Source organism: Streptomyces sp. NPDC005551, assembly GCF_042871785.1.
Lineage (GTDB): Bacteria > Actinomycetota > Actinomycetes > Streptomycetales > Streptomycetaceae > Streptomyces.
Genome location: NZ_JBIAJE010000005.1, coordinates 539213 through 595307 on the forward strand (window position 1 = coordinate 539213; position 56095 = coordinate 595307).

General features: G+C 72.0%; 52 protein-coding genes, 2 pseudogenes and 1 riboswitch (1 of these 55 only partly in view). Of the genes and pseudogenes, 20 read left to right on the top strand and 34 right to left on the bottom strand.

Annotated elements, in window-relative coordinates; all coding sequences use genetic code 11:
- Positions 1-227: 227 nt before the first annotated feature.
- Positions 228-680: a DUF4442 domain-containing protein gene (locus ACFYP4_RS17775; protein WP_358852816.1), complete on the bottom strand. Its 453-nt coding sequence runs from the start codon at positions 678-680 to the stop codon at positions 228-230.
- Between the two features lie 137 nt (positions 681-817).
- On the opposite strand from ACFYP4_RS17775, the gene ACFYP4_RS17780 reads away from it, so the two are divergent.
- Positions 818-1855, top strand: coding sequence for a hypothetical protein (locus tag ACFYP4_RS17780; RefSeq protein ID WP_358852815.1), 1038 nt, complete (start codon positions 818-820; stop codon positions 1853-1855).
- Between the two features lie 89 nt (positions 1856-1944).
- On the opposite strand, the gene ACFYP4_RS17785 is transcribed toward ACFYP4_RS17780, so the two are convergent.
- From ACFYP4_RS17785 to tuf, 3 genes are all read right to left on the bottom strand, one after another.
- On the bottom strand, positions 1945-2790 hold the full coding sequence (locus ACFYP4_RS17785; protein WP_358852814.1) for a fused MFS/spermidine synthase: 846 nt from the start codon (positions 2788-2790) through the stop codon (positions 1945-1947).
- A 57-nt stretch (positions 2791-2847) separates the two neighbouring features.
- On the bottom strand, positions 2848-3690 hold the full coding sequence (locus tag ACFYP4_RS17790) for a patatin-like phospholipase family protein (protein ID WP_358852813.1): 843 nt from the start codon (positions 3688-3690) through the stop codon (positions 2848-2850).
- A gap of 132 nt (positions 3691-3822) precedes the next feature.
- Positions 3823-4992 (bottom strand): elongation factor Tu, encoded by a 1170-nt coding sequence (tuf, locus tag ACFYP4_RS17795; RefSeq protein ID WP_358852812.1) that lies wholly within the window; start codon positions 4990-4992, stop codon positions 3823-3825.
- A 702-nt stretch (positions 4993-5694) separates the two neighbouring features.
- On the opposite strand from tuf, the gene helR reads away from it, so the two are divergent.
- Positions 5695-7866 carry an RNA polymerase recycling motor ATPase HelR gene (gene helR / locus ACFYP4_RS17800; protein WP_388786179.1) on the top strand — a complete coding sequence of 724 codons (2172 nt, stop codon included), beginning with the start codon at positions 5695-5697 and terminating at the stop codon, positions 7864-7866.
- A gap of 213 nt (positions 7867-8079) precedes the next feature.
- A complete protein-coding gene (locus ACFYP4_RS17805) occupies positions 8080-8916 on the top strand; it encodes a TVP38/TMEM64 family protein (RefSeq protein ID WP_358852810.1) in 837 nt (278 codons plus the stop codon).
- A gap of 422 nt (positions 8917-9338) precedes the next feature.
- Here the strand turns inward: ACFYP4_RS17805 and ACFYP4_RS17810 are convergent, their stop codons facing one another.
- Positions 9339-10508 (bottom strand): thiolase family protein, encoded by a 1170-nt coding sequence (locus ACFYP4_RS17810; protein ID WP_358852809.1) that lies wholly within the window; start codon positions 10506-10508, stop codon positions 9339-9341.
- Between the two features lie 144 nt (positions 10509-10652).
- Between ACFYP4_RS17810 and ACFYP4_RS17815 the strand changes: the two genes are divergently transcribed.
- From ACFYP4_RS17815 to ACFYP4_RS17825, 3 genes are all read left to right on the top strand, one after another.
- On the top strand, positions 10653-11114 hold the full coding sequence (locus ACFYP4_RS17815) for a helix-turn-helix domain-containing protein (protein WP_358852808.1): 462 nt from the start codon (positions 10653-10655) through the stop codon (positions 11112-11114).
- Positions 11115-11623: 509 nt separating this feature from the next.
- Positions 11624-12499 (top strand): undecaprenyl-diphosphate phosphatase, encoded by an 876-nt coding sequence (locus ACFYP4_RS17820; RefSeq protein ID WP_358852807.1) that lies wholly within the window; start codon positions 11624-11626, stop codon positions 12497-12499.
- A 392-nt stretch (positions 12500-12891) separates the two neighbouring features.
- Positions 12892-13071 (top strand): hypothetical protein, encoded by a 180-nt coding sequence (locus tag ACFYP4_RS17825; RefSeq protein ID WP_358852806.1) that lies wholly within the window; start codon positions 12892-12894, stop codon positions 13069-13071.
- Between the two features lie 127 nt (positions 13072-13198).
- Here ACFYP4_RS17825 and ACFYP4_RS17830 read toward each other — a convergent pair whose 3' ends face one another.
- On the bottom strand, positions 13199-13939 hold the full coding sequence (locus ACFYP4_RS17830; protein WP_388786185.1) for an SDR family NAD(P)-dependent oxidoreductase: 741 nt from the start codon (positions 13937-13939) through the stop codon (positions 13199-13201).
- A gap of 48 nt (positions 13940-13987) precedes the next feature.
- Entirely contained in the window at positions 13988-14623 is a 636-nt protein-coding gene (locus ACFYP4_RS17835; RefSeq protein WP_388786187.1) for a DUF4291 domain-containing protein, read from the bottom strand.
- A 68-nt stretch (positions 14624-14691) separates the two neighbouring features.
- On the opposite strand from ACFYP4_RS17835, the pseudogene ACFYP4_RS17840 reads away from it, so the two are divergent.
- Positions 14692-15171, top strand: a pseudogene (locus tag ACFYP4_RS17840) (nuclear transport factor 2 family protein); the annotation flags it as partial.
- Between the two features lie 282 nt (positions 15172-15453).
- The gene (lnt, locus tag ACFYP4_RS17845; RefSeq protein WP_388786189.1) at positions 15454-17028 is read left to right on the top strand and encodes an apolipoprotein N-acyltransferase; all 1575 of its coding nucleotides are present in this window, start codon (positions 15454-15456) and stop codon (positions 17026-17028) included.
- Here the strand turns inward: lnt and ACFYP4_RS17850 are convergent.
- Both ACFYP4_RS17850 and ACFYP4_RS17855 read right to left on the bottom strand, forming a co-directional pair.
- Positions 16952-17857, bottom strand: a complete 906-nt coding sequence (locus ACFYP4_RS17850; protein ID WP_388786191.1) for a Gfo/Idh/MocA family protein — start codon at positions 17855-17857, stop codon at positions 16952-16954. The genes lnt and ACFYP4_RS17850 overlap by 77 nt on opposite strands.
- Positions 17858-17886: 29 nt before the next feature.
- Positions 17887-19101 carry an FAD-dependent oxidoreductase gene (locus ACFYP4_RS17855; RefSeq protein WP_358852800.1) on the bottom strand — a complete coding sequence of 405 codons (1215 nt, stop codon included), beginning with the start codon at positions 19099-19101 and terminating at the stop codon, positions 17887-17889.
- A 123-nt stretch (positions 19102-19224) separates the two neighbouring features.
- Between ACFYP4_RS17855 and ACFYP4_RS17860 the strand changes: the two genes are divergently transcribed.
- Complete coding sequence (locus ACFYP4_RS17860) at positions 19225-19815, top strand: TetR/AcrR family transcriptional regulator (RefSeq protein ID WP_358852799.1); 591 nt, start codon at positions 19225-19227, stop codon at positions 19813-19815.
- A 1022-nt stretch (positions 19816-20837) separates the two neighbouring features.
- Here ACFYP4_RS17860 and ACFYP4_RS17865 read toward each other — a convergent pair.
- The 7 genes and pseudogenes from ACFYP4_RS17865 to ACFYP4_RS17895 all read right to left on the bottom strand — a co-directional run.
- A pseudogene (locus ACFYP4_RS17865) lies at positions 20838-21326 on the bottom strand (hypothetical protein); the annotation flags it as partial.
- A gap of 142 nt (positions 21327-21468) precedes the next feature.
- Positions 21469-22152, bottom strand: coding sequence for a uracil-DNA glycosylase (gene ung, locus ACFYP4_RS17870; protein ID WP_388786193.1), 684 nt, complete (start codon positions 22150-22152; stop codon positions 21469-21471).
- Positions 22153-22256: 104 nt separating this feature from the next.
- Positions 22257-23840: an ABC transporter substrate-binding protein gene (locus tag ACFYP4_RS17875; RefSeq protein ID WP_358852797.1), complete on the bottom strand. Its 1584-nt coding sequence runs from the start codon at positions 23838-23840 to the stop codon at positions 22257-22259.
- Positions 23841-24027: 187 nt separating this feature from the next.
- Positions 24028-24789, bottom strand: a complete 762-nt coding sequence (locus ACFYP4_RS17880; RefSeq protein ID WP_358852796.1) for an SDR family oxidoreductase — start codon at positions 24787-24789, stop codon at positions 24028-24030.
- Between the two features lie 17 nt (positions 24790-24806).
- Complete coding sequence (gene fabG, locus ACFYP4_RS17885; RefSeq protein ID WP_388786196.1) at positions 24807-25568, bottom strand: 3-oxoacyl-ACP reductase FabG; 762 nt, start codon at positions 25566-25568, stop codon at positions 24807-24809.
- A gap of 206 nt (positions 25569-25774) precedes the next feature.
- A complete protein-coding gene (locus ACFYP4_RS17890; RefSeq protein WP_358852794.1) occupies positions 25775-26158 on the bottom strand; it encodes a DUF3037 domain-containing protein in 384 nt (127 codons plus the stop codon).
- On the bottom strand, positions 26155-26910 hold the full coding sequence (locus ACFYP4_RS17895; RefSeq protein ID WP_358852793.1) for a HipA family kinase: 756 nt from the start codon (positions 26908-26910) through the stop codon (positions 26155-26157). Before ACFYP4_RS17895 ends, ACFYP4_RS17890 begins: the two co-directional genes overlap by 4 nt.
- Positions 26911-27096: 186 nt before the next feature.
- Between ACFYP4_RS17895 and ACFYP4_RS17900 the strand changes: the two genes are divergently transcribed.
- On the top strand, positions 27097-27567 hold the full coding sequence (locus ACFYP4_RS17900) for a Rieske (2Fe-2S) protein (protein WP_358852792.1): 471 nt from the start codon (positions 27097-27099) through the stop codon (positions 27565-27567).
- Positions 27568-27605: 38 nt separating this feature from the next.
- Here the strand turns inward: ACFYP4_RS17900 and ACFYP4_RS17905 are convergent, their stop codons facing one another.
- Positions 27606-28256, bottom strand: coding sequence for a cysteine hydrolase (locus ACFYP4_RS17905; RefSeq protein WP_388786199.1), 651 nt, complete (start codon positions 28254-28256; stop codon positions 27606-27608).
- Between the two features lie 134 nt (positions 28257-28390).
- Between ACFYP4_RS17905 and ACFYP4_RS17910 the strand changes: the two genes are divergently transcribed.
- Positions 28391-28858 (top strand): pyridoxamine 5'-phosphate oxidase family protein, encoded by a 468-nt coding sequence (locus tag ACFYP4_RS17910; protein WP_358852790.1) that lies wholly within the window; start codon positions 28391-28393, stop codon positions 28856-28858.
- Positions 28859-28882: 24 nt separating this feature from the next.
- Here the strand turns inward: ACFYP4_RS17910 and ACFYP4_RS17915 are convergent, their stop codons facing one another.
- Complete coding sequence (locus ACFYP4_RS17915) at positions 28883-29788, bottom strand: LysR family transcriptional regulator (RefSeq protein ID WP_388786201.1); 906 nt, start codon at positions 29786-29788, stop codon at positions 28883-28885.
- A 74-nt stretch (positions 29789-29862) separates the two neighbouring features.
- Here ACFYP4_RS17915 and ACFYP4_RS17920 point away from each other — a divergent pair, with 74 nt between their 5' ends.
- Positions 29863-30843: a DMT family transporter gene (locus tag ACFYP4_RS17920; protein ID WP_388786203.1), complete on the top strand. Its 981-nt coding sequence runs from the start codon at positions 29863-29865 to the stop codon at positions 30841-30843.
- A gap of 12 nt (positions 30844-30855) precedes the next feature.
- Here the strand turns inward: ACFYP4_RS17920 and ACFYP4_RS17925 are convergent, their stop codons facing one another.
- Entirely contained in the window at positions 30856-32187 is a 1332-nt protein-coding gene (locus ACFYP4_RS17925) for an aminotransferase class I/II-fold pyridoxal phosphate-dependent enzyme (RefSeq protein WP_388786205.1), read from the bottom strand.
- A 36-nt stretch (positions 32188-32223) separates the two neighbouring features.
- On the opposite strand from ACFYP4_RS17925, the gene ACFYP4_RS17930 reads away from it, so the two are divergent.
- On the top strand, positions 32224-32913 hold the full coding sequence (locus ACFYP4_RS17930; protein WP_388786207.1) for a pyridoxamine 5'-phosphate oxidase family protein: 690 nt from the start codon (positions 32224-32226) through the stop codon (positions 32911-32913).
- A 410-nt stretch (positions 32914-33323) separates the two neighbouring features.
- On the opposite strand, the gene ACFYP4_RS17935 is transcribed toward ACFYP4_RS17930, so the two are convergent.
- The 3 genes from ACFYP4_RS17935 to ACFYP4_RS17945 form a co-directional block, all read right to left on the bottom strand.
- Positions 33324-34289, bottom strand: coding sequence for a DMT family transporter (locus tag ACFYP4_RS17935; protein WP_388786209.1), 966 nt, complete (start codon positions 34287-34289; stop codon positions 33324-33326).
- A gap of 243 nt (positions 34290-34532) precedes the next feature.
- The gene (locus ACFYP4_RS17940) at positions 34533-35543 is read right to left on the bottom strand and encodes an EamA family transporter (protein ID WP_358852785.1); all 1011 of its coding nucleotides are present in this window, start codon (positions 35541-35543) and stop codon (positions 34533-34535) included.
- 136 nt (positions 35544-35679) lie between these two features.
- Positions 35680-36318, bottom strand: a complete 639-nt coding sequence (locus ACFYP4_RS17945; protein WP_388786211.1) for a PadR family transcriptional regulator — start codon at positions 36316-36318, stop codon at positions 35680-35682.
- Between the two features lie 157 nt (positions 36319-36475).
- On the opposite strand from ACFYP4_RS17945, the gene ACFYP4_RS17950 reads away from it, so the two are divergent.
- The 3 genes from ACFYP4_RS17950 (at position 36476) to ACFYP4_RS17960 (ending at position 38293) form a co-directional block, all read left to right on the top strand.
- Positions 36476-36904, top strand: a complete 429-nt coding sequence (locus ACFYP4_RS17950) for a VOC family protein (protein ID WP_358852783.1) — start codon at positions 36476-36478, stop codon at positions 36902-36904.
- A gap of 36 nt (positions 36905-36940) precedes the next feature.
- Positions 36941-37330, top strand: a complete 390-nt coding sequence (locus ACFYP4_RS17955; RefSeq protein WP_358852782.1) for a VOC family protein — start codon at positions 36941-36943, stop codon at positions 37328-37330.
- Between the two features lie 147 nt (positions 37331-37477).
- A complete protein-coding gene (locus ACFYP4_RS17960) occupies positions 37478-38293 on the top strand; it encodes a PhzF family phenazine biosynthesis protein (RefSeq protein ID WP_358852781.1) in 816 nt (271 codons plus the stop codon).
- 148 nt (positions 38294-38441) lie between these two features.
- On the opposite strand, the gene ACFYP4_RS17965 is transcribed toward ACFYP4_RS17960, so the two are convergent.
- Positions 38442-39242 (bottom strand): type II CAAX endopeptidase family protein, encoded by an 801-nt coding sequence (locus ACFYP4_RS17965; RefSeq protein WP_358852780.1) that lies wholly within the window; start codon positions 39240-39242, stop codon positions 38442-38444.
- 268 nt (positions 39243-39510) lie between these two features.
- Between ACFYP4_RS17965 and ACFYP4_RS17970 the strand changes: the two genes are divergently transcribed.
- The gene (locus ACFYP4_RS17970; protein ID WP_358852779.1) at positions 39511-39732 is read left to right on the top strand and encodes a hypothetical protein; all 222 of its coding nucleotides are present in this window, start codon (positions 39511-39513) and stop codon (positions 39730-39732) included.
- A 77-nt stretch (positions 39733-39809) separates the two neighbouring features.
- Here the strand turns inward: ACFYP4_RS17970 and ACFYP4_RS17975 are convergent, their stop codons facing one another.
- Positions 39810-41327, bottom strand: a complete 1518-nt coding sequence (locus ACFYP4_RS17975) for a glutamate--cysteine ligase (protein WP_358852778.1) — start codon at positions 41325-41327, stop codon at positions 39810-39812.
- A 491-nt stretch (positions 41328-41818) separates the two neighbouring features.
- On the opposite strand from ACFYP4_RS17975, the gene ACFYP4_RS17980 reads away from it, so the two are divergent.
- Positions 41819-42403, top strand: coding sequence for a hypothetical protein (locus ACFYP4_RS17980; RefSeq protein ID WP_388786215.1), 585 nt, complete (start codon positions 41819-41821; stop codon positions 42401-42403).
- 403 nt (positions 42404-42806) lie between these two features.
- The gene (locus tag ACFYP4_RS17985) at positions 42807-43013 is read left to right on the top strand and encodes a DUF5999 family protein (RefSeq protein WP_358852776.1); all 207 of its coding nucleotides are present in this window, start codon (positions 42807-42809) and stop codon (positions 43011-43013) included.
- Positions 43014-43110: 97 nt separating this feature from the next.
- On the opposite strand, the gene gcvP is transcribed toward ACFYP4_RS17985, so the two are convergent.
- A complete protein-coding gene (gene gcvP / locus ACFYP4_RS17990; protein WP_388786217.1) occupies positions 43111-45996 on the bottom strand; it encodes an aminomethyl-transferring glycine dehydrogenase in 2886 nt (961 codons plus the stop codon).
- Between the two features lie 180 nt (positions 45997-46176).
- Positions 46177-46271, bottom strand: a riboswitch (glycine riboswitch).
- Between the two features lie 116 nt (positions 46272-46387).
- Between gcvP and ACFYP4_RS17995 the strand changes: the two genes are divergently transcribed.
- Complete coding sequence (locus tag ACFYP4_RS17995) at positions 46388-46756, top strand: PRC-barrel domain-containing protein (protein WP_388786219.1); 369 nt, start codon at positions 46388-46390, stop codon at positions 46754-46756.
- Here ACFYP4_RS17995 and ACFYP4_RS18000 read toward each other — a convergent pair.
- The 9 genes from ACFYP4_RS18000 to ACFYP4_RS18040 all read right to left on the bottom strand — a co-directional run.
- The gene (locus ACFYP4_RS18000) at positions 46681-48186 is read right to left on the bottom strand and encodes a DNA polymerase IV (RefSeq protein ID WP_388786221.1); all 1506 of its coding nucleotides are present in this window, start codon (positions 48184-48186) and stop codon (positions 46681-46683) included. The two genes, ACFYP4_RS17995 and ACFYP4_RS18000, sit on opposite strands and share 76 nt — an antisense overlap.
- 99 nt (positions 48187-48285) lie before the next feature.
- A complete protein-coding gene (locus ACFYP4_RS18005; RefSeq protein WP_358852772.1) occupies positions 48286-48918 on the bottom strand; it encodes a MerR family transcriptional regulator in 633 nt (210 codons plus the stop codon).
- 217 nt (positions 48919-49135) lie between these two features.
- Positions 49136-49609 (bottom strand): bifunctional nuclease family protein, encoded by a 474-nt coding sequence (locus ACFYP4_RS18010; RefSeq protein WP_006123076.1) that lies wholly within the window; start codon positions 49607-49609, stop codon positions 49136-49138.
- A gap of 84 nt (positions 49610-49693) precedes the next feature.
- Positions 49694-50443, bottom strand: coding sequence for a MerR family transcriptional regulator (locus ACFYP4_RS18015; protein WP_388786223.1), 750 nt, complete (start codon positions 50441-50443; stop codon positions 49694-49696).
- A 38-nt stretch (positions 50444-50481) separates the two neighbouring features.
- Positions 50482-51444: an FHA domain-containing protein gene (locus ACFYP4_RS18020; RefSeq protein ID WP_388786225.1), complete on the bottom strand. Its 963-nt coding sequence runs from the start codon at positions 51442-51444 to the stop codon at positions 50482-50484.
- Between the two features lie 61 nt (positions 51445-51505).
- Positions 51506-52381, bottom strand: a complete 876-nt coding sequence (locus ACFYP4_RS18025; protein ID WP_388786227.1) for a DUF881 domain-containing protein — start codon at positions 52379-52381, stop codon at positions 51506-51508.
- A 5-nt stretch (positions 52382-52386) separates the two neighbouring features.
- Positions 52387-52719 (bottom strand): small basic family protein, encoded by a 333-nt coding sequence (locus ACFYP4_RS18030; RefSeq protein ID WP_033327114.1) that lies wholly within the window; start codon positions 52717-52719, stop codon positions 52387-52389.
- A complete protein-coding gene (locus tag ACFYP4_RS18035) occupies positions 52716-53552 on the bottom strand; it encodes a DUF881 domain-containing protein (protein WP_358852768.1) in 837 nt (278 codons plus the stop codon). The genes ACFYP4_RS18030 and ACFYP4_RS18035 overlap by 4 nt, the downstream gene beginning before the upstream one ends.
- Positions 53553-53711: 159 nt before the next feature.
- Positions 53712-56095 carry the 3' portion of a mannose-1-phosphate guanyltransferase gene (locus ACFYP4_RS18040; protein WP_358852767.1) on the bottom strand. Its footprint extends 112 nt past the window's final position, so only the last 2384 of its 2496 coding nucleotides appear in the window; its start codon lies off the right edge, out of view — the gene reads right to left on this strand; the stop codon is at positions 53712-53714.

Consider the following 56095-nt stretch of genomic DNA (forward strand, 5'->3'; position numbering starts at 1 on the left):
CGCCGGTTCCTCCCGTATCGCTGTGCAAGGCGGGCGCGCACCTCTGCGTGTGATCACCCGGCGTGCGCTCTCCCCCTGGGCACACGCCGGGCAGCCTACCCGCTCCGCCTCCGGAGGCGGAGTCCCACGGGTCGCAACGGTGCTCCGGTGGACGGAGGGTCCGCGCTCCCGTGGACGGCGGGCGGACCGGCCCGCTCCGCGCCGGCCATGAGGTCATGACAGGGACGTCAGCCGTTCGGGCGGAGCGTCCATACGACGGTCATCTCGCCGGTGACGGCACCGTCCGCCCGCTGGATGGAGATGGCGACGGGGAACTCGGGACGCTGTCCGGCGTCGAGTTCCGCGACGACGTCCGCGGCGGGGCGCCCCAGCGTCGCGGTGGCCTTCACGGGGCCCATCGCGAGCTTCTTGTACGCGATGTCGGCGCTGACGGCGAGCGGCACGGCACGCGAGAGCTGCTCCCCGAACGCGGCCAGGACGATGGCCCCGCTGGCGGACTCGCCGAGCGTGAACATCGCTCCGGCGTGCGGGCCGCCGACGTGGTTGTGGTATTCGCTCTGATCGGGCAGGGCGACCACTGCCTTCTCCGGCGTGGTCTCCAGGAACTCGAGGTTCAGGGTCCTGGCCATCGGCACGGTGGCGGCGAGCATCTCGCCGATCGACATCTGGTCTGCGCTCATAGCCGGATGTTACCCACGGGTAGCTAATTTTGACCAGGACCCCCGGGTGATGTCCGCCGGCCGCCGCCCGATCCGGTACAGGTCTGACGAGGGCCGGTGACCCAAACGTGTCATGGACGGCACTAGGGTTACTGCCCATGTGGCCAGGACAGCAGCCGCCCGGGGGCGAGCAGAACCCGCAGGACCAGAACCCGAACCCGTACCAGCAGTCGGGGTACCAGCAGCCGAATCCGTATCAGCAGCCCGGACCTCAGCAGCCGGGATACCAGCAGCCCGGGTACCAGCAGCCCAACCCGTACCAGCAGCAGCCGGGGCCGGGCCAGTGGGGTGCGGCCACTGCGGCGGGCGCGCCGGAACCGCCGGGCGGCGGCGGGAAGAGCACGAAGATCGTCGCGATCGTGGCGGCCACCGCCGTGGTCGTCACCGCCGCCGTCACCGGCATCGTGGTCCTCGGCGGTGACAAGGACGACGAGGCCGACGGCAAGACCACCAAGCCGTCCGCCACCGCCTCGAAGAAGCCGAGCGAGTCCGCGTCCGCCGACAACCCGCGGGGCACCGACGACGAGAAGCCGACGATCCCCGGCTGGAAGGTCGTCATCAACCCCAAGTGGGGCACGGCCTTCGACGTACCGGCGGAGTGGGCGGTCCGCACGCCGGGCACCTTCATCGGCTTCGAGGACGCGCAGAAGGACGACGGTTCCGCGGTCGTGGGCATGTCGGCACCTGCCTTCCTGAAGGAGAACTGGTGCACGTTCGACGAGGACAAGGACGGCACCAAGGACGAGACCGAGCTCGCCGCGGCCGGCACCAAGGGCCAGAGCGGCGCGAAGAGCACGGCCGGCGCCGCCCGCAGTGACTCGGCGACCTGGGCCTGGGCCGGTTACACCGACCAGACCAAGGCCGACGAGAAGAAGATCGTGATCGGCAAGGCCAAGGACTTCACCTCGAAGTCGGGCCTCAAGGGCAGCATCGCGACGAGCTACACGCGCGGGGTCAAGAAGGACAACAAGTGCGACACCGAGGGCAAGGCGACAACGTTCGCCTTCAAGAACTCGGCGGGCGACTTCGCGTCCTTCACCTTCTACGGGGTCAAGGGCGTCCGTGACGAGGTGCCGGACGAGCTGGTGCAGAAGATCGCCGGCACGGTGCGGCTGCACGGCGAACCCGAGTCCTGAGCCCGAGCCCCGAACCCGGGTTCTGAGCCCGGGTTCTTCGAGGCGGGCGGTGACGGCCGGGCCGTCCCGGATCCTGGCGGCCCGCGTGTTCAGCCGATGCCGAAGGAGCCGCCGGGCGGTTCCGGCGAGGGGACCGCGTTCTCGTCGTGCACGGGTTCGGCGTCCTTGGTGAACTCCCGGAGCGCGGAGCCGTGTTCCACCCGCGCGGGGAAGGCGTCCGCGGCGGTACGGCGGGCGAGGGCGCCGGTGTCGAGGGTCCGGTGGGACGCCACCAGCACCGCGTTGCCGAACCGGCGTCCGCGCAGGACACCCGGTTCGGCGATGAGCGCCAGCTCCGCGAACACCGTCGCGAAGGTGGCCAGTTGCGACCGGAGGAAGGCGAAGGGCGCCGCGTCGGCGAGGTTGGCCAGGTAGACGCCGTCGGGACGCAGCACCCGCCCCGCGGCGCGTGCGTACGCCACGGAGGTCAGATGCGCCGGCACCCGCGAACCGCCGAAGACGTCCGCGATGACGACGTCCGCCGACGCCGGCGCCGCGGCCTCGATCCAGGCACGGGCGTCCGCGGCGTGCAGGTCGATCCCGGCGGCCCCGGACAGCGGCAGGTGCTCGACCACGAGGGCCAGCAGCGCGCGGTCGGCCTCCACGACGTCCTGACGTGATCCGGGACGGGTCGCGGCGACGTAGCGGGGCAGGGTGAGAGCGCCCCCGCCCAGGTGCAGCACGTCCAGCGCCCGGCCCGGCTCCGCGACCGTGTCCAGCACGTGCCCGAGCCGTCGCGCGTACTCGAACTCCAGATGCGTCGGGGCGTCCAGGTCGACGTACGACTGCGGCGCACCGTCGACGGTCAGCAGCCAGGCCCGCTCCCGGTCGACGTCCGGCATCAGCTTGGCGGTCCCGTGATCCACGTCCCGCGTCACGGGTATCGGCTCGTCCACGGATCCATTGTGCCGTCGGTACGAACCGGGGCGGGTCCCGCACCGGGCCGGTCCGTCTCAGGCGTGCCACACCTCGGCGACCTCCGCCGCGTGTGTGCGCGCCTGGTCCCGCCCGGCGCGCGCCGCACCCGCGCGTGCGGCGGGGTCCAGGGGGTTGCGGCCGAAGGACCGCCTCGCCGCCCGTCCGGGCGTGACCACCGCCACCCGGGCACCGGCCGCGGCCAGCCTGCGTCCCTGCTCGGCGGCCGGCACCAGAGGACCACCGCCGAGGGCGACGGGAGCGAGGACGACCACGCGCTCGTACCCGGCGGCCAGGTGGGCGTTGGCGGCGGAGTGGATACCGCCGTCCGTCCACCGGCGGCCGTCGAGGGTGACCGGCGCCCAGACGCCCGGGACGGCGCAGCTCGCTGCCATCGCGTCCACGAGCGGGACACCGCTGTCCTTGCCGAAGACCCGGAGTTCGCCGGTGGCCGTGTCGACGGCGGGCATCAGCAGGGCGCGCTCGGGCCAGTCGGGGGAGACGAGCCGGCTCTCGAAGGCCGCGCGGCGCGCGGCCTCGGAGGGGGTCTTCGCGGCGAGTGCCGTCCTGCCGATCTTCCGGCCGTACGCCTCCGGCGTGCGTGAGGTCAGCGCGGCCCAGACGAACCGGAGGATCAGCAGCGCGCCCAATCGCCCGGCCATCTCGCCGGTGGGCGGGACGAGTTGACGCTCGTAGAGCTGTTTCAGCGTCAGCCTGCCGGAAGTGAGCTGGGCGCCGACGGACGAACCGGCGGACGTGCCGATCACCACGTCTGCGTCGCCGAGGTCGACGCCGGCCTCGCCGAGCCCGTACAGGATTCCCGTCAGCCAGCCGACCCCGGCGTGGCCTCCGCCACCGAGCACAAGTGCCTTGCCTGCCACGGCTCTCCGCCCTCTCGCTGCCGACACCCGACGGCATCAGTGTCCCGCAGGGCGCCGCCGCGCACCGGTGCGTGCCCGAGCGGGTGCCCGCCCCCTTCCAGGGCGGGCACCCACCGCGCGGGCCCGCGGTGCTCAGCCGACCGACGTCACCGTTCCCGCGCCGACCGTCCGGCCGCCCTCGCGGATCGCGAAGCCGAGACCGGGCTCCAGCGGGACCTCCCGGCCGAGCTCCACCGTCATCGTGACGGTGTCACCGGGCCGCGCCACCGCCGCCTCGCCGAGGTCGACGTCGCCGACGACGTCCGCGGTGCGGATGTAGAACTGCGGCCGGTAACCGGTGGAGACCGGGGTCGTACGGCCGCCCTCGCGCGCCGACAGGACGTACACCTGCGCCACGAAACCGCGCCGGGGAACGACACTGCCGGGCGCGGCGACGATGTGTCCGCGGCGCACGGCGTCGCGGGGCACCCCGCGCAGCAGCATCGCCACGTTGTCCCCGGCCTGCGCCTCGTCCATCGGCTTGCCGAAGGTCTCCAGGCCGGTGACCACCGTGTCCACCGCCGCGCCGAGCACCTCGACCCGGTCGCCGACCCGGATCGTGCCGCGCTCCACCGCGCCCGTGACGACCGTGCCGCGCCCGGTGATGGTGAGCACGTTCTCGACGGGCAGCAGGAACGGCGCGTCGAGGTACCGCTCCGGCATGGGCACGTACGTGTCCACGGCGTCGAGCAGCGCCTCGATCGCCGCGGTCCAGCGCGGGTCGCCCTCCAGGGCCCTGAGCCCGGAGACCCGCACGACGGGTACGGAGTCGCCCCCGTAGCCGTGCGCGGAGAGCAGTTCGCGGACCTCGAGCTCGACGAGGTCGGTGAGCTCCTCGTCCCCGGCGTCGGCCTTGTTCAGGGCGACGACGATGTGGTCGACGCCCACCTGCCGGGCGAGCAGCACGTGTTCGGCGGTCTGCGGCATGATCCCGTCGAGCGCGGACACGACGAGGATCGCCCCGTCGAGCTGGGCCGCGCCGGTGACCATGTTCTTGACGTAGTCGGCGTGGCCCGGCATGTCCACGTGCGCGTAGTGCCGGGTGTCGGTCTCGTACTCGACGTGCGCGATGTTGATGGTGATGCCGCGCGCGGCCTCCTCCGGCGCCCGGTCGATCCGCTCGAACGGGACGAACGTGCCGGAGCCGCGCTCGGCGAGAACCTTGGTGATGGCGGCGGTCAGGGTGGTCTTGCCGTGGTCGACGTGCCCCATGGTGCCGATGTTCAGGTGCGGTTTGGTGCGCACGTATGCCGTCTTGGGCATGGCTGTACCTCGAAGCCTCTTCGTGTCAGCGGAACTGAGCGATGGCCCCGGCGCGTAGGGCCGGGACGGGGACCCCGAGGACTTGCCGACCCTCCCCCTGCGGGGTCCGCCGGACGATCCGGGAAGGGTCAGCTTCGGGCGCCGTCGACAGCGGCCACGATGATCGGGACGGCAGCCTTCGGGGCATCCGCTGCCGCGGATGCTGCGAGGAGGAAGGCGTACCGGAACATGAGGCGATCATCGCCGACGTGTCCGCCCGCGTCGAATGGTTTTCGGTGCCCTCCGACGCGAGGGCGGACCCACGAGGGAAAGAAAAAAGGAAAGGAGGGGTAGCCGCTCCTTTCCACTCTCAACGTATAGCGCACCGGGGGCCTTGCGGCAAGGCCCCCGGGGTGCCGCAAAATGACCGGCCGAGGTCGGGATCTGCGGAAACGAGAGTCAGTGAATGCGTGTGTTGTCGTCGACGTACGCGTCGCGCGGGGACGTCTCGGCACGGCCGGGGCCGGGACGGACCCGCACTCTCCGCGACCACGGCCCGCACCCTTCGCGACCACGGCCCGGGACGGTCGCGACCTCGACCCGCGACGGTCGGGCCTCGACCACCGCGGAGCGTCGCCCGACGTGGCCGCCCCGTTCGCCCCGCCGCCCGACCCCCGTGCCACGCACGACGGTCGCGAGCCACCCCAGATCGGAGCCGATGACGTGAACCCGCTGACCAGCACCGTGTTCGACCTTCCCGACCACCTCTCCCACAAGGCCGACCCGCACCTGATCGCCGGAGACGAACGGCACTTCGCGGCCCTCGCGGAGAGCCTCGGACAGACCATCGCCGAACTGTCCGAGCGTCTGAACGCCGAACGCAGGGCCCCCGGCGGCACCGGCCGGCAGGCGATGGACCGGGACGCGGAGATCCACCGGCTGACCGCCCGCCTGCGTACCCTGCGCCGCTTCGGCCTCGATCTCTGCCTCGGACACATGGTCGGTGCGGACGACCGCGAGCCCGTGTACATCGGACGGCTCGGCCTCACGGACAGCTCGGGCCGCCGGCTGCTTCTCGACTGGCGCTCCCCCGCGGCCGAGCCGTTCTTCGGCGCCACCCACGCCGACCCGATGGGGCTGGCGAGCCGTCGCAGGTACCGCTGGACCCGAGGCCGGATCGGCGACTACTGGGACGAGGTGTTCACGTCGGACGGCTTCGACGGGCACGCCGCGCTCGACGACCAGTCCGCGTTCATCGCCAGCCTGGGCGGCAACAGGTCGGCCCGGATGCGTGACGTGCTCGGCACCATCCAGGCGGATCAGGACGCCATCATCCGCGCGGGATCCCGCGGGGCCCTCGTCGTCGACGGCGGTCCGGGCACGGGGAAGACCGTCGTCGCCCTGCACCGCTCGGCGTATCTCCTGTACTCGGACCCGCGTCTCGGTCAACGTCGGGGCGGCGTGCTGTTCGTCGGCCCGCACCGCCCCTACCTCGCCTATGTCTCCGACGTCCTGCCGAGCCTCGGAGAGGAGGGCGTGCGGACGTGCGTCCTGCGGGACCTCGTCGCGGAGGGCGACGCGGCGAAGGCCGAGGCCGACCCGGAGGTGGCGCGTCTGAAGTCGTCCGCGGACATGGTGCGGGCGATCGAGACGGCCGTGAGGTTCTACGAGGAACCGCCCGAGAAGGGGATGACGGTCACGACCCACTGGTCCGACGTCCGGCTGAGCGCGGACGACTGGGCCGTGGCGTTCGAGGCGGCGGAACCCGGTTCGGCGCACAACGAGGCACGCGACCAGGTCTGGGAGGAACTGCTCACCGTCCTGGTGGACAAGCACGACGACGCCGGCGTGCCGGCGGGTGTGATCCGCTCGTCGCTGCGACAGGACCGGGAGTTGCGCACGGCCTTCGACCGGGCGTGGCCGCTGCTCGACGCGGCCGACCTCGGGGGAGACCTGTGGACGGTGCCCGCCTACCTGCGGATGTGCGCTCCCTGGCTCAGCCGTGACGACGTCCGGAAACTGCAGCGTGCGGACGCCCAGGCCTGGACGGTGTCCGACCTGCCGCTCCTGGACGCGGCACGGCAGCGCCTCGGCGACCCGGAGGCGGCCCGGCAGAAGCGCCGGCGCGAGACCGTCCTCGACGCCCAGCGCGAGCGCATGGCACAGGTCGTCGACAACCTGATCGACGCCGCCGCCGACTCCGGCGCCGACGGAGACGACGGCGAGGGCCTGGTGACGATGCTGCGCGGCGAGGACGCCCGGGTCAGCCTGGTCGACGAGTCCGAGCTGCCCACCGCCGACCCGGATCTGCTCGCCGGCCCGTTCGCGCAAATCGTGGTGGACGAGGCACAGGAACTGACCGACGCGGAATGGCAGATGCTGCTGCTCAGGTGCCCGTCCCGGAGCTTCACCATCGTCGGGGACCGCGCCCAGGCCCGGCACGGCTTCACGGAGTCGTGGCAGGAACGGCTGGAGCGGATCGGGCTCGACCGGATCCGCCTGGCCTCCCTGGGCATCAACTACCGGACGCCGGAAGAGGTGATGGCGCTGGCCGAGCCGGTGATCCGGGCCGCGCTTCCGGACGCCAACGTGCCGGCCTCCGTCCGCAGCAGCGGCGTCCCCGTGGTCCACGGGTCCGTCTCCGAACTGGACCTTGTCCTGGAGACCTGGCTCGCCGCGCACGCCGAGGGAACCGCGTGCGTCATCGGCGATCCCGCGTTCCGGGCGAGGCCCCGCGTCCGGTCGCTGACCCCTGAGCTGTCGAAGGGGCTCGAGTTCGACCTGGTCGTCCTCATCGACCCGGAGGACTTCGGCACGGGCATCGCGGGAGCCGTCGACCGTTATGTCGCGATGACCCGGGCGACCCGGCAACTCGTCGTCCTCACGAGTTCCTGACCCGGGCCGGTCGCACACCGCCCGGTCCGGGCGGGCCGGCCCGCCCGGACCGCCGTCAACAGCACCGCATCTGACGGGGCGCCGGTCCGGCGTGGCGGGTGCGTGCGGCCCCTGTCCGGCCCACCGCCCGGCGCACCCGGTGCCGGGGAATCCGTGACGCCCGTGAGACGGACCATACGGCGATCACACACATGGGTCGGTTAGTGTCACCGGATGCTCGATGCCACCACCCGTTCTGGGGGCACCGCCACGGCCACTCCCCCGGCCACCGCCAAAAAGCTCGTCTCCGCCGCGGATGTCGTCGGCGCCGGACAGCTCGCCGTCGCCACGCACCTCGGGCCCGCCCGTCCGTTCGGCCCCACCGCGCCAAGAGGATTCGCCGCCCGCTGCACGAGAGTCCTGCGCTCCCCGTGGTCGCGGCTGTCGCTGCTGCTGACGCTGCTCGCGGCGGCCGCGGCGGGCGTGCTGCTCTTCCAGCCGCAGCGGCTGCTGGCGGACGGCTGGCCGCCACAACTCGGCGGCGCCGCGGCGGCGCTGGTGTTCGCGGTGGCGTACGGGCTGTGCACGGTCGCGTTCGTGCCGCGGCCGCTGCTCAACCTCGCGGCGGGGGCGCTGTTCGGTTCCCAGTTGGGGGTGGGCGCCGCGCTGGGCGGCACCGTGCTCGGCGCGGGGCTCGCCTTCGGCCTCGGCCGGTTCCTGGGGCAGGACGCCCTGCGCCCGTTGCTGCGGGGCCGCTGGCTGAAGGCGGCGGACGGCCAGCTCAGCCGACACGGTTTCCGCTCGATGATGGTGGCCCGGCTGTTTCCCGGGGTGCCGTTCTGGGCCGCCAACTACTGTGCGGCGGTGTCCCGGATGGGCTGGCTGCCGTTCCTGTTGGCGACGGCGCTCGGTTCCGTCCCCAACACGGCGGCGTACGTCGTCGCCGGGGCCCGCGCCTCGTCACCGACGTCGCCCGCCTTTCTGATCGCCATGGGTTTCATCGCGTTGCCGGCGCTGGTCGGCACGGTGGTGGCCTGGCGCAAGCGCCACCATCTGCGCGCCGCCCACTGACCGGCGAGCACCACCACCTGCGCGTCCGCCGCCCACTGACCGGCGAGCGCCAACACCTGTGCGCCGCCTGGATTGACGCCACCGACCCACCCCGGCCATCGACGCCAACGCCCCACGCCCGGACGGCCCGCAGGGCCGGTCCACACCCGGCGGGACCGCAGAGCCGTTCTACCCCCGGTCGGCCTGCACAGCCGTCCACCCCCGGCCGGCATGGCGGAGCCAGCCCACCCCGTGGCGGATCACTCAGCGCGCCGAACCAACCTGTCGAGAGGTTAGGACCACCTGTCGAAAGGCGACGCGGCAGCCCCGCCACCTGGCGGAACCGAGCCCGCCCAGCCGGGGAGCCACCGGTGAGCCGGTCCCACAGCCCGCCTGCCGGACCGGTGAGTCGCGCAGGAGGCGGCTCCCCGGCCCGGCAGGGGTCACACGGCCTCCAGCACCATCGCGTTGGCGAGCCCGCCCGCCTCGCACATCGTCTGCAACGCGTAGCGGGCGCCCCGCGCCCGCATCGCGTGGACGAGGGTGGTCGTCAGCCGGGTGCCGCTCGCGCCCAGCGGATGACCGATGGCGATGGCGCCCCCGTGCACGTTGACCTTGTTCAGGTCGGAGCCCGTCTCCTGCTGCCAGGCGAGGACGACGCTCGAGAACGCCTCGTTGACCTCGAAGAGGTCGATGTCGTGGAGGCCGAGCCCCGCCCTGCGGAGCACCTTCTCGGTGGCCGGGACGACACCCGTCAGCATCAGCAGCGGGTCGGAGCCGGTCACCGCGAAGCTGTGCAGCCGCGCGATCGGGCGCAGGCCGAGCCGGGCCGCCGTCTCGCTCGACGTGATCAGCACGGCCGCCGCGCCGTCGTTGACCGGGCTCGCGTTGCCCGCGGTGACGTTCCACTCGATCTGCGGGAAGCGCTCGCCGAAGCCGGGGTCGTAGTACGCGGGCTTGAGGCCGGCGAGCGTCTCGGGGGTGCTGGCAGGCCGTACGCACTCGTCGCGCCCCACCCCGTCCAGCGGTGCGACCTCCGCGTCGAACAGGCCCCCCTCCCAGGCCGCGGCCGCCTTACGGTGCGAGCCGACCGCGAACGCGTCCATCTGCTCGCGGGAGATCCCCCACTTCGCGGCGATCAGCTCGGCACTGATGCCCTGCGGCACCAGACCCTCCGGATAACGCTCGGCGACGCCCGGCCCGAAGGGGTCCTTGCCCGCGGGCACGTTCGACCACATCGGTACGCGGCTCATGGACTCGACGCCGCACGCGACGACCAGGTCGTAGGCACCGGACTGCACGCCCTGCGCCGCGAAGTGCACGGCCTGCTGCGAGGAACCGCACTGACGGTCCACGGTGGTCGCGGGCACCGTCTCGGGGAAGCCGGCCGACAGCACGGCGTACCGGGTGGTGTTCATGGCCTGCTCGCCGACCTGGTCGACGGTGCCGCCGATGACGTCGTCGATCAGGGCGGGGTCGACTCCGGAGCGCTCGACCAGGGTGCGCAGGGTGTGCGCGAGGAGTTCCACGGGGTGGACATGGGCGAGGGAGCCGTTCGGCTTGCCCCTGCCCACGGGGGTACGTACGGCTTCGACGATCACGGCGTCGCGCATGGTGTGCCTCTCCACTGAGGAACCGGCGGTCGGACGGGCGGGACCACACACCCGGAACGAGTGCGTTGGAAATTCAAACCCGCCAATGGGCCCAAGAGTAGCTCAGTGGGTTGGAACATCCAACCCATCCCGTAGACTGGCCGCATGAAGGACTCCCGCCCCTGCTCGATCGCCGCCACGCTCGCCCTCGTCGGCGAGAAGTACTCCCTGCTGGTCCTGCGCGAGGTGTCCCTGGGCGTCACCCGCTTCGACCAGCTGGTCCGCAACACCGGCGCCCCGCGCGACGTACTGGCCGCCCGCCTGAAGCGACTCGTCGAGGCGGGCGTGCTGGAGAAGGTCGAGTACAGCGAGCGCCCGAGGCGCTACGAGTACCGGCCCACCGCCGCGGGCCGGGAACTGGAGCCGGTGCTGCTCACCCTGATGGCGTGGGGCGACCGCCACCTCCAGCAGGACGGCTTCCGCCCCATGGTGCTGGAGCACTCCTGCGGTCACACACTGGTCCCACGCGTCGTCTGTCAAGAATGCGGCGACGAGGTCCGGCACGCCGATCTGACGGCCCACCCGCAGGCCCCGGGCTGGACGGTGACGGGGCCCGTGGTGGCGTAGACCTCAGGGCCGGAACCGCGCCGCACGCGCCGTTGTCCGCGGCACCGGACCGGTCGTGGACGGACAGGTACGAGGCGACGCTCCCCGCCCGGGAGCCCCCGGGAGGCCGGAGGCACTCACCACGGGTGCTCCGCGTACGCGACGACCTCCGCCCGCCCCCGGTGACGCACTCCATCGGCCGTGATGTCGGACGCATGTCGGCGTGCGGGCGGTGCGGAGCGGCCGGAGTCACGAGGGTCGCGGGAGCCGGTGCGACCAGGACGGCAAGCGCTTTCTCCGTGCCGCAACGTAGGCGGCGGTCAGGTGGCGGGTCAACACCCCCGCCACCGGTGAGCCGCGACCGGGGGCGTCGATATTTCGAACCCCCCTTCGATGCCCCTGCGGTCGGACCGTCGGTGCGGGGCGCTACGCTGCCCTCGACACCCGTGATCACCGCGCCGCGACGGCCGGTGCGCACGGCAGCCGTCCCATCGCCCCTTCCACGATCAGCACTTGGACCACGAAATTCCATGTCTTGGTTTGAATCCCTCGTCCTCGGACTCGTCCAGGGGCTGACCGAATTCCTCCCCATCTCGTCCAGCGCGCACCTGCGTCTCACCGCGGCGTTCGCGGGCTGGCACGACCCGGGAGCGGCCTTCACGGCGATCACCCAGATCGGCACGGAAGCCGCGGTGCTGATCTACTTCCGCAAGGACATCGCGCGGATCATCTCCTCGTGGTTCCGCTCGCTCACGGACAAGGCGATGCGGCACGACCAGGACGCCAAGATGGGCTGGCTGGTGATCGTCGGTTCGATCCCGATCGGTGTGCTGGGCGTGACGTTCAAGGACCAGATCGAGGGGCCGTTCCGCGACCTCCGGCTGACCGCGACGATGCTGATCGTCATGGGCATCGTCCTCGGCGTCGCCGACCGGCTGGCGGCGCGTGACGAGACGGGCGGCAAGCACCGCGCCGCGAAGCAGCGCAAGTCGCTCCAGGAGCTGAGCGTCAGGGACGGGCTCGTCTACGGTGTCTGCCAGGCGATGGCTCTGGTCCCGGGCGTCAGCCGGTCCGGCGCCACCATCAGCGGCGGCCTGCTCATGGGCTACACACGCGAGGCCGCGGCCCGTTACTCCTTCCTGCTCGCCGTCCCGGCCGTGCTCGCCTCCGGCGCGTTCGAGCTGAAGGACGCCAGCGAGGGCGGTCACGTCTCCTGGGGCCCGACGATCTTCGCCACGGTCATCGCCTTCGTGGTGGGTTACGCCGTGATCGCCTGGTTCATGAAGTTCATCACCACCAAGAGCTTCATGCCGTTCGTCTGGTACCGGATCGTGCTGGGCATCGTCATCATCGCGCTCGTGGCGACGGGAGCACTGAGCCCGCACGCGGCCGAGTCCGCAGGCTGACCGGGGGACGTCACGTCCCCCGGCCCTCCCGCCGGGTCCGGCCCGGGTGCCGTCGGCCGGCGCAGGCCCGCGCGGCCTGCGGAACCCCGGGTCGCCCCCCCTGAGCACCGACCGTGGGCCGGCCGTGAGGACGGCCGCGGCGGCTTCCGGCTCCGGAGCGGCTCACGGGTCGGGGAAGTCGAGGGCCCAGGGCTCGAATGCGATGTCCATTCCGTTAGCCACGTAGGCGATGGTCCGGTACCCACCGGTGAGGACGAGGGCCGGCCCGCGAGACGGCCGCCCCAGGCGCCACGGGCGCACAGGTGTCACCAGGATCCACCGTGACCAACCACATACGACTTGCGTAGCCGTCCGGTAGCGCAGCGTCAGTCCTTGCGCCTAGGCTGGTGCGCATGTCCCCCGATTCCATGACCCCTGGTTCCGTGCGGTCTGCGGCCGAGTTAAACGAGCAGATTCGCGCCCTGTGGATGCGTACGGGCGGTTCCCTGTCGGCGCAGGAGCGGGCCGAGTACGCGCTCCTGGTCGTGGAGTGGGCCGCGGCGATCCGCGAAGAGGTCGTCGAAGCGGCCTGACCGGCGGCCTCCCACCGAGAAGTCGGGCGCGCGGTCCGGCCGCGCCGCATCCGCGCTTTGCCCGGCGCCCTCGGGGCGAAGTCCCGGTGCCCCGCGAGCCGGGACCCCCTCCCCGGCGGCGGGCAGCTCAGCGTCCGCCCGCCACCCGCAGCACCGCCCCGGTCGTGTACGAGGCGTCCGGTGACATCAGCCACGCGACGGCCGCGGCGATCTCCTCGGCGCGGCCCGCCCGGCGCAGCGGAATCGACCCGGCCGCCCGCTCCGCGCGGCCCGGGTCCCCCATCGCCGCGTGCATCTCGGTGTCGATCATCCCCGGGGCGACGGCGTTGACCCGGATGCCGTCCGGGCCCAGCTCCTTGGCGAGCCCCAGCGTGAGAGCGTCGACGGCCGCCTTCGTCGCCGCGTAGTGGACGAACTCGCCGGGGCTGCCCAGCGTGGCCGCGGCGGAGGAGACGTGGACGATGACGCCGCCGCCCCGTGCGGCCATCGCCCCGGCGGCCCGGCGCGAACACAGCAGCGTGCCCAGGAGGTTGACCTCGACCACCCGCCGCAGGTCGGCGGGGTCCGCGTCGGCGAGCCTGCCGAGGGGCCCCGTCACACCGGCGTTGTTCACCAGTCCCGTCACGGGCCCGAGTTGCTCCGCCGCCGTGTCGAAGAGGCGGTCCACATCGGCTTCGACGGAGGTGTCCGCACGGACGGTGACGCAACGCGCCCCCGCCGCACGCACGGTGGCGGCGGTCCGCTCGGCGGCCGCGCCGTCGCTCACGTACCCGAGCACCACGTCATGCCCGTCCGCCGCGAGACGCACGCACGTGGCGGCGCCGATCCCCCGGCTGCCGCCCGTGACGACCGTGACGGGACGTGCCATGCGTGTCTCCTCGTGACGCCGGGGACCGGGCGATCCCGCCGGACCACCCTACGCGCGCAGATGTGCGAGAAGCTCCTCGTCGAGGGGGTAGGGCGGCTCCTCGGGCAACAGGGCCGCCGCGCGCTCCGGTTCACCGGCCCGCACGTGCGCGTGGATCTCACCGGCGAGCGCCGTCACGTCCTCGATGCCCACGATCCACTCGTCCGCGTACCGCGTGGCGGCCTCGCCGGCCAGACCCAGCTGGAGGGAGCGGTACGGCAGCGGGTCGAGCCGCAGGTCCCGTTCCGGGTCCCACTGCACCCGCGCGGGAGCCTGCCTCAACTGCCGTTTCCAGGCCTGCTGGTCCTCGTGCAGCTCCGGAACGTAGTGGGACAGGCAGGCGTTCCGCAGCGCCCACACGAACCCGGCGCGGCTGATCTCGACGGCCAGCACGGTCTCCTGCCCCTCTTTGGCACCCCATCCGCAGCGGTACATCATCCAGAGGAACGACGGCTTGATCCAGGTCATCCGGTCGCGCTTCCACGTCGACGGGAACCGGCCCTCCCGTGCCGCGGGCACGCCGATCCCCGGCGGGTAGGCCTGGTAGACGGTCAGGGTGGACGGGGTGTGCCGGGCGCGGACCTGGAACGCGGGCCGTGTCGGCGGGAGTCGGTCGTTCACGGGACCAGGATCCGCCGCGCGCATGGACGAAGGCCAGCGAATAACCCCGCACGCCCCTTGGCTGATCGTCTCCGGTGGCCAACACTGAGCCGATGACGCAGCGTGTGGAGCTCGCGACCGTGATGGACCGGCTGGCCGTGGACGAACTGATCACCGACTACGCGGTGGCCGTGGACGACGGCGACTGGGAGGCGTACCGGGCGCTGTTCGCTCCGGGAGGCCGTGCCGACTACCGGTCCGCCGGCGGCATCGAGGGGGACGCCGCGCGGATCGCCGGGTGGCTCGCCCGGAGCATGGGGCTGTTCTCCGTGCGGCAGCATCTGATCGTCAACCGGCGGGTCCGGTTCGAACCGTTGGAGCAGGACACCGGCGACACGGCCCGCGTCCGGGCCGACTACGTCAACCCCATGCGGTTCGCGCAGCGCGACGCGGGCTCCACGGCGGCGGTGCCTTCCGGGCGGCCGGACCTCGTCTGCGGCGGGCGGTACGACTTCGGGCTGCTGCGTACGTCCGACGGGTGGCGCCTGAGCGAGGTGGTCGTCCACGAGAAGTGGCGCACCCTCGCGGCCCCGTCCCCCGAGCAGCCGCAGCGGCACGCCGACCGGGCGGAACAACCCGGCGCCCCCACCGACCGTGCGGAACCATCCGGCGCCCCCGCCGAGCCGAAGGACCGACCTGCCGAAGGCAGTTGAGCGGCCGCCCTGACAACGGGGCCTCTGCACCGGTGCGGTAGCCCGGTGCAGAGGCGCTCACCTGCGCGAACACCCGGGCGTCGAGCCGTCGGCGCCCGAGCTGTCTGAGATCCATTCCGCTGGGCAGACTGGGGAGGCACGCACCGGGGAGAGGGAGACCGTATGAGCATGACCGGTGACCGGCTCGCCTCCCGCCGGTGGCGCGGCGCCGCGGCTCTCCTGGCCGGCGCGCTGCCCATGTTCGCGTTCCCGGCGCCGTCCCTGTGGTGGTTCGCCTACGTCGCCCTGGTGCCGTGGATCCTGCTGATCCGCTCGGCACCCACCGGCAGGCGGGCGGCGTACGACGGCTGGCTGGGCGGGCTCGGTTTCATGCTGGCCGTGCACCACTGGCTGCTGTCGAGCCTGCATGTGTTCACGGTCGTCATAGCGGCGTTGCTCGGTGCGTTGTGGGCGCCGTGGGGCTGGCTGGTGCGTCGGTTCCTGGCCGGGGTGCCCACACCCGGCCGGCTGGCGGGTGCGCTCGTCGTGCTGCCTTCGGGGTGGCTGATGGTCGAACTGGTGCGGTCCTGGCAGGGGTTGGGCGGCCCGTGGGGACTGCTCGGTTCGAGCCAGTGGCAGGTGGAGCCCGCGCTGCGGCTCGCCTCGGTGGGCGGGGTCTGGCTGCTGAGTTTCCTGGTGGTGGTGCTCAACGTCGCGCTCGCCGTGCTCGTCTCGGTGCGCGAGTCGCGGATCCCCGCTCTGGCCGGAGTGCTGGCCACGGCGGCCGCGGCCTCGGCCGCCTGGGTGTGGTCGCCGCGTCCCGACGCGGACGGCGGTGTCCGGATCGCCGTGGTCCAGCCCGGCGTCGTCGACGGTGCCGACAGCGGCGAGAAGCGTTTCGCCCGCGAGGAGGCACTCACCCGGCAGCTCGCCGGCCGGAAGCCGGATCTGATCGTCTGGGGTGAGAGCAGCGTCGGCTTCGACCTGGCCGACCGCCCCGACCTGGCCGGCCGGCTCACCGCCCTGTCCCGGCTCACCGGCGCCGACATCCTGGTGAACGTGGACGCCCGGCGCTCCGACCGCCCCGGCATATACAAGAGTTCCGTCCTCGTCGGTCCCGGGGGCCCGACGGGCGACCGGTACGACAAGATGCGGCTCGTGCCCTTCGGTGAGTACATACCGGCGCGCTCGCTGCTCGGCTGGGCCACCTCCGTCGGCAAGGCGGCGGGTGAGGACCGCCGCAACGGCAGCGAGCAGGTGGTGATGGACGTCGGGCACGGGCTGCGCGTGGGACCCATGGTCTGCTTCGAGTCGGCGTTCCCCGACATGAGCCGCCGTCTCGCCGGGGACGGCGCCGAGGTGCTGGTCGCGCAGTCGTCGACGTCGTCGTTCCAGCACAGCTGGGCGCCCGCACAGCATGCCTCGCTGGCGGCGCTGCTGGCCGCCGAGACGGGCCGCCCCGTGCTGCACGCCACACTCACCGGTGTGTCCGCCGTCCACGGGCCGAGCGGCGAGCGGGTCGGTTCCCGGCTCGGCACCGGCAGCAGCGGTTCGGCGGTCTACGAGGTGCCATTGGCCCGTGGCGTCACGCCGTACGTCCGTTTCGGGGACTGGCCGGTGCACGCGGCCCTGCTGGTGCTGGCCTCGCTCGGCGTGACCGAGTGCCTGCGGTCGCCTCGGCTCAGGCGGACGGCTCCTCGACCGCGTCTACGACCCGCTCGCACAGTTCATGGGTCGCCAGCGCGTCCCGGGCACTGAGCACCTTTCCCGCCCGTACGGCGTCGAGGAAGGTGAGCACCACCTGCTCGATGCCGCGCTGCCGGGCCACCGGCACCCAGTCCCCGCGCCGCCGCACCGTCGGCTGCCCCTTGTGGTCGATGACCTCGGCGAGGTTGACCACCTGCCGCTTGGTGTCCTGGCCCGAGATCTCGAGGATCTCCTCGGTGGATCCGCTCAGCCGGTTCATGACGCCGAGCGCCGTGAAGCCGTCGCCGGCGAGCTGGAGCACGACGTGGTGGAGCAGGCCGGCCTCGGACCGGGACCGCACGGTGACGTCGTCGACCGGGCCCGGCACCAGGAACCGCAGCGTGTCCACGACGTGGATGAAGTCGTCGAGGATCATCGTGCGCGGCGCCTCGGCCAGTCCCACCCGGTTCTTCTGGAGCAGGATCAGCTCCCGCGGATGCTCGAGGCACTGCGCGTAGCCGGGCGCGTGGCGGCGGTTGAAGCCCACGGAGAGACTCACGTCGCGTTCCTCGGCGAGCCGCACCATCCGCTCGGACTCGGCGAGTTCGTAGGCGAGCGGCTTGTCGACGTACGTCGGTACGCCCGCTTCCAGGAGCCGCGTCACGATCTCGGGATGGGCGACGGTGGCCGCGTGCACGAAGGCCGCGTCCAGGTCCTGGGCGAGGAGCTCCGACAGGTCGGTGTGCCGCTGCCCGGCCGGGAGACGGAGGCTGTCCCCGATCTCGGCGAGCGTCGCGGGCGTGCGCGTCTGCAGGTGCAGCTCGATCCCGGGTTGGGTGGACAGCACCGGCAGGTACGCCTTGCGTGCGATGTCACCGAGTCCGATGCAGCCGACCTTCACGGGAGTCTCCTCGACGAGTGCGGGCGATGTCAGGGAGTCCGCTCGGGGCTCCGTACCTCGCCGGAAGCATACGGCCGCCCGGGCGGCTGCCAGTCGGCGATGCCGTCGAAGCCGCGCAGGAACAGTCCCGGTCCCACCTGGGAGAGGACGGTGATCGCGGTGTCGCGCACGGCGGCACCGGCGCGGCTGCGCATCATGTTCAGCCGGGCGATCCGGACGGCCTGGCGGGCGATGGCGGTGGTACGGGGCCTGCGGTCCGCGGTGTACGCGGCGAGGCCGGACAGCTCCCGGCCGGCTCCGGGCGGACCGGCGTGGTGGGCGAGTACGACGGCGTCCTCGATGGCCTGGTTGCCGCCCTGGCCGAGGGTAGGCGGCATGGCGTGGGCGGCGTCGCCGAGCAGTGCGGTCCGGCCGAGGTGGAAGGCGGGCAGGGGGTCGGCGATGTGGTGGACGTCGTGCCGCAGGACATCGGCGGGTCCGGCCGCGTCGATGACGGCGGGGACGGGGTCGTGCCAGTCGCCGAACCGGCGCAGCAGTTCCGCCTTCTCGTCGTCACGGGCGCGCTGTCCCGCCGGGGTCACGGCGGCGGCGTACGCGTAGATCCTGCCGTCCTTGAGCGGGTGCGTGCCCCAGAGGCGTCCCGGTCCCCAGGTCTCGTGCGAGGCGAAGCGCAGGCCCGGGACCGGGATGACGACGCGCCAGGTGGTGAACCCGGAGTAGACGGGCCCGGGATGCTGCGGGAAGAGCGCTCCGCGTACGACGGAGTTGATGCCGTCGGCGGCCACCACCAGGTCGGCCTCCAGCTCGCCGTCCGGTGTGGCGACGTATGCCGGACGGCCGGTGGCGCCGGGGTCGGCGAGGGTCGCGCGGACCCCCGTCCGGATGCATCCGCCGGGGAGGCGGGCCGCGAGGCTGGTGATGAGGCCGGCCCGGTGCAGCACCACGAGGGGGCCGCCGAAGCGCTCGGCCAGGGCGGTGGCGTCGACGCGCGAGATCCAGCGTCCACCGGGGGTGCGCAGGCCTCCGTCGCCCTGCCAGGCGGCGAGATCGCGGATCTCGTCGCCGAGCCCGATGACGTCGAGGGCGCGCAGGGCGTTCGGTGCGAGGGAGATCCCCGCGCCGAGGGGCGCCGAGGAGGCCCGCTCCAGTACGGTGACCCGCCAGCCGCGCCGGTGCAGGGCCACCGCCGCGGTGAGGCCTCCGATGCCGCCTCCGACCACGACGGCGTGCGACGACCGTGCCATGACTCCACCTCACCCTTCTCCACGGGACGCGGAGCCCGGCGGCCGGCCTCCCGTGTCACTACATCTGTAGTACCCGTCGGCTCGACGTTACTACAGATGTAGTGACGGGGGTAGGTTGTCCTCATGCCCGTACGCAGCACCGGCGCCTCCCGCGCCGGACTCATCGCCGACACCGCGCTCGCCCTCCTCGCCGAGCGCGGCATGCGAGGCCTCACCCACCGGGCCGTCGACGAGGCGGCCGGGCTCCCGCAGGGCTCGACGTCGAACCAGGCGCGCACCCGGCTGGCACTCCTGGAAACGGCCGTCCGCAGGCTGGCGGAACGCGAGGCGCAGGTCCTCCTGCCCGAGGCTCTGCCCGACCCCCGGGGCGGTCTCGACGCGCTCGCCGACGGACTGGCCCTCGCGCTGCACCGGTACCTGACCCGTCACCACGAGCTGCTGATCGCCCGCTACGAACTGGCCCTGGAGGCCACCCGGCGCCCCGAGCTGCGGACGTTCTTCGACGCGGCGGGACAGCGCTTCCGCGATCCGCTGGCCGCGCTGGTCACCGCGGCCGGTTCCCCGGCACCGGCGCGGCACGTGCTGTCGCTGGCGGCGTGGTGCGACGGGCTGATGTTCTCGTGCGTGGCGGGCGCGTTCCACGCCTCCGTGCCGACCGCCGACGAACTGCGGGACAGTCTGCGGGAGTTGTTGCACGGAATGCTGGGCGGCTGACGACACGGGGCCGCGTGGACGCGGGCCCCGGACGCCGTCGCCCGGATACACAGGACCGGGGGCGACGGGCGACTGGAGCCCGGCCCGCCCCGCGAGGGCCGGCCGGACGGGCCGAGGCTCCACCCGGACGTCCGGAGGGCCGGAGGGCCGGACCGCAGGGCCGGACCGCAGGGCCGGACCGCAGGGCCGGACCGCAGGGCCGGACCGCAGGGAACCGGCCAGAAGGCTCACCCATGTGGGGCATCCTCCGCCTGTCCGCTCCCCAAAGCGGCCGGGACCGACCAGAGTTGCGCGGGTGCATCGAACGACGACCACCGCAACGCTCCTGGTCACCGTGGCTGTCTCGGCCCTCTCGGGTTGTATGACGGTTCAGCGGCCACCCGCTTCGGGCCCGCCACCCGCGCCGTCCCCGCCGTCGGCGGCCCGCCCCGACGGCAGCACCGCGCCGCATGTCGTACAGGCCCCGGCGCGGGAGGCGCTGCAACGCGTCGGCCCGTCCCGGCACCCCTCGCCGGTCCCGCCGGCGCCGCACGGGACGGCGGTCCCGGCGGCGCCGCCTCCGGACCCTCCCCGTCCACGGCACGAGAACCCGCCGCCGGAACGGCACCGTCCCGACGCCCCGGCCCCCGTCCCGCCCGGATCCCTGGGACACGGGAAGAAGGCGGACATCTGCGCGCTCGGCAAGAAGTACGGAGGCTGGGCACCGGACAGCCCGCAAGCGGTCATCTGCAAGGGGACGTGCGGGCGTTGACGCCGAGGGGACGCGGCAGCGGCCACCCCGACGGCACGTAGGACGCCGGACACGACCACAGAGGGGGCCGTCCGGCCTCCCCGGCGGCAGCCCCTGTCTCCCCCGGGGAACCGCTGGAGCCCCCCGGTTACGGCCGCCCCTGTCGCGGTGGCCTCGGGGTCTCACCCGTCGGGCCGCCGCCGGGTGGGGACCCGGGGCCGGAACCGTGCCCGGTCCCCCGCGCAGGTCCGGCGTCCCGGGAGGGATCGGGGCCCGGCGCGGATTCCCGGCTCTCCTGCGGCCCGCCCTCCCCGCCCAGCTTCAGTTCGAGGCGGCCGATCGCCGCCCGCACCCCGTCCCCGTAGGGGTCGTCGCCAAGGGCCCCTACCGTGCTGCGGGCCCGGCGCAGATGACTGCGGGCGGCACCGGAGCGGCCGAGCTTCACGTAGTCGGCGGCCAGGTTCAGATGCAGCGAGGGGTAGAACGCCCGCACCGCGAGCGACCGGTGGTGCTCGGCGATCCGGCCGTCGGTGAGCTCCTCGGCCGCCGACAGGGCACGCAGATCCCAGGCCAGTTCGTCCGAGGGGTCGTCCTGCGTGTCCGCCATGTAGTGCGCCAGCGTGCAGCGGTACAGCGGGTCGCCGTCGTCACCGATCTCCGCCCACAGGTCCAGGAGACGGCCCCTGGCCTCCTCGCGGTCACCGCCGTGGTGGAGCATGACGGCCTGTCCGATCCGGGTCATCATCGCGTCCGGTGCCGCCTGCTCCTGCTGCTCCGCCACCGCGTCCTCCAAGCTCGTCGCCCCTCATCCACGACGCTAACCGCAGGCACCGGCAATCACGGTCAGGCGGCTCCGGGCAGCGCTGCGCCAGGCCGGTGACGCCCGGGCGGGCTCCGCCGCGGGCACCTGCTGCCCTCCCCCGTCAGCCGAGGTCCGGGATCCGCCAGTCGATCGGCTCGTGCCCCTGTGTGGCGACCGCCTCGTCGATCTGCGTGAAGGGGCGGGAGCCGAAGAACTTCTTCGCGGACAGCGGCGAGGGGTGGGCGCCCTTCACGACGACGTGCCGCTCCTCGTCGATCAGGGGGAGCTTCTTCTGCGCGTAGTTGCCCCAGAGCACGAAGACGGCCGGGTCGGGGCGGTCGGCCACCGCACGGATGACGGCATCCGTGAACTTCTCCCAGCCCTTGCCCTTGTGCGAGTTGGCCTCCCCGGCGCGCACGGTGAGCACCGCGTTGAGCAGCAGCACCCCCTGCTCGGCCCACGGCATCAGATAGCCGTTGTCCGGGATCGGGGTGCCGAGCTCCTCCTTCATCTCCTTGTAGATGTTGCGCAGCGAGGGCGGGGTCCGCACCCCGGGACGGACGGAGAAGCACAGTCCGTGCCCCTGGCCCTCGCCGTGGTAGGGGTCCTGGCCCAGGATCAGCACCTTCACCCGCTCGTACGGCGTCGCGTCGAGCGCGGCGAAGACCTCCTCGCGCGGAGGATAGACGGGACCCTTGGCGCGCTCCTCCTCAACGAACTCGGTGAGTTCCTTGAAGTAGGGCTGCTGCAGCTGCTCGCCCAGGACGTCGCGCCAGGACTCGGGCAGCATGGCGATGTCGGTCACGTCAACTTCCTCCGATGTGCGGTCACTTCCAGGCCTCAGAACCTACAGGCGACCACTGACAACCGGCCCCGCCCCCGGTGCCGCGGCCCGCCGCGGCGCCGCGGTCACCAGCTCGTCTTGCGGTGCAGCTCCCACATCGTCATGATCGTGGACGGGTCCAGCGCCCGCTCCCCGCCGGCGATCTCCTCGCTCGCGGCCACGTACTGCTTGCCCTGCCACAGCGGCAGCAGGCGCGCGTCGTCCACCAGGATCTGCTGCGCCTCCTCGAACTCCTCGATCACGGCCCCGCGGTCGCTCTCGCGGCGGGACTCGGGCAGCAGCACCCCGGTGATCTCGGGCGACTGGTACGGCGTGCCGAGGGCGTTCTGCTCGCCCACGAAGGGCGCGATGAAGTTCTCGGCGTCCGGGAAGTCCGGGAACCAGCCGCGCCCGAACACCGGGTACTCGCCCTTGCGGTAGCCCGCCTCGTACGTCTTCCACGGGCGGCCCTTGACCTTCACGTCGAACAGGCCGGAGGCGTTGAGCTGGTTCTTCAGCTCCTCGAACTCCGGTGCCGTCTCGGAACCGTAGCGGTCGGTCGTGTACCAGAGGGTGAGCGGGACCCGGTCGGTGATGCCGGCCTCGGAGAGGATCTTGCGGGCCTTGGACGTACTGGGCTCACCGAAGTTGTCGAAGAAGGCCGTGGTGTGTCCGACCAGCCCCTTGGGGACCATGGAGTACAGCGGGTCGACGGTGTCCTTGTAGACCTTGTGCGCGATCGCCGGCCGGTCGACGATCTGGGCGATCGCCCTGCGGACCTCGGGCTTCTTGGCCCAGGGGTCCTTCGGGTTGAACACCAGGTAGCTGATCTCGGTGCCCGAGCCCTCCACGAGCTGGAGACCTTCCTCCTTGGCCCGCTGCCGCTGGAGCGCCACGATGTCCTTGGACGCGAGACCGCGGAAGGTGACGTCGATCTCCTTGTCCCTGAGCGCCTGGAGCATATGGCCCGAGTCCTGGAAGTAGCGGATGGTGACCGCGTCGTTCTTGCGCTCGGCGAAGCCGTCGTAGTGGTCGTTCCTGACCAGCTCGGCCTCCTTGCCCTCCTCGTAGGACCGGAGGCTGTACGGCCCGGAACCGAAGACCTTGCCGTCCTTGCGCAGCGAGTCCGCGGGGTAGTCGTCGGGGTCGACGATCGACATGGCGGGCGTGGCCAGGACGAACGGGAAGGTGGCGTCCGGCTTGTTCAGGTGGAAGACGATCTCGCGGTCGCTCAGCGCCTGGACGCGTTCCAGGCTGCCCAGCAGGCCGGCCGGGCCGCCGGCCACGTTGATCTTCCGGATCCGGTCGATCGAGTGCTTGACCGCGCGCGCGTCGAGCTTGTCACCGTCGGAGAACTTCATGTTCTTGCGCAGCACGCACCGGTACACGCGGTTGGAGTCGTCGGTGAACCGGCAGCTCTGGGCGGCGTCGGGCTCCGGTGCGCTCGCCCCGGAGGGGTAGCTGAGGAGGGTCTGGTAGATGTTGCGGAACAGTTCCCAGGAACCGTCCCAGGAGGCGGCAGGATCCAGCGTGCTGGGCGCACTGGTGGTGCCCACGACGATCGGCCCCTTGTCGCTGGAGGAGTCCGTGGACAGGACTCCGCACCCGGTCACCAGGGATATGGACGTGACCGCCGCCAGCTGACGCAGACATCGGTTCCGATTGAACACGCGCACGCTCCTCGATCTGCCGTACCAAGGGTCGGCAGACGATACCGCAGTGCCCCGCCGGTGGAACCGCGTTCCGGCGGGGCACTTGATCAGCGCGTATGTGACTACGTTGTCATGCCTCGGTGGGCGCCGCGCAGGTCGACGCGGGCGCCCCTTCTGTCAAGGCGCGCCCGCGTCGGCACGACCGTCAGGCGACTCCGGCGTTCAGGAAGATCCCGCCGTCGACGACGAGCGTCTGACCGGTGACCCAGTCCGACTGCGACGAGGTGAGGAAGGCGGCGGCGCCGCCGATGTCGGACGGGACACCGAGCCGTGCGAGCGGGTAGGCGGCGGCCGCCTCCGCCTCCCGGCCCTCGTACAGGGCCTCCGCGAACTTGGTCTTCACGACGGCCGGGGCGATGGCGTTGACCCGCACCTTGGGCGCGAACTCGTGCGCCAGCTGCACGGTCAGGTTGATCATGGCGGCCTTGCTGATGCCGTACGCGCCGATGAACGGCGAGGGGGCGAGGCCCGCGACGGAGGCGATGTTGACGATCGCGCCGCCGTTCTGGCTCTGCCAGGCCTTCCAGGTCTGCTGGGCGAAGCCGAGGGCCGAGACGACGTTGGTCTCGAAGACCTTGCGCGCCACGTTGAGGTCCAGCTCCGCGATCGGCCCGAACACCGGGTTCGTACCGGCGTTGTTGACCAGGTAGTCGACGCGGCCGAAGGCTTCCATGGTGCGCTCGACGGCGACGGCCTGGTGGGCCTCGTCGTGCGCCTTGCCCGCCACGCCGATGGCGCGGTCCGAGCCGAGCGCCTCGACGGCTTCCTTCAGGGAGTCCTCGTTGCGGCCCGTGATGCACACGCGGTCACCGCGGGCGATCAGGGCCTCGGCGACGCCGTAGCCGATGCCGCGGCTGCCGCCGGTGATGAGCGCGACCTTGCCGGAGAGCTCGGGAGGTGTGGTCATGTCCGTGTCTCCCGGCTTCAGTTGAGGGGTCCGCCGGCGACGTACATGACCTGGCCGGAGACGAAGCCGGCCGCCTCGCCCGTGAAGAAGGCGATCGCGTTGGCGATGTCGTCCGGGCGGCCGACGCGCTGCACCGGGATCTGGGTGGCGGCCGCGGCCTGGAACTCCTCGAAGTCCATGCCCACCCGCGCGGCGGTCTGCGCGGTCATCTCGGTGACGATGAAGCCGGGGGCGACGGCGTTGGCGGTGACGCCGAACTTGCCGAGCTCCTTGGCGAGGGTCTTGGTGAAGCCCTGCAGACCGGCCTTGGCCGCGGAGTAGTTGACCTGCCCGCGGTTGCCGAGGGCGGAGGACGACGACAGGTTGACGATCCTGCCGAACTTGGCGTCCACCATGTGCTTCTGGCAGGCCTTGGACATCAGGAAGGCGCCCCGCAGGTGCACGTTCATGACGGTGTCCCAGTCGGACACGTCCATCTTGAACAGCAGGTTGTCGCGGAGCACGCCCGCGTTGTTCACCAGGATCGTCGGGGCTCCGAGCTCCGCGGCGATCCGCGCGACCGCGGCCTCGACCTGGGCCTCGTCGGAGACGTCGCAGCCGACGGCGATGGCTGTGCCACCGGCGGCGGTGATCTTCTCCACGGTGTCCTTGCACGCGGCTTCGTCGAGGTCGATCACGGCGACGGCACGGCCCTCGGCCGCCAGTCGTACGGCGGTCGCGGCGCCGATGCCACGCGCTGCACCGGTGACCACGGCGACGCGCTGCTCAGTGGTGGACATTGCTGGTTCTCCTCGCCCTTGGAAAAGCCTGTCGTCATGCCTGTCTCGGCGCCCGCGGCGCCCTTGCGGGGGCCGCGGGAGTCCTGAGAGGCCTGCGGCTCACACGGTACGCCCGTCCGGTGAGCGACCGCTTAGTACCCTCAGCAGACGTGACGCTAGAAGCCCTGGCACGCGGTGTCAACGGCACACCGCCCGCATGTGATCCATTACCTCACCAGCAGCTCGAGCAACCGCTCCGCCTCGGCGCCGGGATCCGCCGTGAGGCCGGTGTGCACCGGCCCCGGCTGGACGACGGTGGAGCGCGGCGCGATCAGCCAGCGGAAGCGCCGCCCGGCGTCGTCGTGGGCCGCCTGGCCTGCGGCCCTTCCTCCGGCGCAGACTCCCTCGACGGCACGCAGCGCGGCCCGCACAGCGGCGGCGTCCGCCTCCGGGTCGAGGGCCCGCAGCTTGGCCTCGTCCAGATGGGTGCGGACGGTGACGAAGGATTTCGCCCGGCAGTACACCAGCACCCCGGCGTTGAAGCACTCCCCCCGTTCGACCCGCGGCACCACCCGCAGCAACGCGTACTCGAAGACGTCCCGCCCGTTCACCGGGTCCCCTCGATGCGCTCGTGGATGTCGGCGGCGCGGGCCAGGAGCGGCTCCGCGTAGGCGCGGCGCAGGGCGTCGGCCGAGTCGAAGCCGGGCTCTCCGGCCAGCCACGCCCCGGGGATCTCGGCGGTCACCTCGGCCAGCAGTTCCTCGGTGACGAGCGGAGCGAGCCGGGCCGCGGCGGAGGCGATGTCGGGGGCGAACGGGGCGAGGGCGTGGTCGGAGGCGTCGTACGGTTTCGCCGCCGAGGCCCGCGCGCCGGGCCAGTTGTGGTGCCAGATCATGGTGGCGCCGTGGTCGATGAGCCACAGCTCCCCCTGCCTCATGAGCAGGTTGGGGTTGCGCCAGCTTCGGTCGACGTTGTTGACCAGCGCGTCGAACCAGACGATCCGGCCGGCCTCCTCGGGGCTCACCTCGAAGGCGAGGGGGTCGAAACCGAGGGCGCGGGACAGGTAGTCCATGCCGAGGTTGGGGCCGCCGCTGGACTTGAGGAGTTCCTGCACCTCCTGGTCCGGTTCGCCGAGGCCCAGCACGGGGTCGAGGTCGATCGTGACGAGCCCGGGGACCCGCAGGCCCAGCCGGCGGGCCAGTCCGCCGCAGACCACCTCCGCGACGAGCGTCTTGCGGCCCTGCCCGGCACCGGTGAACTTCATGACGTACGTGCCGAGATCGTCGGCCTCGACCAGTCCCGGCAGCGAGCCGCCCTCACGCAGGGGCGTGATGTAGCGGGTCGCGATGACTTCCTTGAGCATCGCCCCAGGCTACTGGGGCGTTCCGGGCGGCCGGGGGCGCCGGGTGGGCGTCCCGCCGGGGTGTCCCGGCGGGGTGTCCCGGCGGGGTGTCCCGGCGGGGCGGGTGTCCGACGCTCTGAACGGGGGGCCGGGGCGGAACGTACCCCTGGGTGGACCGAAGCCGTGTTCATTGAAGGGAACGTCAGCATGACCAGCGAATCGCTTGAGACCGCGCCCGTCCCGGGGCCGGCCCGCCGTACCGTCGTGTCGGCGGTCGGGGCGGCCGGGATCGCCGTCGCGCTGACCGCGTGCGGATCGGAGGACAAGGAGTCCGACTCCTCCCAGGCGCAGCCCGGCGGCAAGGACGGCGGCGGTGACGGTGCGGCCGCCGGGACCGTGCTGGCCAAGACCGCGGACATCCCGGAGGGCGGCGGCAAGGTTTTCGCGGACCAGGGTGTGGTGGTGACCCAGCCGACGGCGGGCACGTTCAAGGCGTTCTCCGCCAAGTGCACCCATCGCGGCTGCGCCGTGAAGGGCATCTCGGACGGCATCATCAACTGCCCGTGTCACGGCAGCCAGTTCTCCGCGTCCGACGGCAGCGTCAAGAAGGGCCCGGCGACCGAGCCGCTGGCCGCCGCCGAGATCTCCGTGGACGGCGACGCGATCAAGCTCGCCTGACCGGCGCGCGGCCGGTCGGGGGGGGGCCGGCCGCGTGTTCAGGCTCGCGGCACGCGGCGGGGCCGCCGGAAGCAGGCCAGCACGTCGTCGGTGGTGGTGAGGGTGGCGACCAGGGCGAGCGTGTGCCGGATCATCAGGGGGGTGTAGTCGGCGGGCACCCCCGCGATGGCGTCCGCGGGCACGACGGCCGTGTAGCCCCGGTTCACCGCGTCGAACACGGCGTTGGGTATCGCCACGTTGGCGGAGACGCCGGTGACGACCAGGGTGCGGCAGCCCAGATTGCGCAGCAGCGGGTCGACGTCGGTGCCCGAGAGCGGCGACAGTCCGTGCAGCCGCCGGACGACGAGGTCCTCCTCGGCCACCTCGACGGGCGGTGCGACGCGTACGGCCGTGGTGCCCGCGAGCTGCTGCACCGGCAGCCGTTCGGCCGCCCGGAAGATCCGGGCGTTGCGGCCCGCCCCCCGTCCGTCGGGCCGCCGTTCGGCGATCGCGTGGATCACCTGGACGCCGCCCTCGTGCGCGGCGGCGACCAGCCGGGCGACGTTCATGAGTGCTCCCGACGAGCGGGCCGCCCTGGCGAGTTCGGGCAGCGCGCTGTCCGGGCCGACGACGCCTTGCTGGCACTCGACGGTGAGCAGCACGGTGGACGCGGGATCGAGGGTTTCGCGGAGCTGTTCGTACGACGGCATGGCTCCCCCTGGTCACGGACGGCCGGAGCGGGCGAGACTAACGACCATTGCGCGCGGACGGAAGACGCCTCATGCTGTGCTGACGCGCCGTCAGTTATTGTGAGTGGCGGGCACGTCCGGGAAGAAGGGACCGCATGGCCGTCACTCAGCGCCGGGGCCGGAAGATCATGATGACGCCGGACGAACTGGACGAGTTCCTGGCCGGTCAGCGCACCTGCCGGGTCGCCACGGTCTCGGCGGACGGCGCTCCGCATGCGAGCACCCTCTGGTTCGCCTGGGACGGCACCTCGCTCTGGCTGTACTCGATCACCCGCAGCAAGCGGTGGGCCGACCTGCGCCGGGACCCGCGCGTCGCCGTCGTCGTCGACACCGGTGAGGAGTACGGCGAACTGCGCGGCGCCGAGCTGTCCGGCACCGTCGAGTTCGTCGGCGAGGTGCCGCGCACGGGCGAGCCGTGCCCCGAACTTGCGGACGTGGAGCGGCTGTTCGCGCGGAAGAACTTCGGCGTCGACGAACTGCCGCACGACGGCCGCCACGCCTGGATGCGGCTGACTCCCGACGCCGTCGCGTCCTGGGACTTCCGCAAGCTGGCGTCCCTGTAGGCGGGATCCTCCGGGTGCCGTCGGTCAGGAGGCGACGGCGCGGCCCGCCTCGCGGAGCGCCTCCACCGCGGCCCGGATCGAGGGGCGGCGGTCGGCGTCCGCCCGCCACACGACGTACACGTGCCGCCGCACCCGCTGCTTCACCGGAACCATGACGACCCCACTGGGCACGGGGTGCCGGCCCAGGAGGGGGGCGATGCAGACACCGAGGCCCGCCGCGACCAGGCCGAGCTGGGTGTGCGTCTCCGCGGCACGATGACCGATGCGCGGCTCTACACCCTTGGAGCGCAGGGTGAACATCAGCCACTCGTGACAGAACTCGCCCTGGCCCCAGGTGATCCACTCGTCCTCGGCGAACTCGCAGAGGTCCACCTCGGCGCGGTCGGCGAACCGGTGCCCGGCCGGGATCGCCACATCCGCGGGATCGTCGAGGACGGCCGCCTTGACCAGGCCGTCGGGCAGGGGCATCGGCTTGTTGTACCAGTCGAGCACCACGGCGAGATCGAGATCCCCCCGCACCACTTCGGCGACGCCGGCCTCCGGTTCCAGTTCGCACGAACGCACACGCAGTCCGGGGTGGTCGCGCCGCAGGGCGGCCAGCGCGGCCGGGAACAGCCCGCGCGCGGCGGTCGGGAAGGCGGACAGCCGCAGTTCGCCCGCCACCTGGCCGCGCTGCGCCTCCAGGTCGGCCTGGGCGAGCTCGACCTGGGAGAGGATGCGCGCGGCATGGTCGGCCAGCAGTCGTCCCGCGTCGGTGAGACGCACCCCCCGCCCGTTCTTGGCGAGCAGCCGCTGTCCCACCTCCCGCTCCAGCTTGGACATCTGCTGGGAGACCGCCGAGGTCGTGACGTGCAGCCCCTCGGCTGCGGCGCTGACCGAACCGTGCCGGGCAAGCGCGTCGAGGGTACGCAGGCGCTCCAGATTCAACATGTAAGCGATGCTACGAGATATCGCTCGCAAAATCTCGCTTGTGCTACGAGATCGGCTGCCTCATCGTTACGTCCATGAGCAGCGTCACCAGCCGTCGGCCCCCAGCCCCCGTGTCCGCCCCGCCCCGCCGCGCGGCCCTCGACTGGCGGCTCCGCTTCGGGTCCCTCTCCCTCGTCTGGGGCTTCAGCTTCCTTCTCATCAAGGTCGGCACCGACGGGTACGCCCCCTTCCAGGTCACCTTCGGGCGGCTGCTGTTCGGGACCGCGGTGCTCGCGGCGGCGATGGCGGTCAAGCGGCAGCGGCTGCCGCGTGGCGCCCGCACGTGGGGCCACCTCACGGTCGCCGCCTTCCTGCTGAACGCGCTGCCGTTCTCGCTCTTCGCCCACGCGGAGCTGACGATCCCCTCCACGCTGGCGGGCATCTGCAACGCGACCTCGCCGCTGTGGGGCATGGCCCTGTCCATGGTGGCCCTCTCGGAGGACCGGCCGACCCGGGTCCGGGTGGCCGGTCTCGGGGTCGGCTTCCTGGGCGTACTGACGGTGCTCGGCGCCTGGCAGGGTTTCAGCGGCCTGGACGCCAGGGGCACCGCGATGGCGCTGGCCGCCTCGCTCAGCTATCCCGTCGGCTGGATCTACGTCCGCCGCACCCTGGCCGGTACGGGTACCTCGCACCTGTCGATGACCGGCGCGCAGCTGCTCCTCGCCACTGTCCAACTGGCCTTCGTCACGCCGCTGTTCACCACGCTCCCCACCCGCTTCCCGCTGGTCCCGCTGCTCGCGATCGCCGCGCTGGGTGCGCTCGGCACAGGGTTCGCCGTGCTCATCCAGTACGGCCTGGTCGCCGAGGTCGGCCCGACGACGGCCCAGATGGTCACGTACTTCATCCCGGTCATCGCCACCGCCGCGGGTGTCGCCGTCCTGGGCGAGTCGCTGGCCTGGTCGACACCGGTCGGCGCGGTGATCGTCCTCGCCGGCGCCGCGCTCACCCAGGCCGGGCCGCGACGCGGAGGTGACCGCTCGCCTGCGCCACACCGCCGGGCGACGGCGCGGAGGTGACCTCCGGGGACATCACACGTACCGGTGCTCCGGCGCGGGACCGACGGCGGCGGCGACGGCGTCCGCCACCGGCCCGATGTCCTCGGGGCCGAGCGGGGAGACCGTGATCCTGATGCCGGGCGGCGCGTTCATCCGGAAGCGGGCGCCGGGCGCGACCGCCCAGCCCGCGTGCAGCAGCCGCGCGACCGCGCCCGTCTCGTCCGGGACGGGCACCCACACGTTCATCCCGCTGCGTCCGTGCGCCGCGACACCGCGCTCCGCCAGCGCCCCGATCAGCGCGTCCCGGCGCCGCCCGTAGTCCGCCGCGACGGCCGCGGCGTCCACCGCGCCGCAGGTCCACAAGTGCGCCACGGCCCGCTGCAGCAGCAAGCTCACCCAGCCGGGCCCCAGCCGCAGCCGTCCGTGCACCCGGTCGGCCGTGACCTGGTCCCCGGTCAGGACGGCGAGCCGGAGGTCGGGACCGTAGGCCTTGGCCACGGAGCGGACAAGGGCCCAGTGGCGCGTCACGCCCGCGAGCGGGTGCAGCGGCAGGCCGACGATCCGATGACCGTGGTCGTCCTCGACGAGCAGCGTCCGGGGATGCGCGCGAAGCACGGAGCGCAGGGCACGCGCGCGGGTGGCGGTCACCGACGCCCCGGTCGGATTCTGCGCCCGGCCGGTGACGATCAGAGCCCGCGCGCCGCCCTCCAGCGCGCGCCGCACGTCTTCGGGGACCGGACCCTCGTCGTCCACGCGTACCGGAACGGTGTGCAGCCCGAGCGCGGGCACCAGGTCCAGGAGGCTGCCCCAGCCCGGATCCTCGACGGCCACGGCGTCCCCGGGTTTCAGGTGGGCGGCCAGGACCCGTTCGATGGCGTCGAGCGAACCGGAGGTGACGACGACGGGCCCGTCCGGCACGCCGTCGGCGTCCAGTTCGGCGCGGGCCAGCCGCGCCAGTTCGGGGTCCACGGCGGCCTCGCCGTACATGACCGGATCGCGGTCGGCCCGGGCGGTGGCCGCCGCGAACGCCTCGGTGAGGCCGGGCAGCAGAGCGGGATCGGGATTGCCGTCGGCCACGTTGCGCACACCGGGCGGCACCCGTACGCCGATCCGCTCGCGTCCGGTGGTGGCGGGCCTGGCGCGCACGCGGCTGCCGCGGCGGCCCGCGGTCTCGATGACCCCACGTTCGCGCAGCGTGCGGTAGGCGGCCGCGACGGTGTTGGGATTGACGCCGAGACCGGCCGCCAACTCCCGCATGGGCGGCAGCAGTTGCCCCGGCTCCAGATCGCCCGCACCCACCCCGCGCTCCACGCTCGCGGCGATCTCGGCTGCGCGGCACCCTTCGATCCGATACTCTCCTAGCACAAAAGAGATTATGCACTAGTGCAATGGAGGCCGCAAATGTCGGAGACGAGCACCCAGCCAGGGACGGCGCAGTCCGCTGCCTACACCCCGACCGACCGCACCGTCCCGACCCGCTCCCGGGAGCGCGCGGCCTACGACCGGGAGTTGGTGCACTCGATACTCGACGAGGGCTACGTCTGCCATCTGGGCTTCGTCCGCGACGGCGCCCCCGTGGTGCTCCCGACGCTGTACGGGCGCGTCGGCGAACGGCTGTACCTGCACGGTTCGACGGGCTCGCGCCCGCTGCGGATGGCCGGCCAGGCGGACCCCGGGCTGCCGGTCTGTGTGACGGTCACCCACGTCGACGGTCTGGTCCTGGCCCGGTCCGCCTTCCACCACTCGATGAACTACCGCTCCGTGATGGTGCACGGCGTCGCCCGGCAGGTGACCGACCCGGACGAGAAGCGGGAGGCCCTCGACGCGCTGATGGATCACGTGGTGCCCGGCCGTTCCCGCGACTCCCGGCCGGCCAACGCCAAGGAGCAGGCCGCGACCGCCGTGATCCGCCTCGACCTGGACGAGGTCTCGGCGAAGCTGCGCACCGGCGGCCCGAACGACGAGCCCGAGGACCTGTCACTCCCGTACTGGACCGGAGTGCTTCCCCTGGCAAAGGGCTACGGCACGCCCGTCCCCGCCGCCGACATGGCTCCCGGCATCGGGCTGCCCGACTACCTGGCGGCCTTGTGACGTGGGGCCACCGGTGCGGCGTACGGGGTCGCGGGCGCCGGGAGTGAGACTCCTCCCCCGGGGGTCGGCCCCGGGGCACGGGTAGGCGGCATGGCAGCCCCGGCCCGGGAGGGTGCGGCCGCGAGGGACGGGCGCGGCGCCTGACCGGGCCGCCGGCAGACCTCGGGCACGGACGGGCGGGGGCCCTGCGACCGGAGGGCTCCGGCTGGAGGTCTCCGGCTGGAGGGCCCGGCTGGAGGCCCCGGCTTCAGGGCTCCGGCTTCAGGGCTCCGGTTGCGAGCTACGGCTGGAGGGCCCGGTTCCGAGCTACGGCTGGAGGGCCCCGGGAGCAGACCGGTCGGCCCGCACCCGCAGCCGCCGCACCCGCCGCCTCGCACGCCTGCGGTCCCCGCAGGCCTCGAAGGCCCGGCTCAGACAGGCGACGTCTGCTCCGCGCGCGCCGCGCGCGTGGCCGCTCCCGCGTCCCGCGCCTCGGCCACCGCCGGCCCCGCGACCGACCCGAGCATGACCAGCGTGCCGATCAGCGTCGCCGCCGTCAGGTGCTCGCCCAGCAGGCCGACCGCGAGGACCGCGGCGCTCACCGGTTCGAGGAGCATGATCACCGAGACGGTGGCGGACCGGACCACGGCCGCGCCCGCGAAGTACAGCGCGTAGGCGAGCGCCGTCGGGATCGCGGCGACGTACGCCAACAGGGCCACGACGTGCACGGGTTGCCCGGTGTGCGGGAGCAGACCCTCGGCCAGGGCGAAGGGCAGCAGGCACAGGGTCGTCACGCCGAACGCCCCCGCCGTCGTACCGGCCGCGTCCACCTCGCCATGACGGCCCCACCAGCGCGTGAGCAGCGTCATCAGGGAGTAGCCCGCGGCCGACGCGACGGCGAGCAGGACGCCCGGGGGCCGGACGGCTGCCTCCCCGCTGCCGAGGACCAGCACCGCGAGGCCGGTCAGTGCCCCGGCGACGGCGGCCAGGCCCCGGCGGCCGAGCCGCTCCCCCATGGTCAGTCGTGCGCCGAGCGCGATGAGCACGGGGCCTGACCCGAGGGTGACCACGGTGGCCGTCGCCAGTCCGGTGACGTCGACGGCGGCGAAGTAGGCCGTCTGGAAGACCGCGAGACCGAGACCGGTGACGCCGGTCCGCAGCGCCCTGCGGCCGAGGGGTTCGCGTACGGCGGCCGTCGCGCGCGGACGCAGCGGACGCACGGCGATCAGCAGGACGAGCCCGCCCGCACAGCGCCAGAAGGACAGGACGACCGGCCCCATGTCACTGGCCAGGAAGACCAGCGAGGCGGCCGCGCCCGCGGTGCCCCAGGCGGCACCGGCGACGATCAGATAGAGCAGGCCCCGCCCGACGGGCAGGCCTGAGGCAGTGTTCGACACGTGTTCTCTCCGCTGATTCGCAGAAGCTCGGAAAGGACCACGTCGCCACGGGCCGCGGCACCCGGCTCACGGGGTGCGGCGGCGGGCCGTGCCGGGACACGGCGCGGGCGCACGGAGTGGTCCTCGGACTTCTTCTGCGGGCAGCACCGATCCGCCCGGCAGTACGCCGGGGGTGGATCCGGGGGCCCGCCTCAGGCGGCCGGAGGCGGGAGAACGCGTGCGTCCGAGTGCATGATCAGCACCCTAGGCGGCCGTGCCGCGCGCGGACAACTCCCTTTCCTCGCTGCCCGCCCCGCCGGCGACGGGCCCGTCGGGTGTCTTGGCGGGCGCCGACGACTGCGCGATGAAGGCACCCGCCAGCACCACCGCACCGCCGACGATCTGCGGCAGGGAGAGGTGCTCGCCCAGCAGGACCCAGGCGAGCACCGTCGCGATGACCGCCTCCAGGCACGCCACCACTCCGGCCACCTGCGGTGACAGCGTGCGCACGGAGACCACTCCGGTGACGTACGCGACGACGGTGGCGATGAGCACGATCCAGCCGAGCAGCAGCGCGGCAGCGACGGACGTGCCGTTCATGTCCGCACCGCCGCCGAGCACCGACCAGTCCATGGTCCAGGGGCGGGCCACGGCGGTCAGGACCACGGTGCCGACCAGCAGCCCGTATGCGATGACGCCGAGCGGGTCGGGGGCCTCGGTGCCCGCGTCGCTCCCCTGGTCGGACAGGACGAAGTAGCCGACCTGGCAGCAGGCGGCGCCGAGCGCGAGCAGCAGCCCGAGCAGGTCGAAGCTCAGTCCCGCCCACACCTCGACGACGCACGCGAGACCGCCAACGGCGAGGACGACACCGAGGGCCGCGGCGCGCGTCACCGGCCGCCGCTGGACGAAGCGCACCCAGCCGAGCACCAGGGCGGGGGCGAGGTACTCGACGAGCAGCGCGACGCCCACGGGGATGCGGGAGATCGAGGCGAAGTAGCAGGCCTGGACACCCGCCACGGCGAGCAGCCCGTACCCCACGAGCAGGGCGGGGCGCTGCCGGACCAGGGCGCGATGGCGTACGGCCAGGGGCAGCATGACCAGGGCGGCGCCCGCGACCCTCAGCCACACCACGTGGAGCGGGTCGAGTCCCGCTTCGATCAGCGGCTTGGCCGCGACACCCGATCCGCCGAAGGCGACCGCGGACCCGAGGGCGAGGCCCAGCCCGAAACCCCTGCCACGGTGATTCTCACTGCTCCGAGACGTACGCACCGGCACATGATGACAGGCGCGGTCATGAGCGTCACCCCTGATGACACCTGTCTCACACGCTGGACCCGGCGACGCGGACGCCGGGGTGGCGCGGTCTCACCCGGCCGGGCCCGGGGACAGCTCGGTGCATCCCGGCGGGCCGTCAGTCCTGGTCGGCGAGGATCAGGTACAGCTTCTTGCGGGCTTCGTTGATGACCGTGACCGCTTTGTCGCGCTGCTCCTTGCTGCCGGTCTTCCAGACCTGCCCGAACGCCTCCATGAGGCCGAAACCGGCCTGCCGGATCTCGCTCAGCGCTTCCCAGTCGACCCCGCGCCCGGCCTCTTCCCAGGGTGCGTCGGGACCCTCGCCGACCGCGGAACGGCCGGCCTCGGTGAGCGAGAACAGCTTCTTGCCGCCCTCGGTCTCGCTGGCGATCAAACCCTCGTCCTCCAGCAGCTGGAGGGTGGGGTAGACCGAGCCCGGGCTGGGCTTCCACGCTCCGCCGCTGCGCTCGGCGATCTCCTGGATCATCTCGTAGCCGTGCATGGGCCGGTCCTTGAGCAGGGCCAGGATCGACGCGCGCACGTCGCCGCGCCGCGCCCTCCCCCGCGGACCGCCCCGGCCGCCCCGTCCACCCCAGGGACCGGGGCCGAAGCCCGGTCCGCCGAAGCCGGGACCGCCGGGACCGAAGGGCCCGAAGGCCTCGCGCCGCCCCTCGAAGCCGCCCCGACCGTGATGGCCGGGCCCGCCGTGGTGTCCATGTCCGTGTTCGTGGCCGAATTCCTGTCCATGGGAACGCATCGCAATCACTCCATTCCATCGTTGATCGGTCGCGATGCGTCAACGATATATCGGAACAGTTCGCCTGGCAAGCCTCCCCAGCTCGCCCGGGATGTCCTCCCGCAGGCCACGGAACCCTGGGATGTCCTTGAACGGCACACGCCAATATGGTGGGCCGATGACGTCGATCAAGAAGTTCCAGGTCACCTTCGACTGCGCAGAACCCGAGCGCCTCGCTCGTTTCTGGTGCGAGGTGCTGGGGTACGTCGTACCGCCGCCGCCGGAGGGATTTGCCACTTGGGACGACTTCAAGGTCTCGCAGCCACCTGAGCAGCGGGATTCGTGGTTCGCCTGCGTCGACCCCTCAGGTGTGGGCCCGCGGCTGTTCTTCCAGCGCGTCCCCGAGGGGAAGGCCGCCAAGAACCGCGTGCATCTTGATGTGCGGGTCGGCACCGGACTGGTGGGTGAGGAGCGCCTCGCCGCACTCGAGGCGGAGCGCGCCCGGTTGGTCCCGCTCGGTGCGGTACACGTGCAAACGCTGTACGACGGCAACGACGCGTGCATCCCGATGCTGGACATCGAGGGCAACGAGTTCTGCATCGACTGAGGCCACGAACGTGGACGGCGCTGAGATGATCAGGGCATGGTGAGCACACCCGTACAGATCGATGCCCTCATCGTCGATGCCGATGACCCCGAACGCCTGGCCGCGTTCTGGTCCGAGCTCCTCGGCAGGCCGGTCGTGGGCCGCATGGGGCCCTACGTGTGGCTGCGCCGCGAGAACGGCCTGGGCGTGGGCTTCCAGCGCGCCGACAAGCCGAAGTCGGGCAAGAACCGCCTGCACTTCGACGTCACCTCCCCCGACCCGGCCGCCGAGCAGCAGCGGGTCGAGGCGCTCGGCGGGCGCCGGCTGGAGGAGTACGCCGACGGAGGCTTCCTGGTGATGGCCGACCCCGAGGGCAACGAGTTCTGCGTCATCCCCGACGGCCCTTTCGAACTCGATGACGAGGGACGCGCGGACTACCTGACCTGACCCGACCGGCCCTGACCGGACCGCCTCCCGCGCCCCCGGCCACCCTCCTCACGCGAGGACCCCGAGGACCGGCCGCCGCGCGGAACGGGCCGGCGCCGCCGGATTGGCCTTGGCCCGCGGCTCCCGACGGCGACTAGCGTCACCGTCATGCGTATTCGAATCGTCGACGCCTTCACCGACCGCCCCTTCGCCGGCAATCCGGCCGGGGTCCTGCTCCTCGACACCTTCCCGGACGACACTTGGCTCCAGGACGTCGCCCGCGAGGTCAACCACGCAGAGACGGCCTTCGTGCACCCCCTGGCCGGGGGCGGCGAGGCCGACTGGGCCCTGCGCTGGTTCACCCCCGTCACCGAGGTCGCGCTGTGCGGTCACGCCACCCTGGCCGCCGCGCACGTGCTGCACACCACGGGCGCCCACGCGGGACCGGTTCGCTTCGCGACCCGCAGCGGCGTGCTCATCGCGACCCCCCGGGGGGACGGTTCCCTGACCCTGGACTTCCCGACCGCCCCGCTCACCGCGGCCGAAATCCCCGACGGCGTGGCCGAAGCCCTGGGCGCGGAGCCTCTCACCGCCTTCGACACGGGCCCCAACATCGGCGACCTGCTGATCGAGCTCGCCGACGAGCAGACGGTCCTCGGCCTCACCCCGGACCACAGGGCCCTCGCGCGGTACTCGGAGCGCGGCATCATCGCCACCGCCCGCGCCGAAGACCCCTCCCAGGGCTACGACTTCGTCTCCCGCTGCTTCTTCCCCAACGTCGGCATCGACGAGGACCCGGTCACCGGCAGCGCCCACACGGCCCTCGCCCCGTTCTGGTCCGAGCGCCTCGGCAGTCCCGACCTGACGGGTCTCCAGGCGTCACCCCGCTCGGGCCGCGTCCGTACCGGACTGCGCGGCGACCGCACCCTGCTCACCGGCCACGCGGTCACCGTCATCGACGGGGTTCTGTGCCCGGCGGAGTGATGAGGTCCCGGGGGCGACACCGGCACATGTCGGCGTTGTGACCCGGCTCGCCCCTGCGCGGCCGTGAGCACGAAGTTGCTTCGGGGTGACGCCCCACGGTGATACGCACCTGCTCGGGCCGCGCACCCATGCCGGACACCGGACGCACTCACGCGGTCGGCAGCCACCCCACCTTGCCCGCCAGCAGCGCGTATCCCACGAACGCGCCGATGTCGAGGAGCGAGTGGGCCACCACGAGCGGTCCGACCCGGCCCCAGCGCCGGTAGAGGTAGCCGAAGACAAGCCCCATCGCCATGTTGCCGAGGAACCCCCCGACGCCCTGGTAGAGGTGGTACGAGCCCCGCAGCACCGCGCTCGCCACCAGTGCCGTGCCCGGGGTCCACCCCAACTGCCCGAGGCGGCGCAGCAGATAGCCGACGACGATCACCTCTTCCAGGACCGCGTTCTGGAGGGCGGAGAGGATCAGCACCGGGTACTTCCACCACACCTCGGGCAGGGCCTCGGGCACCACCGTGAGGTTGAAGCCGAGGCCCCGGGCCGCCAGGTAGAAGGCGATGCCCGTACTGCCGATCACCGCCGCGATCGCCGTGCCGCGACCGAGGTCCGGCCAGGGACGCGTCCGGTCGAACCCGAGCGTGCGCAGCCCCTCCCCCTCGCGCAGCAGGAAGTGGGCCACCAGCGCCACCGGCACCAGCGCCGACGCGATGCCGAACAGCTGCCAGGCCAGATCGAGCCACGGACGTCCCGGCGCGGCCGAGGCGTTCAGGGTGGCCGCCTGGTCCTTGAGGCCCCCCGGCCTGGTGACCGATCCGACGAAGCTGATCAGCGCGGAGATCCCGCTCGCGCCGAGCGAGAGCCCGAGGACCAGCAAGGTCTCGTCCCGGAGAATCCGTCGTGACAACCGCCTCTCGGGAAAGGAACCGGGCACCGACCCTGCCTCCACCTGCACCTGCTGTCACTCCTTCGGTTGTGCGAGCCCGCCTCGTCCCCGTACACGCCCCGCCAGGGTCTCGAAGAAAGGTGCGAAGACCGCGCGCGACAGGCCGTCGGGGGGACGGGCACCGTCGAGGCGTACCTCCCTCGTGTCCTGCCATACGGCGGTTCACGGCTCGGGGCTCATCCGGGAGGGCGACCGCCATGGGACGTCACAGCTTGCCCGACGAGTACGGAGCGGGTGCCCCCGACCCCCGCCTTCGCGCCCGCCACCGCGGCAGGCGGTGTTCGCCCACAACACCTCGGCGGGCGGCGGCACGGACCTCGACCTGTTCCACCCGAAGGACGGTTCGCCGCGGCTCGACCAACCCCTCGCGCGGGTCGACGAGGCGGAGGCCGAGCAGATCGCCGCGGTGACGGGCGGTTCGGGCCACCGGGTCAGTGGTCCGTCCCGGATCCCGGCGGCGATCCTGGAGGCCGTGGTGGAGGCGGGCAGCCGGGTCTGACCGCCGCCGGGGGCGCGGCGCCCCCGGGAGCCCCCTCGCGCGGGGGCCCGCGGGGGCGCGGCGGCACCCGTCGGAGATCAGCCGAGAGGCACCGGCTCCGGCAGCCCCACCGGCCACGTGTGCACCGGCTCCCCGGCGTGCATCAGCTCGGAGTACCGCTTGGTGGTCGCGGCCAGCGCGGCCTCCCGGCCGAGTCCCTTCTCCGTCGCCAGGTGGAAGGTGGCCGCCTGCCAGCTCGCGCCGTTGACCCGGCGCCGGCACCGCTCCTCGATCACCCCGAGGTAGAAGTCCCGGTCGGCGGGCTCGATGCCCCACGCGTCCAGCCCGGCCGCCGCCAGCGGCAGCAGCTCGTCGCGGACCAGGTCGACGGCGTCCACCTGAGCGGTCCCGCCGTGCCGGCCCGGCTGCGGCCACTCCAGGCGGGCGTCGATGCCGTCACGGCACGCGGCGTCGAAGTTGGCCGCCGCCGCCTCGAAGGGCAGCCGGGTCCACACCGGCTTCGCCTCGTCGGCCAGCGCCCGCACGAGGCCGTAGTAGAACACCGTGTTGGCGATGACGTCGGTGACCGTGGGACCGGCGGGCAGCACGCGGTTCTCGACCCGCAGATGCGGCACACCGTCGGCGATGTCGTACACCGGCCGGTTCCAGCGGTAGATGGTGCCGTTGTGCAGGACCAGTTCGGACAGCTTCGGGATGCCGCCGCCGTCGAGCACCTTCAGCGGGTCCTCGTCGTCGCAGATCGGCAGCAGCGCCGGGAAGTAGCGCAGGTTCTCCTCGAACAGGTCGTGGGCGGACGAGATCCACCGCTCCCCGAACCAGGTCCGCGGCCGCACCCCCTGGGTCTGCAGCTCAGGCGGCCGGGTGTCCGTGGACTGCAGGAACAACGGAGGCCGCGACTCCCGCCACAGCTCGTGCCCGAACAGGAACGGCGAGTTGGCGCCGATCGCGACCTGCGCGGCGGCGATCGCCTGCGCGGCGTTCCACACGTCGGCGAACCGTCCGGGGGTGACCTGAAGGTGCAGCTGTACGGAGGTGCAGGCCGCCTCCGGTGCGATGGACCTCGACGTGCAGACGAGGCGCTCCACCCCGTCGATGTCGAGCGCGAAGTCCTCACCCCGGGCTGCCACGATCTGGTCGTTCAGCAGGGTGTAGCGGTCGACGTCCGACAGGTTCGAGGACACCAGGTCGTCGCGGCCGAGGGTCGGCAGAATGCCGATCATCACGATTCCGGCGTCGACCTCCTTGGCCTTGCGGTGCGCATACGCGAGGGAGGTGTTCAGCTCTTCCGAAAGCTGGTCGAAAACCCGCCCCGCCAATCGGTGTGGCGCTATGTTCACTTCCAGATTGAACATGGCGAGTTCTGTTTGGAAATCGCGGCTCGCTATCCTGTCAAGTACTTCGGCATTCATCATCCGCGGCATGCCGTCCGGTCCCGCGAGATTCAGCTCGATCTCCAGGCCCATCAGATTCCGCGGACGCTCGAAGCGCTCCTCCGCCAGCAACCTCTCGAGTCCCGTCAGGCACTCCTGGAGCTTGCTGCGGTAGCGCTGTCGATCGGACAGGTCGAACGACCCCGCCACGACCTTCTCTCCCATCGAAGTTCCCTCCTTGGATGGGTAGGCCGATGCTCCGGCCGCTCTGGTACACGGTCACGGTGGATGATGCCCCGGCATCGCGATCCATAACGTCCCGGCCGGGCTCCGGGCCCGCTAGGCTGAGGGCCGAGTACCCCGGGGCACATTCACCAGGCATGGTGCCGCGCGCAGTTTCACGCCGGTTCGCGCTCGTGATAAACGCCGACGAGAACCGGCCGACCACTTGGACGCGGTATTTCGAGGTCAGCCCTGCGCGGCCCGCGTGAAACAGGGATCAAACTCTCCTTTCGCCGACCGAATAGGCGCTTGTTCTTCATCCCCGGAACAGCTAGCTGAAACATTGTGTGAACACGTGTCGTATAAACTCCGCAAACGAGGCAGAGAGTAGGCGCACGCCGTCATCGCATCCGCCCCTCTGACCCCGAGAGCTGACAGTGTCGTCCGCCCCCGCCCTCGCGCCACCCTGCCTGTCGAATGAGAGGCGACCCACCATGCCGCTGCATGTCCCCCCGGCTCCCGCGCCCGCCCTGCGCTCCGTCCTCACGGCACTCGGTTCCCCCACCGCTGTCCGCGAGGCGCGCACCCCGTCCCTGCGCAACGTCCAGGGACCGGTGTCTCCCGAACTCCCCCTGCCCGTATACGTCCTTGACCGGATCGCGCCCGCCGGCGCCACCGTCACCCGCCTCACCGGCTGGCGCTTTCTGATCCGCTGCGGCGAGCGCGCGGTGGCCGCCGCCGAGACGATGCTGACCCCCGACGGCTGGGCCTTCTCGCACTTCTTCGAGGGCCCGTACGTCACCTCCACCGAGCGCGCCCTGCGCCAGGCGGAGAACATGCAGCAGACCTTCCAGCCGCGGCTCCTGTCCGTGCCCGAGCTCTACATGCTCACGCTGTGGCTGCACGGCGACTGCGTCGCGGACAGCGGCACGGGGCACCCGCTCGCCACCGACCTGCTGGTGCCGCTGGCCCCCGCTCCGCCCGGCATCGCGGCGCACCGTCCGCACCGTGTCGCCGAACTCCTGCCCGTCCTCACCCACCGGGTGACACCCGCACCCCTGCTCGGTTCGCCCGCCTAGGGAAGCCCGGTCCCGGCCCGGCGGCAGCCCGCCGTCCCGCCCCGCGCCCCGCAGCCGTCGACCCGGCTGCGGGGCACTTCGCCGCCCTGCGGGACGCTCCGCTCTTCCGGGCTGTCCCGCGCTCGTACGAGTCGCCGGACCCGTTTCCCCGTCCGGACTAGCCCTATCCGGCTATCCCGAACCACCCGAAGAGACAGTGCAGTTGGAGTGAACCGTCCGCACGGGTGATGCGTCATGAACCTGTGAGAAGTGCTGCTGCCAAATCCCTGCGGATCGCCGCCCGTGGGGCAACACTGGTACCAGACCGACTTGTCGACGGGGGGCGGCCATGGACAGCGTTCCGAGCCGCAGGACAGCTACGACAGCCAGCTCATACGTCACGACCCAGCGAAAGATCCCATCCATGTGCCAGCACCAGCCACCGTGTCCGACAGCCGACTCCGCCGACCGGGAAGCCGCTCTCCATGTGGCGCATCACCCGGAACAGGGGTGGAGCCTGCTGTGCAACGGCGTCGTGCTCTTCGAGGACACCGGTGAGCTCCTGCCCGACGGTCAGATCATCGCCCCGCACCGCCCCCTGGGCACGGGACAGGTGATGACGGCCGCCTGAGCCGCACGAGCGGCCGGCTGCGAAGTCCGCCGCGCACGAGAGGGGCCGGCCCGGAGACGCACTCTCCGAACCGGCCCCGACGTACGCCCGGCGGTGACTACTCGTCGTAGGCGTCCAGCGGCGGGCAGGAGCAGACCAGGTTGCGGTCGCCGTACGCCTGGTCGATCCGGCGCACCGGCGGCCAGTACTTGTCCGCCGCCGAGACACCGCCCGGGAAGACCGCCTCGGCACGGCTGTAGGCGTGCTCCCAGTCGCCGCCCAGCGCCGCCGCGGTGTGCGGCGCCCCGCGCAGCGGGTTGTCCTCGGCCGGCCACTCGCCCGAACCGACCTTCTCGATCTCGGCGCGGATGGCGATCATCGCCTCGCAGAACCGGTCGAGCTCCACCAGGTCCTCGGACTCGGTCGGCTCGATCATCAGCGTCCCCGCCACCGGGAACGACATCGTCGGCGCGTGGAAGCCGTAGTCGATCAGCCGCTTGGCGATGTCGTCGACGCTCACACCGGTCGCCTTGGTCAGCGGCCGCAGGTCGATGATGCACTCGTGTGCGACGAGTCCGCCCGGCCCGGTGTACAGCACCGGGTAGTGCGGCTCCAGCCGCTTGGCGATGTAGTTCGCGGACAGCACCGCGACCTGCGTGGCCCGCTTGAGGCCCTCGCCGCCCATGAGGCGGACGTACGCCCAGGAGATCGGCAGGATCCCGGCGGAACCCCAGGGCGCGGCCGAGACCGGGCCGACACCGGTCTTCGGGCCGGCCGCGGGCTGCATGGGGTGGTTCGGCAGGTACGGCGCGAGGTGCGCGCGTACGCCGACGGGCCCGACGCCGGGACCGCCGCCGCCGTGCGGGATGCAGAACGTCTTGTGCAGGTTCAGGTGCGAGACGTCGCCGCCGAAGTGCCCCGGCTTGGCCAGGCCGACCAGAGCGTTCAGGTTGGCGCCGTCGACGTACACCTGCCCGCCCGCCTCGTGCACCTGGGCACAGATGTCGGTGACGTGCTCCTCGAAGACGCCGTGCGTGGAGGGGTACGTGATCATCAGTACGGACAGTTCGTCGCGGTACTGCTCGATCTTGGCGCGCAGGTCCTCGACGTCGATCTCGCCGTCCCCGGCGGTCTTGACGACGACGACCTTCATGCCGGCCATCACGGCGCTGGCGGCGTTGGTGCCGTGCGCGGAGGACGGGATGAGACAGACGGTGCGCTGCTCGTCGCCGTTGGCACGGTGGTACCCGCGTACGGCGAGCAGACCCGCGAGTTCGCCCTGCGAACCGGCGTTGGGCTGCAACGACACGTTGTCGTACCCGGTTACCTCGGCGAGCCGCTCCTCCAGCTCACGGATGAGCGTCAGATAGCCCTGCGCCTGCTCGGCGGGCGCGAAGGGGTGCAGCTGCCCGAACTCCGGCCAGGTGACCGGCTCCATCTCGGTGGTCGCGTTGAGCTTCATCGTGCAGGAGCCCAGCGGGATCATGCCGCGGTCGAGCGCGTAGTCCCGGTCGGAGAGCCTGCGCAGGTAGCGCAGCATCGCGGTCTCGGAGCGGTACAGGTGGAATACCGGGTGCGCGAGGTAGTCGTCGGTGCGCAGCAGCGCCTCGGGCAGCGTGTCGGCGGCCGACGCGTCGAGGACCTCGATGTCGGCCTCGACGCCGAAGGCGGTCCAGACGGCGCCCAGCTGCTTGCGCCCGGTGGTCTCGTCGCAGGCCATCGACACGTGGTCGGCGTCGACGAGGTGCAGGTTGACCCCGCCCTCGCGGGCGGCGGCCACGATCGCGGCGGCCCGGCCCGGCACCCGCGCGGTCAGCGTGTCGAAGTAGGAGCCGTGGACGACGTCCACTCCGCCGGCCTCCAGGCCCGCGGCGAGGATCGTGGCGTAGCGGTGCGTACGCCGGGCGATCGTCCTGAGCCCCTCGGGGCCGTGGTAGACCGCGTACATGCCCGCCATCACGGCGAGCAGCACCTGGGCGGTACAGATGTTGCTGGTGGCCTTCTCGCGGCGGATGTGCTGCTCACGGGTCTGCAGGGCGAGGCGGTAGGCCTTGTGTCCGTCCGCATCGACGGACACGCCGACGAGCCGGCCGGGCAGGCTGCGGGCGAACTTCTCGCGCACCGCCATGTAACCGGCGTGCGGCCCGCCGAAGCCCATCGGGACGCCGAAGCGCTGGGTGGTACCGACCGCGATGTCGGCACCGAGGTCGCCGGGCGCGGTGAGCAGGGTCAGGGCGAGCAGGTCGGCGGCGACGGTGACCACCGCGCCGAGCTCGTGCGCCTGGTCGATCAGGGGCTTGATGTCGCGTACGGCACCGGAGGCACCCGGGTACTGGACCAGTACGCCGTTGATCTCGCGGCCGGCGACGTCGGCGGGGATGCCCTCGCTCAGATCGGCGACCACGACCTCGGCGCCGGTCGGCTCGGCGCGGGTCTCGATGACGGCGATGGTCTGCGGGAGGGCGTCCGCGTCGACGAGGAAGAGGCCCTTCTTGTTCTTGCCCATGCGCCGGGACAGCGCCATCGCCTCGGCGGCGGCGGTGCCCTCGTCGAGCAGCGAGGCGCCGGACGTCGGCAGGCCGGTCAGCTCGGCGACCACGGTCTGGAAGTTCAGCAGCGCCTCCAGGCGGCCCTGCGAGATCTCCGGCTGGTAGGGGGTGTAGGCGGTGTACCAGGCCGGGTTCTCCATGACGTTGCGCAGGATCACCGGCGGCGTGAAGGTGCCGTAGTAGCCGAGGCCGATCATCGAGTCGAGCACCTCGTTGCGGTCCGCGAGGGAACGCAGCTCGGCCAGGACCTCGGCCTCGGTGCGGGCTCCGGGCAGCTCGAGCGCATCGGCGTTCTTGATGACGTCCGGCACCGCGGCGGCCGTCAGCTCGTCGAGCGAGCCGTATCCGACCTGCGCGAGCATCTTGGCCTGGGCCTCGTGGTCGGGCCCGATGTGGCGCTGCTCGAAGGGGATGCCCTGTTCGAGTTCGGAGAGCGGAATGCGGTGGGCGGTCATTGCGGAGGCCTCCTGGTCTGACACGACCTTCGGGGGGTACCACGACGCGGGTACCCCGACGGCCTCCCCCTCTGTCATCTCAACCTGAGAGCTTCACCGGCCCGCCCGTAGCTGACGACCCGGTTTTCACCGTCGGTGAGGACGGGAGCCGACGACACCCGCCCTGCTTTCCAGAGTGACCTCGTCCGTGCGGTACGTGTGCCTGAGAGATTCCGGGGAGGATTTGCTCCTTCGGCGCCTCCGGTCTTGCCGGAGGACTCTCCCGCACGGGGTCAGCAGCCGTTTGCCAGCCTACCAGCGAGGACAGCGCACGGGCTTTCGAGTGGCCACCTTCCTGAATGTGCTCTTTCGTAGTGCTTACGGATGAGTTTTGCGCCCACGAGGAGGGCCCGTGCAGACCGACATCGATCCGCGCAACCTGATCGGCCGCAAGGCGTTCGACCGCAAGGGCACCAAGATCGGCACGGTCGACGAGGTGTACCTCGACGACGCCACCGGGATGCCCGAGTGGGCGGCCATACGCACGGGTCTGTTCAGCCGGGACGCCTTCGTGCCGCTGGAGCCCAGCGAGGTCGTGGAGGGCACGCTCCGGGTCCCCTTCGACCGGGCCCTCATCAAGGACGCGCCCGACTTCGGTGTCGGCCGCCACCTCTCTCCGGAACAGGAACTCCAGCTGTACCACCACTACGGGCTCGACCTGGCGTCCCCTCCCCCGCCGGACCGCGACTTCGGCACGCTCGCCGGTTCGGACGAGGCCTGACCGGCCCGCCCCCCGGACACCTCCTCCGCATCCGTCCCACCCGGCGCCGGCCGGGCTGCCTCCGCCGGGACCGCGGTCTCCGGCGCCCCCGCGACCAGGGGCAGCGGGTCCGCCGGCTCCAGCGCGGGATCGTCGGTCCGGAACGTCCGCACCCGCCCCGGCGGCGAATACGGCGTCTCGAACCGCACGGTCACCCGCCCCAGTCCACTGCCCTGGACCCAGCCGTGCCCGTACTGGGCGTGCCGTACGTCGTGCCCGGCGGGCCAGCGCCGCTCGGCCGGCCGGACCGGCTCCCCGGCCGCTTCCCGCACCCCCTCGTCCTCGGCCTGCTCCTGCGCCAGGAGCTCCCCGGCGGCGGCCTGCGCCTGCGCGAAAAGGTCCTCCTGCGTGTAGTCGGCCAGCCCGGTGACCCCGACGCCCAGCAGCCGCACCCCGCCGGTCGTGTCCACCGCGTCGAGCAGCCGGGCGGCGGCCTCGCGCACCACGGAGGGGTCGTCCGTGGGCCCGCGCAGCGTCTCGGACCGGGTCAGGGTGGAGAAGTCGTACCGCCGCACCTTGAGCACCACGGTCCGCCCCGAGCGCCCGGCGCCCCGCAGCCGCCGCACACACCTGTCGGCGAGCCGCCGCACCTCCGCGGCGACCCGCACCCGGTCATGGATGTCCACCTCGTAGGTGTCCTCGACCGACACCGACTTCGCCTCCCGCTCGGCCACCACGGGCCGCTCGTCGTGCGCCAGCGCCATCGCGTACAGCGCGTGCCCGTGTGCCCTGCCCACCAGCCGCACCAGCTCGTCCTCGCCGGCCTCGGCGATCTCCTCGACCGTGGTGATCCCGGCCCGCCGCAGCTGGTCCCCGGTCGCCGGCCCCACGCCGGGCAGCGTCCGCACCGGCATGGGCCCGAGCAGCGCCCGCTCGGAACCCGGCTCGATCACCACGAGGCCGTCGGGCTTGGCCTGCTCCGAGGCGATCTTGGCGAGCATCTTGGAGGCGGCGAGCCCCACCGAGCCGGTCAGCCCCGTGACGGTCCTGATGTCCGCGCGCAGCTTCCCGGCCACCAGCCGCGCCGAGGTCTCGTCCCAGGCCGTCCCCCCGGCCTCCAGATCGACGAACGCCTCGTCGAGGCTCAACGGCTCCACGAGCGGCGACAGCGCCCGCAGCAGGCCCATCACCTGCTCGCTGACCTGCCGGTAGAGCTCGAAGCGCGGCACGAGATAGGCGGCGTGAGGCGCCAGCCTGCGCGCCTGCGCCATGGGCATCGCCGAGTGCACCCCGAACACCCGCGCCTCGTACGAGGCGGTGGCCACCACGCCACGTACGCCCAGCCCGCCCACGACCACGGCCTTTCCGCGCAGACTCGGCTTGGCCGCCTGCTCGGCCGAGGCGTAGAAGGCATCCATGTCGAGATGCAGGATGGTGGGCGTGGTTCTCACGTGTCCGATGCTGCCCTACGCCACTGACAACGCCTCGTCGAGCAGGGGCACCGCCGAAGGCGCCGCCCGTCGCGGGAGCACGGGCGGGACCGGGTGCCGTCAGACCGCTCGGTTGCGCCGCCGGGCGAGTTCGTCCGCGGGGTTCTGTCCGACGAGGGTCTCGCCGGTGTCCACCCGCTCGCCGTGCAGCTGCGACAGCGCAGCCTCCACGTCCCGCCAGACGACCCCCACGGCGATCCCGAAGACGCCCTGGCCTCCCTGGAGCAGCGCGTGCACCTCGTCCGGCGAGGTGCACTCGTAGACCGTCGCGCCGTCGCTCATCAGCGTCATCCGCTCCAGATCCCGGAACCCGCGCTCACGCAGGTGCTGGACCGTGGTGCGGATGTTCTGCAGGGACACGCCCGTGTCGAGGAACCGCTTGACGATCTTCAGGACCACGACGTCGCGGAAGCTGTAGAGACGCTGCGTCCCCGAGCCGTGGGCGGGTCGCACGCTCGGCTCGACCAGGCCGGTGCGCGCCCAGTAGTCCAGCTGCCGATAGGTGATACCCGCCGCCGCACACGCCGTGGGACCGCGATACCCGATCTCCGCGGAGACCGCCTCTCCGTCCGGCACCGGTGTCGGCCGCTGTGGAGCGGGGCCGGCCGCGTTGCCGTGAAGCGGGTACGGGCCGTTCTCCCCCAGACTGCGTCCGGGGGCACCCCCAGCCGTACCGTCGCCGCTGCTTCTCACGCCGACCTCCGTCCTTGAACTGCCTTCTCGACGGTAGGCAGTCGCCCGGGGCGCGTCAACGATCGCCACACTCGGCACGCCGGGTGATAATCACCCTACGAGTGGTTTACCGTGCCCCACCACGGGGAAAGGCTAGCCGAATGCGCTCCGCACGGGCCGCGGGACGCGTCACCTGCCTTCGGCGATCGCCGGCCGCGGCTCCGGCCGTTCGGGGGCATCACTGGCTGTTGGTCCCGAAGTCCTCGGGAGAGATCTGGTCGAGGAACTCGCGGAACTTCTCCACCTCGTCCTCCTGCTCGTCCGGGATCGCGATACCCGCGTCGTCGAGCACCCCGTCACTGCCGTAGATCGGCGTCCCGGTGCGCAGCGCGAGCGCTATGGCGTCGGACGGCCGCGCGCTCACCTCGACTCCGCTGGCGAACACCAGCTCGGCGTAGAAGACGCCCTCACGCAGATCCGTGATGCGCACTTCGGTGAGCTCCTGGCCGACGGCCTCCAGCACGTCCTTGAACAGGTCGTGGGTCAGCGGTCGCGCGGGGGCCATGCCCTGCTGCGCGAAGGCGATGGCCGTCGCCTCCCCCGGCCCGATCCAGATGGGGAGGTAACGGTCGCCTCCCACTTCACGCAGGAGCACGATCGGTTGGTTGGAGGGCATTTCGACCCGGACACCTACGACATCGAGCTCGTTCACACAGTAACCCTAGGCCGTGCCCGGGACGTTTGGGTAGTCGGGCACAGAACGCGTGGACGATCCGCCACGGGCGAACGCCCCCGCTCAGGGAAGCCGAACACCCAGCGCGCTCTGCACCAGAGCGGCATGGAGCTTCGCCGTGAGCCCCGCCAGCTCCTTCGTACGGGCCTCGGCATGAGCCCTGGTCTGCGGGTTGCGGTGGCGCCGCAGCGGCGACACCACCTGGTCGACGAGGCCCGCCTCACGGTCGGCGGCGGCCTTCATCGCACGCAGGTGCCGCGGCTCGATCCCGAAGCGCCCCAGTTCGACCACGAGCGCGGCGACCGTGACCGTCTCGGCGTCGTAGCCGCCGTCCGGCAGTGGAGTGACGAGCCCGTACGACTCCCACTCCGCGAGCTCCGGCTCACCGATCCCGGCGGCGGCCAGCAGCTCGGCGCGGCCGATGCGCGCCGCCGTGGGCGGCTCCGGCTCGGTGAACAGCTCTCCGAGCCGTTCACCGTCGCCGGCGTCGCGCTGACGCCCCAGCGCGGGCAGGCGTGCGTCCTCGCCGCGCTCCAGGGCGTCCAGGTGCTCCCGGATCACCTTCAGCGGCAGATAGTGATCGCGCTGCATCCTCAGGACGTGGCCGAGGCGCTCGACGTCGTGCGGGCTGAACTTGCGATACCCCGACGGGGTCCGCTGCGGCTCGATGAGCCCCTCCGCCTCCAGGAATCTGATCTTGGAGACGGTCACTTCGGGGAACTCGTCGCGCAGCACGTTCAGCACCGCGCCGATGCTCATCATGTCCGCGGCGGCGGTACCGCTGCCGGCACCGCCGCTCGGTGTGTGAAGCATGGACCTTCCCTGGGTCCCCCCGGACGGAGTTCGGGCGGTCAGATACTCCGCTGGCTCGCGTAGAAGACCAGCCGGTACTTGCCGATCTGCACCTCGTCACCGTTCGACAGGGCGACCTGGTCGATCCGCTCCCGGTTGACGTACGTGCCGTTGAGGCTGCCGACGTCGGCCACCGTGAACGAGCCGTCCGCGGCGCGACGGAACTCCACGTGGCGACGCGACACCGTCACGTCGTCCAGGAAGATGTCGCTCTGCGGATGACGCCCGGCCGTCGTCAGCTCACCGTCCAGCAGGAAGCGGCTGCCCGAGTTCGGGCCGCGGCGCACCACGAGGAGCGCCGAGCCGAGCGGCAGTGCGTCGACGGCCGCCTGCGCCTCCGGGGAGAGCGCGGGCGACTGCGTCTGGCCCGTCACCTCGGAGTCGTAGGCCTCGAGGCCGGAGATGGAGATCGTCGAGGTCGTCTCGGACGGACGCTCCGCGGGAGAACCGCCCCGCAGGGGCGCACCGCAGTTGGAGCAGAAGCGGCTGTTCTCCGCGTTGCGGTTGCCGCACCTCGTGCAAACCAGGGCCGACATGGACGGGTCCTCCTGCCGCGGCTGCCCCCCAGGGGCGTGTGACGCGTACGGGTCGGAGGCGTACCCCCCACCCGTACCCGAGGTCGACGGATCGCCGAAACCTATGGGGCCGGAGGCGGCAGGGTCAACAGACGGCGCGCCCTGGCCACCGCCCGGACCGGCGACCTGGTCCCGGAACAGCGGGCGGTCGCCGCTCTGCGCCTCCCCGTCCGCGGGGCGCGGTGCACGGTGGCGGGCAGTCGCGTTGTCGCTGCCCTCTCGTGCGCTCTTGCCGAACAACTTCGCAAACAACTTCACGGGCGATTCCCCTTGACCGAAACAGACCCGCCCGTGGGGCAGGACGAACCCTGATTGAACACACCGGTCGACCCGGACATCCTCACAACGTCCGTATCCACCTGACAGTTTCCACCACGCACCACCCAATCGGTGCGCCGACCCCCCGCAACCTCATGCCCTGGCCCGACAGCCCCCATGCGCCGGGGGCTCACGGGGAGGACGACCGAGCGTAGTCAGGCCGCTCCACGGCTCGCAAGGCGTCCACAACGATCTTCGTCGAGCGTTCCACCGTGACGGTGGCCTGCTCCTTCTCCATCGTCTGCACCACACCTCCGGGGATGTTGAGCGCCGGCTCCAGGTCCTGCGGCTTGCCGATGACCTTGAAACGATAAGGCTGGTTGATCTTGTTCCCGTCGACGCTCACTCCGCCGCCGGAATCCGTCAGATAGGTGTCGGCGACCACGCGCACGCCGTTGACCTGGATCGCCTCCGCCCCGGCCGCACGCAGCTCCTGGATCGCGTCGAGCAGCATGTCCGCCTGGACCGTCCCCTTCGTGTCGTCGACGGTCACCGTGATGCCGGGTCCCTGCGCCGCCACCGTGCCCGCGAGAATGCCGAGTTGCTTCTCCTTCTCGACCGTCTGCCTACGGGCCTCCTCGGCCTGGTTCGAACTGTTCCGCAACTCGGTGCGCTGGTCCTCCAGCCCCTGCTTCTCGTCCTCAAGACGCTGAGTACGGTCGTCGAGTTCATCGAGGATGCGTACGAGGTCTTCCTGACGGGCACCCCGCAGGGCGCTGCCGCTGTCGCTGTTGGACGCCACCTGCACGGCCAGGCCGAACCCGAGGCCGAACAGCAGCAGTGCCACGATGAGTTGGGCGCGGGTCACCCGGGGCGGCCACAGCCCCTTGGCCAGCCTCTGACGGCCGGTCAGCGAGGAGCCTTCCTGCGACCGCTCCTCCTGGACCGTCTCCGGCCCGGGCGGCGCCGGCGCCGCCGGGACCTCCTCGGGCAGTTCCCTGCGCAGACGGTGCTCCGAACTCTCGGGCGAGCCGGAATCCTTCGGTGTCCTGTCCTCGTCGCTCATCGGCCTCACGCCCGGAAGACATGCCGGCGGATGGCCGCGGCGTTGGAGAAGATCCGGATGCCCAGGACGACCACCACGCCCGTGGAGAGCTGGGCGCCGACGCCCAACTTGTCGCCCAGGAAGACGATCAGCGCGGCCACGACCACGTTCGACAGGAACGAGACCACGAAGACCTTGTCGTCGAAAATGCCGTCGAGCATCGCGCGCAGGCCACCGAACACGGCGTCGAGTGCCGCCACGACGGCGATCGGAAGGTAAGGCTCGACGACGGCCGGGACCTCGGGCCGAACCAACAGTCCAGCCAGGACTCCCACGACGAGGCCCAGTACGGCGATCACGATGTGCCCTTCTCTGTGCTCGGCTCTGCTGTTCGTACGATCACACTCGGCGCCGCGGGCAGCCGGAGGTCATCCTCTACGGAGATGCCGGTCCGGATGTCGAAGTTCTCCTGCAACGCGTGCAGATACAGCCCGTCCGCGCTGTTCTGGAACTTCGTGCTCAGCCGGTTGCCGTCCCCCACGGCGAGCACCGTGTACGGCGGCACGAGCGGTTTGTTGTCGACCAGTATCGCGTCACCCGCGGCGCGGATCGCCGACAGCGCCGTCAGCCGTTGCCCGTTGATGGAGATGGCCTCGGCACCCGACTGCCACAGTCCGTTGACGACGCGCTGCATGTCCCGGTCCCGTACGCGTCCCGTGTCGGAGAAGTCGGACGTCTCGCGCGGATCGCCGTTGCCGCCCGATGAGGCGTCCTTGGCGTCGTTCACGACCAGCTTCACGCCGGGTCCGTGCACCGCGGTGGCGCCCGACAGGATGCCCACCAGGTCGGCCTGGTCGCCGCCCCCGTCCTTCTTCAGCGCCTCGCGCTGCCGGGCGCTCACATCGTCACGCAGGGTGTCGACGGCGTCTTCCAGCTTGTCCGCGTCCGCCGTCTCGCTCTCGATGCGGTCGATGAGTTCCTGGCGCTCCTTGGCGACCACGGGGGCTGCCACGCGCGCCTGCGCCGCACCGACCGTGACGACCAGTCCCGCCAGCACCAGACCGGCCGCGAGGCCCAGCTTCGCCCGCAGCGTCTTCGGCATGCCGCCGGCGCCGTCGGACTCCTTCCGCGCGGCCGCCTCGGCGTAGCCGTCGTCGAGGCTGTGATCCATGACGTTGGTGAGCAGCGACATGGAGGCATCCGGACGCGCGGGTCGCGTGGGAGTGCTCCGAACGGGGGGCTGCTGCGGCATGCCGCACATCGTCGCACGTCGCGACGGCTACCTCCGAATGGCCCCACCGGCGTGCCGGACAGGCCCCCTTGGAGGCACTTGTCCGGCACGCCCCGTGGCTCAGCGCCCGGCGCTGTCCACGATCGCCGCCCACTCGTCGAGCAGGGCCTGGGCCGACGCGTCGTCGGGGCCCTCGGCCCACAGATGCGTCACCGCCTCCGCGGGATCGGGTAGCACCATCACCCAGCGGCCGTCCGCCTCCACTACCCGCACACCGTCGGTCGTGTCGACTGAGCGATCGCCCGCCGCCTCCACGACCCGCCGCATGACGAGCCCCTTGACGGCCCACGGAGTGGCGAGGTCACGCTTGAGCACGTGCGCCTTCGGGATCCGCGCGTCGATCTGGCTGAGCGTGAGCTGCGTACGCGCCACCAGCCCGAGGAGCCGGACGAAGGCGGCGGTGCCGTCGAAGACACTGCTGAACTCCGGGATGATGAAGCCGCCGCGGCCGTCACCGCCGAAGATCGTCGTCTCGTCGCGGCCGACCCGGGTCAGGTCGTCGGGCGACGTCGTCGTCCACTCGACCTGCGTCCCGTGGTACGCCGCCACCTGTTCGGCGATCCGCGTGGTGGTCACCGGCAGCGCCACCCGCCCGCTGCGCCGCTCCGCGGCCACCAGGTCGAGGAGGACGAGCAGGGCCCGGTCGTCCTCGACGATCCGCCCCTTCTCGTCGACGAGCGAGAGACGCTCGCCGACCGGGTCGAAGCGCACCCCGAACGCGGCTCGCGCGGACGCCACGATCTCGCCGAGCCGCACCAGCCCGGAGCGGCGCGTTTCCGCCGTCTCCGTGGGCCTCGACTCGTCGAGACCGGGGTTGATGGTCAGCGCGTCGACGCCCAGCTTGCCGAGCAGGCTGGGCAGCACGAGCCCGGCACTGCCGTTCGAGGCGTCCACGACGACCTTCAGTCCGGCCTCGGCGATACCGGTGGTGTCGACGTTCCGCAGCAGGGAGCCCGTGTACGAGTCGTAGACACTGGCCGGGAAGTGCAGATCGCCGATCTCGCCCGGGAACGCACGCCGGTACTCCTGCCGTGCGAACACCCGGTCCAGCTTCCGCTGGCTCGCCTGGGAGAGGTCGGCGCCGTCACCGTCGAGGAACATGATGTCGACCGAGTCCGGCACACCGGGCGTGGTCCTGATCATGATGCCGCCGGCACTGCCCCTGGCGGTCTGCTGCCGGGCCACCGGCAGCGGTACGTTCTCCAGGTCGCGTACGTCGATGGCACTGGCCTGCAGCGCCGAGATGACCGCCCGCTTCAGCGCACGCGCACCACGTGAGTGGTCACGGGCCGTGGTGACGGTGGCCCCCTTCTTGAGGGTCGTCGCATACGCCCCCGCGAGGCGCACGGCGAGCTCCGGGGTGATCTCCACGTTGAGGATGCCGGAGACACCGCGGGCGCCGAACAGATGCGCCTGCCCGCGCGACTCCCAGATCACCGAGGTGTTGACGAAAGCGCCGGCCTCGATCGTCTTGAAGGGGTAGACGCGTACGTTCCCCTGGATGATCGATTCCTCACCGACGAGGCACTCGTCGCCGATGACTGCGCCGTCCTCGATGCGCGCGGCGCGCATGATGTCGGTGTTCTTCCCGACGACGCAGCCGCGCAGGTTGCTGTGCTGGCCGATGTACACGTTGTCGTGGACGACGGCCTTGTGCAGGAAGGCGCCGCTCTTGACGACGACGTTGGAGCCGACGACGGTGTGCTCGCGGATCTCCGCGTCCGCTTCCACCTTGGCGTAGTCGCCGATGTAGAGCGGGCCCCTGAGCACGGCGTCGGGATGCACCTCGGCACCCTCGGCCACCCACACGCCCGGGGAGATCTCGAAGCCGTCGATCTCGACGTCGACCTTGCGCTCCAGGACGTCGGCCTGCGCCTTCACATAGCTCTCGTGGGTGCCGACGTCCTCCCAGTAGCCCTCGGCGATGTAGCCGTAGATGGGCTTGCCTTCCTTCATCAGCTGAGGGAAGACGTCACCGGACCAGTCGACGGAGACGTCGGCCTCGACGTAGTCGAAGACCTCGGGCTCCATGACGTAGATGCCCGTGTTCACCGTGTCGGAGAAGACCTGGCCCCAGGTCGGCTTCTCGAGGAAGCGCTCGACCTTGCCCTCCTCGTCCACGATGGTGATGCCGAACTCCAGCGGGTTCGGCACCCGGGTCAGGCAGACGGTGACCAGTCCGCCCTTCTCCTTGTGGAAGTTGATCAGGTCGGTGAGGTCGAAGTCGGTCAGCGCATCGCCGGAGATGACGAGGAAGGTGTCGTCCTTCAGCGCTTCCTCGGCGTTCTTGACGCTCCCGGCGGTACCGAGTGGCTTCTCCTCGTTGGCATAGGTGAGCTCCATCCCGAGCTCTTCGCCGTCCCCGAAGTAGTTCTTGACCAGCGAGGCCAGGAACTGGACGGTAACAACGGTCTCACTGAGCCCATGCCTTTTGAGCAGCCGCA

What these genes read in the sequence shown, in the direction of transcription:
- ACFYP4_RS17775 (WP_358852816.1), bottom strand. Translation starts at nt 680, where the DNA reads ATGAGCGCAGACCAGATGTCGATCGGCGAGATGCTCGCCGCCACCGTG.
- ACFYP4_RS17780 (WP_358852815.1), top strand. Translation starts at nt 818, where the DNA reads ATGTGGCCAGGACAGCAGCCGCCCGGGGGCGAGCAGAACCCGCAGGAC.
- tuf (WP_358852812.1), bottom strand. Translation starts at nt 4,992, where the DNA reads ATGCCCAAGACGGCATACGTGCGCACCAAACCGCACCTGAACATCGGC.
- ACFYP4_RS17805 (WP_358852810.1), top strand. Translation starts at nt 8,080, where the DNA reads ATGCTCGATGCCACCACCCGTTCTGGGGGCACCGCCACGGCCACTCCC.
- ACFYP4_RS17810 (WP_358852809.1), bottom strand. Translation starts at nt 10,508, where the DNA reads ATGCGCGACGCCGTGATCGTCGAAGCCGTACGTACCCCCGTGGGCAGG.
- ACFYP4_RS17815 (WP_358852808.1), top strand. Translation starts at nt 10,653, where the DNA reads ATGAAGGACTCCCGCCCCTGCTCGATCGCCGCCACGCTCGCCCTCGTC.
- ACFYP4_RS17820 (WP_358852807.1), top strand. Translation starts at nt 11,624, where the DNA reads ATGTCTTGGTTTGAATCCCTCGTCCTCGGACTCGTCCAGGGGCTGACC.
- ACFYP4_RS17825 (WP_358852806.1), top strand. Translation starts at nt 12,892, where the DNA reads ATGTCCCCCGATTCCATGACCCCTGGTTCCGTGCGGTCTGCGGCCGAG.
- ACFYP4_RS17830 (WP_388786185.1), bottom strand. Translation starts at nt 13,939, where the DNA reads ATGGCACGTCCCGTCACGGTCGTCACGGGCGGCAGCCGGGGGATCGGC.
- ACFYP4_RS17835 (WP_388786187.1), bottom strand. Translation starts at nt 14,623, where the DNA reads ATGCGCGCGGCGGATCCTGGTCCCGTGAACGACCGACTCCCGCCGACA.
- lnt (WP_388786189.1), top strand. Translation starts at nt 15,454, where the DNA reads ATGAGCATGACCGGTGACCGGCTCGCCTCCCGCCGGTGGCGCGGCGCC.
- ACFYP4_RS17855 (WP_358852800.1), bottom strand. Translation starts at nt 19,101, where the DNA reads ATGGCACGGTCGTCGCACGCCGTCGTGGTCGGAGGCGGCATCGGAGGC.
- ACFYP4_RS17860 (WP_358852799.1), top strand. Translation starts at nt 19,225, where the DNA reads ATGCCCGTACGCAGCACCGGCGCCTCCCGCGCCGGACTCATCGCCGAC.
- ACFYP4_RS17880 (WP_358852796.1), bottom strand. Translation starts at nt 24,789, where the DNA reads ATGACCACACCTCCCGAGCTCTCCGGCAAGGTCGCGCTCATCACCGGC.
- fabG (WP_388786196.1), bottom strand. Translation starts at nt 25,568, where the DNA reads ATGTCCACCACTGAGCAGCGCGTCGCCGTGGTCACCGGTGCAGCGCGT.
- ACFYP4_RS17895 (WP_358852793.1), bottom strand. Translation starts at nt 26,910, where the DNA reads ATGCTCAAGGAAGTCATCGCGACCCGCTACATCACGCCCCTGCGTGAG.
- ACFYP4_RS17900 (WP_358852792.1), top strand. Translation starts at nt 27,097, where the DNA reads ATGACCAGCGAATCGCTTGAGACCGCGCCCGTCCCGGGGCCGGCCCGC.
- ACFYP4_RS17905 (WP_388786199.1), bottom strand. Translation starts at nt 28,256, where the DNA reads ATGCCGTCGTACGAACAGCTCCGCGAAACCCTCGATCCCGCGTCCACC.
- ACFYP4_RS17910 (WP_358852790.1), top strand. Translation starts at nt 28,391, where the DNA reads ATGGCCGTCACTCAGCGCCGGGGCCGGAAGATCATGATGACGCCGGAC.
- ACFYP4_RS17915 (WP_388786201.1), bottom strand. Translation starts at nt 29,788, where the DNA reads ATGTTGAATCTGGAGCGCCTGCGTACCCTCGACGCGCTTGCCCGGCAC.
- ACFYP4_RS17920 (WP_388786203.1), top strand. Translation starts at nt 29,863, where the DNA reads ATGAGCAGCGTCACCAGCCGTCGGCCCCCAGCCCCCGTGTCCGCCCCG.
- ACFYP4_RS17930 (WP_388786207.1), top strand. Translation starts at nt 32,224, where the DNA reads ATGTCGGAGACGAGCACCCAGCCAGGGACGGCGCAGTCCGCTGCCTAC.
- ACFYP4_RS17945 (WP_388786211.1), bottom strand. Translation starts at nt 36,318, where the DNA reads ATGCGTTCCCATGGACAGGAATTCGGCCACGAACACGGACATGGACAC.
- ACFYP4_RS17950 (WP_358852783.1), top strand. Translation starts at nt 36,476, where the DNA reads ATGACGTCGATCAAGAAGTTCCAGGTCACCTTCGACTGCGCAGAACCC.
- ACFYP4_RS17955 (WP_358852782.1), top strand. Translation starts at nt 36,941, where the DNA reads ATGGTGAGCACACCCGTACAGATCGATGCCCTCATCGTCGATGCCGAT.
- ACFYP4_RS17960 (WP_358852781.1), top strand. Translation starts at nt 37,478, where the DNA reads ATGCGTATTCGAATCGTCGACGCCTTCACCGACCGCCCCTTCGCCGGC.
- ACFYP4_RS17975 (WP_358852778.1), bottom strand. Translation starts at nt 41,327, where the DNA reads ATGGGAGAGAAGGTCGTGGCGGGGTCGTTCGACCTGTCCGATCGACAG.
- ACFYP4_RS17980 (WP_388786215.1), top strand. Translation starts at nt 41,819, where the DNA reads ATGCCGCTGCATGTCCCCCCGGCTCCCGCGCCCGCCCTGCGCTCCGTC.
- ACFYP4_RS17985 (WP_358852776.1), top strand. Translation starts at nt 42,807, where the DNA reads ATGTGCCAGCACCAGCCACCGTGTCCGACAGCCGACTCCGCCGACCGG.
- gcvP (WP_388786217.1), bottom strand. Translation starts at nt 45,996, where the DNA reads ATGACCGCCCACCGCATTCCGCTCTCCGAACTCGAACAGGGCATCCCC.
- ACFYP4_RS18015 (WP_388786223.1), bottom strand. Translation starts at nt 50,443, where the DNA reads ATGCTTCACACACCGAGCGGCGGTGCCGGCAGCGGTACCGCCGCCGCG.
- ACFYP4_RS18025 (WP_388786227.1), bottom strand. Translation starts at nt 52,381, where the DNA reads ATGAGCGACGAGGACAGGACACCGAAGGATTCCGGCTCGCCCGAGAGT.
- ACFYP4_RS18035 (WP_358852768.1), bottom strand. Translation starts at nt 53,552, where the DNA reads ATGTCGCTGCTCACCAACGTCATGGATCACAGCCTCGACGACGGCTAC.